The organism is Okeania sp. SIO2B3 (assembly GCF_010672525.1).
GTDB lineage: Bacteria > Cyanobacteriota > Cyanobacteriia > Cyanobacteriales > Microcoleaceae > Okeania.
Window position 1 is genome coordinate 1 of sequence record NZ_JAAHGH010000047.1, and the last position, 50,238, is coordinate 50,238.

Genomic DNA, 50,238 nt, shown 5'->3' on the forward strand with positions numbered 1-50,238 from the left:
ATACGTTAGATTCTATTCCTGTCCAAGCTGTTTCAGATAAATGCCCAAACTTGTCTATATAATCATCTCCTTTGGCATCATTTAGAGGAGATAAGTTTACTACTCTTTCAAACTGCTCTAACAATTTTATTGTTTTATTAGGAATGTCTAATGCTTTGTCATAGTAATGAGCAGCCAGAGGTAATAGCACAATACTAGGGTATTCTTGACAGTAGTAATTAAGCATTTCTGCCCAATTCTTAAATAAGAAATCTATGTTTTCTGAAGATAAGCTTTTCCAGAAATCCTCACTATAAAACTTCCTACTTCCTATTTTTAAATGATCAGGAATTAATCTTTTGTCAACAACTATATCTTGCAGTTTTTTAATCGAAGACACCTACAGTAATAGTGTTAGACACTTCTCTTATCCACGGGTCACCTGATTTTATGACCATTTCTGGATAACCAGACCTTGGCTGATAATACTCTTCCTCCAACCAATAAAGATTATAACTGACTGTTGCGGATTCCTTGTCCCTTTCAATACTTGTTATTTGACCTGAGTAAGAAGCATACTCTTCTCTTCTCGACCCAAAATATAACCCTTTAAGCCCGCATCCTCCATTTGTTTGGTTTACTTCCATAGTTAACAACCAATATCCTTCATCCCATAGTTCGCCTGGCAAACTAGCTGCTACAGAACCTTTCTTCTCAGATGGTTTTTCACCTTTGGGCGGTAATTTCTTCTGCTCTTTCTTTTGCTCTTTCTCTTCTTCGCAGTCAGGAATTTTTCTGACTTCTGTATGAGTAACTTGTCCGGCTATCTTGTAAGTCAATACCACACTACACCCATCGCGCGCACCTTCAATTTCATACAAATCAAAAGCATAGCTATAGCGCTGTGCGCAGACAACAGGCAACAGGCAACAGCTCATCTGGGGGAATAAATTGCTGATAATATAAGGCTTTTAGCTATTGGACACCTCCTGCAATTTGTAAATATGCCAGCGCACATTGCTATAACTTTGGAATTATTAAGCTCTCCTAAGTCTAATTCTACTGCTGCAATTCCAATTCCCAGAGAAATTTTTATGCCATCAGCACCGAAGACAACAGAGGCTCCAATTCCCGCCTTTTCCCATCCAAGGGTAACTTCGCCACCTTGAGTGTCAATCTCAAAATTTTTAGACAATCCTTTCCCTTGCTACTTTTTCCCTTTTTTGCCTGCTCCACCTTTACCCATGATTATTATCAAGTCTAATAAAATTCTTGAAATGTGACGCGACCAAGACTAGCGTCTCTAATGCAATATAATCTTTGGGGTAAGTCGTCCATTTGCAGGTATGGTGGCAATAATAAATAGTATCTGAGCCATCCTTTGCTTTCCTATGGTCTATCCAGCCACTAGCAGGAATTGTGTTTTTTGCACCTCTAGGTCTACCAGGCTTTTTCTTTAGTTTGGTCACGGGAGGAAATATTGGTTTTTCTTGTGCGTTGAAGGAGTTAGGAGCTAAGTATGATGAGTTGCTGGCTAAATATTCTAGTGATGGAAATTTGGGGAAGGTTCAGGCCATTACTAAATACTTTGATCAGCAAATTGAAGCGATCGCGAAAATTGAAAACTCAATGGCTGAAGCTCCTAACAGTCCGGCACTTTTACAAATTAAGGCTGTTAAGTTAGCCACAGTTCAAAGCAAAGATGCTCTGATTTTAGCTGCTCAGTCTGGAGTTAATGTAGACTTACCAAGTACTGGAACATCTCAAAAAGCTCAAGGATTCAAAACTTTAATTGCCTTTAAAGTTATTTCTTTAGCTCTTAGAAGATTATGGCCAATGCTTAAAAAGGCCAATTGTAGTTAAAAGGCGATCGCTACAATTGTCCCGGAAGGTTTAGGAGATAAGTATAATTTTGTCTCCTTTTCCTCCCAGAGTGAAGCTAAGAAAATTGTGGAATCTTTACAGTGGTTAAATTGACGAAAAAACAGGTTTTGATGAATCAATTCCAGAAAAGAAGGAACAGGGATAAATAATTGACAATTTATAGATAATAATTGCTTTTATTTTTGATTTTTGGAGATATCTGATAGTAGCGATCGCCTGTTTATAAATACCTTGAAATTCTCGTACATTAACTCTATTTAGCAGGAAAGTTTCTATAGAGATTTATTCTCAAATTAACAATCAATATCATGTGTCTTTGAATACCTACAAATAATACCATTTATCAAAAGCTTTTCTACATTTTGTTGAGCAGGGAACCCACCCCTAACCCCTCCCAGGAGGGGAAGTAGGAGAGTGGGAGAGTGGGGGAGAAGCAAACATAATAATAATTAACATTAATTTAGCTTAAATTAGCAAAAAAGTGATTTTGCTTGTACTGATTAATTGACAACTGAAGTCTTCCCAAAGTATAGCAAGACTTTTGGGAATTGGTATAAAATTTATGAGGGAGTAGGGAGTAGGGGAAAATTTGAAAGATTCTCAAGAGAATCGAGAAGAGCATTTTTATTATGCCTAATTAATTAGACTTGATATGATAATTAAAAATCACCTATCCTTAAAAGAAGAGAATTTATTAAAAGATTTTTTTTCTCTTTGACGCGTAGAAGCTTTAAACCTTTATTATTCAATTAAATTGTGATGCAGTTATTTCTTAGGAGTCAGGAATACCGAGTCAAAATTAATAGTTTTGATACCATTTATTAGGTCAGAATTTATATTTTTCGTCTAAGGGATATCTCCTATCAAGTCTTTTGACTGCCCTTATTAAATGAAAGCTTATTTAAACAATACTCAGAATGGGAGAAACTATATTCTTTTTTTCCCACTCCCTACTTTCAAAAAGATGTAGCAAGAATAAATGAGATTTGGTATTACTCAAAAATCAGTAACCTCTTTGAATCAAAAATTTTCCACCTTTTCACCTACTGAATATTCTCAAAACTTCAAACTAATCTAACTTTGGAAAAATTTTTCTTGTTTCTCCTTGAAACGAGATGCTTTAAACCTTAATTATTCGGTAAATTACCTGGTTTCATCGGAGCTAAATAGGGTTTGCTGAAAAAGTCTTATGGCCCACATTCCGCACTTCAAAATGTAGTACAAAAATACCGTAAGAAAGCGATATAGCTGCCGCTAGGCTCCGCCAACGCAATTAATTAAGTATTAATACTGAAAGTCAAGAAAAATTGGCGCGATTCGGATACATTAGAAAAAACAGTTGGCAAATAGCCAATAAAAATCCCTCGAAGCCAAAATTTTATGTAAAATTTGACTCTTGGAAGAAAAGACCTATCTATTAAAAATTTTCCAGTGCGAGAAAAACTAAATTTGCCCTTAAATAAGGAGATAATAATCCTGACAAGATTGGGGAAAAAACTTAAGTAAATGTAATCGTTCATTAGTTAAATTAGATATTTGTTTAACCTCCTGAAGATAGAAGACGTGAACCGATTGAAAACACTGAAATATCCATCGTAAAGTTGGTCTATCTGTGATACCATTTAAAATCATTGCTTTTACTACTTTACCTGCACTGACTTTCTCCGTCTTTTTCTCTTCTATTAATTCATTAATTTTATCAACTATTCCTATTTCATCAATTATTCCAGCCACTAGCCCCAAGTGGTCGGGCATTTTTGATTTCCACGCTCCATTTTTCTTGTTTTTACCTTTTCCAACTTTCGGAGTAATTTTTACATAAAAACTCTCATACATTGTTCTTGATGTACCTCAGTATTTTTACTAAAAATCTTTTTCAATTTTCTGATGATACCAGTATTAATACTTAATTAATTGCGTTGGCGGGGCCTAGCGGCAGCTACATCGCTTTCTTACGGTATTTTTGTACTACATTTTGAAGTGCGGAATGTGGGTTATGGGTGAGGGTAGGAGACAGGAGACAGGAGACAGGATAAATGGGTACTTAGGGGAGGTAGGAGTTAAGTTTTGTAAGAATGATTTTCCTGCCCAACTATGCGCCTAAAATATTAACTTTTTGAGGGTTTTATACATGATACCAGGGACTTTTTTAGACTCCAAAAAGGCACTTACCTTTATCTGTAAATACTTTTAGATTTATTCAGCAAACCCTAAATAAACTCTTCCTTGAAACTCACCCAAATCATTTTGCAACAGTACCTTATCCCAATTTTTTAAACTCAAATTTACTGAATATTCTCAAAACTTCAACCTAATCTAACTTTTTTAAACAGACCAAAGCATTATAATCAGGCACACCTTCAACAGAACGTTTACCTTTATCTAATAACACATTCCCTTCCGGCCAATGTACTTGTAAATTACCTGGTTTCATCGGAGCTAAATAAACTCTTCCTTGAAAATCACCCAAATCATTTTTCAACAGTACTTTATCCCCATCTTTTAAACTCAAATTTTCTGCATCAATAGGATTAATTAAAACTGCTTCTCGCATAGCTCCAGTAATAGCATCCTTCTTTGACTGCACCATACTATTAAATTGTTTGCCTCTACGAGTCGCCACTAAAAAATATCCCTCTTTTAACTCTTCTTGAGATGAAGAAAGTATTGAAAAATTAGCCTTACTATCCGGTGTAGGAAAATTCCAACCAAAACATAAATGAGAACCACCATATTGAAAATTATCCCCTGGTTCCTTTAAATGCTGAATTCCCGAATATTGCGGAATTACTAAAGCAATTTCCTGACGAATTTCTGAAGTATTTTTAAACTCTAATTTATTTGCTAAATCAGGACGTACTAACTTTGCCAAATCCATAAAAACTTTCCATTCCGGGCGAGCTTCTCCAATTCTCGGTCCTGGAATTTCCGGACTAAAAATCACCCTTCTTTCTGTAGTTGTTTCTGTTACTCCTCCCGGAATTTCATAACGAGTTGTCGCAGGTAACAATATTACCGTTTCTCCCGGTTCAAGCAACATTTGATTAGAACAAACAATATCCTGATGTATTCGCAAAGGTAATCTTTTTATAGCAGCTTCTACATAATCTGGATCTGGCAAAACTTCTAAAAAATTTCCCCCTACAGAAAACAAAACATCTAACTTTCCTTCCGCAGCATTATCGATCATTTCCGAAGCAATTAAACCAGGAGAATTAGGCACAGAAAAACCCCAAAAATTACTCATAACTTCTGCATTTTCTTGGTTAATCTTTCTCCCTCCAGGAAACACCGTAGAATAGCATCCCATTTCTGCTCCACCTTGCACCCCAGAATGTCCCCGAATTGGCATTAAACCACAGCCTTCTCTACCTACAAAACCTTTAGTTAAAGCTAAATTAATAATAGCTCTGACATTATCTTCCCCACACTCATGTTGAGTAATACCCATACTCCAAACAAATACTGCTTTTTCTGCTTCTTTTACCATTTTGGCAAAGGCATACATTTCGTCGCGGGTGCTTCCAGAAAAGCGTTCTAACTCTTCCCAAGATTGAGTATCCAATGAAGCTTTTAATTCTTCAAATTGATTCGTATAATTATCGATAAAAAATTCATCTATCCAATCATTAGCAATGAGATGTTTAATAGTGCCATTCAGGAAAGCCAAATCGCCATTAACATTAACTAAAAAGAAATCTTCGGCAAACTTAGTACCAAATAAAGCACTTTCAGGAATAGACGGTACCCAATAACGTTCCATTCCTGGTTCCCGGTAAGTGTTAATAACTACAATTTTTGTACCTGCTTTTTTCGCCCAGTGTAAATATTTAACAGTAACAGGTTGATTATTTGCTACGTTAGAACCAATAAATACTAATAAATCTGTACCTATCCAGTCTTTGTAAGAACAAGTAGTAGCAGCAGCACCAATAGTAGTTTTGAGCGCCCCGGTACTAGGAGAATGACAAATGCGGGCCGCATTATCAATGTTATTAGTGCCCATGGCCCGTGCAGCTTTTTGGGCCACATAATAAGTTTCATTCACAGTGCCGCGACTGGTAAGGTAGAAACCCAGACGGTCTGGATGAGTATTTTTGAGGCGATCGCTAATTACTTGTAAAGCTTCATCCCAACTAATTCGCCGAAACCCTTTGTCCCCTTTGTCACGACGCATGGGGTAAGGTAGTCGTCCCATTTCTCGTAATTCTGCACTACTTTTATTTTGTAGTTGAGAAACATCTGCTAGTATTTCTGGGTTAAAAGCGGCCATGGTATTAAGGCGCAATAGTCGGAGGCGGACATTACATAAGTGAAAGCCATCGAGAGTCCAATCTTTCATCCCAGTAGTACCGAGGGAGCACCCATCGCAGACTCCTTTATTGAGAATTTCCCAAGCGTAGGGGAGTTGGTCGAGATTTTCAATTGTTGCGCGTATTAATTCCCAGTAGTTATTGGGGTATTGTTCGCCAATACCGAAGGGTTTCCAACTTGCCCAAATTTCCGGGTTCCAGATTTTATTTGGCTTAGGTAACATAATTTATTTAGCTCATATAACAATTTTTATTGCACAATAATTATCGGGTAAATTTTTAGGGGTAAATACAGAAAGCAAAAACTTATCTAAAAGTTCATCAAACTTACTCATAATTATAGCTATCAAACTAAAATGAGTAATTTTGCTCAGTTGTCTATTCATTGAGTCGTTATCAGCTACAATTAGGATATGAAGCTAGTTGAACGTCATGTTATTACCAAATCACATTATTTGTGGTCAGAAATAGACCACAAGGCTTTTTTGTCAAAAAATCTGTTCAATTTAGCCAATTACCATTATCGCCAATATTTCTTTGAAAACAAAAAGAAACTAAGCTTTAATCAACTTTATCACCAGGTATCTAAAAGTGACGATTATCAAGCTTTACCTACCAAAGTAAGTAAGCAAATAATCAGAAGATTAGATTCAGCTTGGAGTAGTTATTTTGCAGCTTTAAGAGAGTGGCAAAAACAGTCAAATAAATTTTTAGGGAAACCAAAAATCCCCAAATATAAACATAAAATAAAAGGCCGAAATATTCTGCCCTATCCTCATGAATCAATATACAAAAAAACCTTAAAAAAAGGAATTTGTCATCTGTCAATGAGTGAAATAAAAATCCAAACTTCACAGACAGAAATAATAGAAACCAGAATTATCCCCAAAAGTAGCTGTTACATAATAGAAATAGTCTATGAAAAATCGGAGTCAACAACAGAAAATCAACAAATAGCAGGAGTAGATTTAGGAGTAAATAACTTAATAGCTGTAACTACAAATCAAACAGGAACTACACCTCTCTTGATTAAAGGCAGACCATTAAAAGCAATTAACACCTTTTATAATAAACAACGCTCTTATTTACAATCTCAATTAAATAGCCACAATCAAACTAACTCTCATCGGTTAAAAAAATTAACTCACAAACGAAATTGTCGAGTAGAAAACTATCTCCATACAGCAAGTAAAAGGGTAATAGATTGGTGTATCAAGCATGAAATAGGAACCTTAATTATTGGACATAATCAGACTTGGAAACAAGAGATAAAATTAGGGAAAAAGAACAATCAACAATTTGTGAATATCCCTCACTATAGGTTAATAGAGATGTTAACGTATAAAGCCCAACTAAGAGGAATAAAAGTAATAGTTACAGAAGAATCTTATACATCTCAATCAAGCTGTTTAGATGGAGATGATTTACCTAAATATGGAGAACAAAAACCGACATTTAGCGGAAAAAGAGTAACAAGAGGACTGTATAAAACCAGGGAAAATAAATTATTAAATGCAGATGTAAATGGGTCATTTAATATAATTAAAAAAGTAATTCCTGATGTCTTGGACCAAGGAATAAAGGGTTTGCCGTTTAACCCTGTAGTGCTTGACCCACTACGAATGACTATACTTTCAGACCTTTGAGTAAGTTTGAGTAAGTTTAGTTGAGCGGTTATGTTATTTTTGAAGAGAAATTAATATCACCTTAATATTGTTATCAATAGACATTTTCAGAAAACAGGGAACAGGGAATTAACAAAATCAGAAGTCAGATAGGGGAGCTGTCGGTAGGGCGACGTACAGAAGTTATTTTTTTCAATAATTTATAATTAAGAATTTATAATTACCTCTTATTATAAATAAGAGGATTGGATCAAAAGATTTTTTTTCTTTATTTCTCCATGAATGGAGAGGCTTTATACCTGAATTTTTCTGTAACGGGGATTTTAGCAACTCTCCAAAAATATTTCGCCTTAAAAGGCGGGGTTTTATAGCATTTATCAAAAGCTTTTCTACATTTTGTTGAGCAGGGGAGTAGGGGAGAAGTAAAAAGTAAGAATAATTAACATTAACTAGACTATTTTTAGCAAAAAGGTGATTATAACTGTTTTGATTAATTAATAACTGAAGCCTTACCTAAGTATAACGTTACTTTTAGGGATTGGTATTAGGCCAAATTATTTTAATAAAAACACGACCAAAAAATAGGAAAAATGTTTGATTTTTATAATTTATGGAATTGATGATTTTTTATTATAGGAATAAATCACAAATTTAATATGTAACTACCTATATATGAATTTGCTATAATGGCAGGGAAAGGGATATAGGATATTTTTTTATTCCCTATTATCTATTAAACATTTAGTTTGACAACTGATAACTGAAACGACCTTTTAATATTCTCCTAACCAACTATTTCTTTGCTATATTTGACTTGATTAATATCACATAAATGATAACAGCCATAAGATGGAAATTATTAAAGCTTTGCAAACGACTGTATCAAGTGCTTTATATGCGTGTGATTATCATTCTTGTCACTTTAATCTGTTTGGGTTTTAGTATAGCTTTAGTAGGAACCTACTACCTATCGATTAATTTAGTAGATTCTCAAGCAATGCACTATGCAAAAGTAGCTGTCAAAACCTTGAATGAAGCTAGAGTACTGTACAGCAAGAATGTTGTTGATCGGGTAAAGTCAATGGATGGTATCCTGGCCATACCTGAATATCATACTGTAAAAGGAGGTATTCCTAATCCTGCTACCTATACTATCGAACTTGGGGAGCGGCTCAGTGATGAATCAGAAGGTCTGTTGTTTAGACTTTATAGCGAATATCCATTTCCTAATCGACAATTAACAGGAGGACCTCAAGATAAGTTTGAACGGGATGCACTAATTTACCTGAAAAAGCATCCAAAAGCTTCGTTTTATCGAAAACAGCAATTTGGCGATCGCCTCTCGTTTCGCTACACAGAAGCTGTCCTCATGGAGCCAAGTTGTGTAGCTTGTCATAATACACTGCGAAGTAGTCCTAGAAAAAACTGGAAAGTTGGACAAGTGCGTGGTATCGTAGAAATTACTCAGCCTATTGATAATGTTATCCTGATAGCTGAAGATGGATTAAAGGTAATTTATACTGTCTTGATGACTATTATTAGTCTAGCAATTTCAGGTTTAATTTTAGTTATTGGACGCTTTCGTAAAATTAATCAAGAGCTAGAACAGAAAGTTTTGGAAAGAACAGCAGTTCTCAATCATTTAGCTGCCATTGATGGGTTGACCCAACTGATAAATAGGCGTCAGTTTAATATACTTCTTCAGCAAGAGTGGCGACGAATGCAACAACAACAACGACCCTTATCGTTGATTCTTTGTGATGTTGATTATTTCAAGAAATACAATGATACCTACGGTCATGTAGCAGGAGATAATTGTCTTTGTGCTGTTGCCCAAGTTTTGGATAGTAGTGTTAAGCGTTGTGGAGAATTTGCTGCGAGGTATGGTGGGGAAGAGTTTGTAATTGTTTTACCAGGAGTAAATAGTTTTGAAGCAAGTAGAGTCGCAACTATAATTATGGATGGTATTCATTCTCTGAAGATACCTCACAAAACCTCTTTGAATAACTCCTATGTCACCCTCAGTATGGGAATTGCAAGTACTATTCCTAAGGAGCAAAGTTATCCTGAACAATTGATTAAGTGTGCAGATAGAGGATTATACCAAGCTAAAGAAGAAGGAAGAGATCGGTTTATTATTTGGAATGAGAAGCAAGAATAGTTTTGCTTAAATTCAAATATAAATCAATACAGTTCAGTTAAGGGTTTTTTTGGCAGTTCTGTAATCTGAAAAGCTACTCTAATGGTTCCATATCTTATATCAAATCTGGTTAAACAGTTATAGATTGGTTAAGTAAGGAGGAGTCAACCCACCCCTAACTCCTAACCCCTCCTAGGAGGGGAAGTCAGGAATCATATCATGTCCGTTGGGGCGCGTTTGTGTAAACCCAAGGGTGAATATCTGGAAATTTACAGCAGTTTTCTAGTTGATGAGGTACAAAGTTTTATTGCTCTAGGCAACAGGCAACAGGCAACAGGCAACAGGGAATATAGGAATAAATAGTCTTATAGCTGTACCTCACGCTTCCTCAAAAGTGCTGTAAGTTTTTTTCTTGCTCTTAAGCATTCCTACTTATTCCCTCTTCCTTCTTCCTTACCTTAGCTATACAATACCTATGCTACCGGACATGATATCAGGAGTCAGGAGTCAGTAGGAAGAAAGGATGAGAGTTGGAATTATCTGGAGATAAGTAGGCATTTTATGTCTGCATTGCATGGAAGTAGAAAGTGCGATAACTGTAATTATTAGCAACGGGAATGAGTGTGGAACAAGTAGCACAAATTCTTACTTTAACTGTTGAGGAAGTGAGGAAAATTTCTGATAGTTAGATAATAATATCATCAGGACTTACGCATCCAAATTTGTATCATAAACCGGTTTTTGTAGTGCGGGCAAGATGCCCGCAATTAGTGTACTGGACAAAAGTGGAATCTGCTGTTATCTGTAAGAGTTCCACAGGATATTGATGAGTATATGCGATCGCTCCCTAATAGAAGTCAGTGCTTAGAGGAAGCTATAACAGAAAAGGCGAGAAAAGAAATGCACCAATATATTCATTAATGGATAATGGATAATTACCTCTGGTTAAAACCGTTACGGAATTGAATATCAGGAAATATTATTTCTTCTCTTGGTAGGGTGGGATGGCGAGACCTCGCCATCCCACCCTACGAGAAGCTGCCAAGATAGAACTCCGTTCCGCTGTCGCGTTTCGCGTCAGCGTTGCGAAGCAAACGACCGCTTTTTTCCCCTTGAAAGGGGAAGCGAATAAAGCTGAATTATTTAATTAATAATTAGGGTTTGCGCTTCACTAGTGTTTTAGTAGGGGTAGGAGACAGCTATACTGGAGACAACCCACCCGCGGGGCGCGACCGTGGAGGGGAAGACAGGAGGAACGGGGAATGAGCGAGGAAGTAGGAGTAATATCATGTCCGTTGGTATATTCCCGTGTAAAAGTTGGGGAAATATCTACCGCCATATAAGTAAAATTTTTCCTTTTCTTAAAGCTTCTTCCTTCTCTATACAAGACCGATGCTACCGGACATGATATAACAATTGTCAATTTGGGATTTTTCTGCCCAACTATGCGCCTAAAATACGCTCCTAGCATGAGCGTTTTAGACGTGATAAGGCACTTTTTCAAGACTCCAAAAAGGCTAAACTCTTTAATATGTCAATACTTTGATATTTAATCAGCAAGCCCTAATTATTAATTATTCGGTAAGGAATAGTTTAACTATGTAATAATTAATAGCGGGAAAAACATTTATCCAGATAATATTTTTCCTTATTTCTAAATTATTCCCGCAAAACATAACCCACTCCTCGCACAGTTTGAATTAACCTTTTTTCTTCATTAGATTCTAACTTCAAACGTAAGTAACGAATATAAACTTCAATAATATTTGAATCGCCCATAAAATCATAACCCCAAACAGTTTCTAAAATTCTATCTCTTGTCAAAACTTGTCGAGGATGAGCCATTAAATATTCCAATAAATCAAATTCTTTTGCTGTTAATTCAATTGCTCTATTATCCCGATAAACTTCCCTGGTACTTCTATTTAAACTCAGGTCTTCAAACATTAATAAATCGGGATTAGGTTCTTGAGTACGTCTGAGATGTGCCCTAACTCTAGCTAATAATTCTTCCACACTAAAAGGCTTTAATACATAATCATCCGCCCCTGCATCTAAACCAGCTACGCGATCGCTCACATCATCCTTAGCTGTTAATAGAATAATTGGTACTTTATCGCCAGTAGTTCGCAAACGACGACATAATTCTAACCCCGATAGACCAGGTAACATCCAGTCAAGAATTATCAAATCTGGCTTAATTTCTCGTGCCATTGTTATGCCGGCGAACCCATCATTAGCCACCGTTACTTGATAACCTTCATATTTAAGTTCTAGCTCGATAAATTGAGCTAGTTTTGCCTCATCTTCAACTACCAAAATGTGAGATGACATTTGTTTTTTAATCTAAACACTTCTATTTATTCTACTATAGGAAATACCTTCACTCGTTCAACATAATTTTCTGGAGTTATAGAAGATTCCAAAGAAGGATTTGACGGATAAACTTTACTCAACTTCCTGTACCGGAATTGGAAACTTTTCTCCTTTCAAATAGGCATCAAAATTTTGCTTAAAATAAATCCAAGAAGTCACATCATCCTTATCCAAAAGAGATTTAGCTGCATTTTTAAACAACGGAACGCGAGTATTCATTTCATCTTGAATTAACTGGGGTAATTCTGCAACACCAGCCACCTTCCCACCCCAAGCACTATAAATTAGATTACCAGAGCGATCGCCCATTTTCATCCACGGCACCCAAGGACCTATTCTATCCCATGCCAACATTACCTTAGATACGGAAGTTGTGTCAGGATTTTGTAAATCTGCCGTGGGTACTGTCAACTTAAACAATTCACTAGCTTGATAAAGAGGTTGAGGACTATATTCAGCAAACTTTGGATCATCGGCGAGGGGATTAGGATAACTAGAAAATAGGTCAAACTTATAAGTAGTCAACTCCTCATCAACTAATGCAGGCATTGGTCTTTTGAACAACCCCTGTACTGGATTATTGGCCACATGAACTACAGGCAAAACTTCATCCGTCCAGGGATTTTTCCAAATATCCAACTTTTCCCCTGTTTCGGGGTCAAGATAAAAGGTTAGTTCCCTGGAAGTAAAATCCCAACCTCCCTCCGACCTCGGAATACATCTGGCCACACTCATCCCTACTATTTGGAACAAATGCTGTTTTGGTTCCCCAGGAATAAAGGCATAAACCGAACCCTGCCAAGTCAGAAAAGATTGTTGAGCGTCGGTACTAGCACGCACTTTAACCCAGTCTTTTGCTTCAAGTAGTTTTTTGGTAAGATTGACCATTCGTTTGCTGATATAATTTTTTGTCTATAATAATATAGCAATTAGCAGTCAGTTATCAGTTATCAGCTTGATTTTTGTGTTTTTTCGTCTAACTTTTTAGACATACTTTATATGTGAAAGAGAAAATTATAATTCAGAGCTAATTTTAATTACTAAATAGTCAATCAGCAATTATGTAGGCATTCAGCTTTTTCTGCGGAATGCTACGCAGACAGTTTTTGAACCTAATAACTTACTAAAGTTAGCTAATAACCTTTTTATTTATAAGTTTTAATTCTTTTTGGAGACTAATTCCTCCTTCGGTTTAATAGTAAGTTCATAACTCATAGCTGATAGCTGATAGCTGATAGCTAAATGCTTACGTAATTATCAATTACTACAAAAATAACTTATAGAAAGCTGGAGTTAATAATGGGTGAATATTTTAATGATTATGAATTTGATAACTTAAATTTTTATAGAGATAATCATGGTAAACAACTTTACTATAATTGGGGTGGAGAAGTTTGGTGGATAGAATCACCTGGAAAACCTCAAGAAAAGTTGTTTTCTATTATTGGGATGAATGCAACAAAAGTATTTCTTAAACCACATCCAGAATATGGGGAAGCCGGACATAGAATTAATCGAGAAATATGTTTATTTTGCGACCCATCTACTCAAGAAGTATTGCACTATTGGCGACCTAGAGAAGGAGTCAAAGAAGTTCCTGTCGTACATATTGCTAACCGGATGGTACAGGGTTTTGTCTCACCCAAAAAAATTGTAATTCCTGAGAATTCTGGATATGTGAAAAAAGTTATAGAAATTCCTTTAGAATATCCTCATCCTTTGGCAAAAGAAAGTAAATATCGAGATTATTGCCCTGGAGAAAAATTTAAAGGAGTAGAATATTTTACCTCTAGTGTGGCTCGACCAGGGGTAACAGAAATACCTCCTTCTGAGTGGGCAAGAGATTGCCCGTGGATGCCTTGGATGAAATTGGGTTATGGTCATCCAGCTCGATTAAGATTTGAAACTACTATTTCTCAGGTAGAATCTTTTGAAGAACTTCATCCTAATTTAGTCAAGTTGGTGAGAGAAACATTGCCAATTTATGAGTTTGCTCCTGATGAAAGTGATGAACCAAATGTGACAAGTATTTTGTATTTTAAGAAGTATTTTGATGCTTATTTAAGAGGGGAAAAATTTCCAATTCCAGAAACTACTTAAATTATACCAATTCCCATGCATTATTGCTATACTTGGGCAATACTTCAGTTGTCAACTGATAGGTACAAGCAAAATCACTTTGCATGCTAATTTCAGCCTGCGTTAATGTTAATTATTCTGATGTTTGCTTCCCCTCCACGGTCGGGGGAGGGGCGAGGGGTGGGTCTACTCCCCCACTCCCCTATTTCCTCTCCCAGGAGGGGAAGTCAGGAGTCATATCATGTCCGGTTGAATAATTAGACTTTGGTGGAAGGAAAGCAGAAGGCAGCGGGAGCTGGAGGCAGAAGGTTTTCTCAAGAGTGTCACCTAAATTTTATACACGCTCCGATGCTACCGGACATGATATTACCTCGCAAAAATGTACTTTTCACCTTTCCAGTTAACTCCATTCCTTCAAACCGAGTAGACTGACTTCCAGGCATTTTTACGACTATAAAATGTTGGCGTTGCTGAATTGAAGTATGAATGCGCGATTGTTTGGTTCTCGCCTTCGCCCCCGCGCATCCCCCATTCAACAAAAAGCGAAGCAACATCTGGCTTCCCATCGTTCAAAAGCGAAGCAACATCTGGCTTCCCATCGTTCAAAAGCGAAGCATCTTCTGGCTTCCCCCTTTCTAAGGGGGACGGGAGGGGGATAAAAAAGGGGGACTTTTAGAGTTTTATTCCCCCCGCGCATTGGGGGGCTAGGGGGGCTTGCATCATACCCAGAATCAGCAACGCCAAAATGTTTATAGCGGTTTTCAAATTGATGAACCACATCGCCATAACTAAAACCCTGTAGGGACGTTGCATAAGGGCGTCCCTACTGTGGTCTACTGAAATGAAAACCGCTGTAAGTACCACTAAGCACGAAAATCATAGCTAAATTCACCAAAGCCCAATTTCTATGTATTTAGTTTTGACCAGAAATTTGGTTGGAATTGCTTATCCAAAGGTGTTTTTGCAATGTGATTAGTGTAGTTGTGCATGACCTTAATAGCAATGCCTAGAATTACTTCTAATACCTGCTGTTTAGTATATCCAGCTCTCATAAATGCCTCAATTTCACTATCTTCAACCCAGCCACGAGCTTGTACCATTTGTTGAGTAAAACGACGTAATGCTTGTAATTTTGTATCTGGCATTGGCGTTCCATTCCTGAGAGCTTCAAGGTTTTCTTTAGACATTCCTATCATTTTAGCTAATCCAGAATGGGCTGCCATACAGTAATCACAGCCATTCTCATAGTTTGCTGTTAAATAAATCACCTGCTGCTCAACCGCCGTAAAACTTGTCGTCTCAAATAAATCCCATAACGTCACTGAGGCTTTTAATAAAGCTGGAGCTTCGGCCAAAACTCCTTCTAAATTAGGGATAAAACTAAAAGTTTGTTGAGCATGAACTAATGCTTGTTTAGAGTCTTCTGATGCTGTTTTTAGGGTATGAATAGTAAATTCCATTGGTTAAATATCTAATTCAATAGTTAGGTAGACAATTCTGTCTACCTATTTTTTTGATAGTATATATCTATGAAGACAAGTTTGTCTACTTTTATTTAAAATGAAATCCTCTAATCATCCTCGCCAGCAAATTTTAGAAACTGCGTCCCAACTTTTTTATCAAAAGGGCATTCAAAATGTGGGCATTAATGAGATTATTGCCACTAGCGGTGTGGCCAAAAGAACTCTTTATCGGCATTTCACATCGAAAGACGAACTAATAGAAGCAGTAATGAAACACAGGGCAACAGAATGGTTAAACTGGTTTGAAATGGCAGTACGCGATCGCGGTAATACTGCGAAGGAGAGATTACTCGCAACTTTTGATGTCTTACGAGAGTGGTATGCTAGTCCAAATTTTCGTGGTTGTCCTTTTATCAATGCTGTACTAGAAATAGCTGATGCTTCTCATCCGGCCCATGATGTTTCGGTAGGAGTCAGAGAGTCTATTCGGATGCAAGTTAAGCACTTAGCTGAAGAAGTTGGAGTAACAGATGCAGAATCATTTTCCCAACAATATTTACTTCTGATTGGAGGGGCAAGCTTGATGGCTACTATTGAAGGGTTTTCTGGAGGTGCTCATTATGCTCAACAGGTATTATCTACTTTAATTGATAGCTCTATAGAAAAGTCAAAAATCTAGGTATAATCTCATATCCGGTAGCATCGGTATTTTCATTAATGGATAATTGATAATTAGGGTTTGCGCTTCACTAGTCTTTTAGTAGGGGTAGGAGACAGGAGACAACCCACCCCTCGCCCCTCCCAGGAGGGGAAAGACAGGAGACAGGAGGAACGGGGAATGAGCTAGGAGGTAGGAGCTAAGTTTTGTAAGAATGATTTTTATGCCATAATCGTCCCAAAGTACTAGCTTTATGCAGCTCAAAAAGCTGAAAAGCTGGCACTTTTTTAGACCAAAAAATGCTAAAACCTTTATCTGTAAAGACTTTTATCTTTAATCAGCAAGCTCTAATTACCTCTCCCTTTTAGGGAGAAGATTGAAAAATCAGGAAAAAATTTATTTTCTTCCCCTTGAAAGGGGAGGCTTTTAACCCGAATTGTTTAGTTATTTAATTATTTAATTATTAATTATTTGCTAAATGTAGTTGTTAATATTAGTAATCAATAATGGAGGCCTTACATTTGTGAAATATAAAGAAAAGCTAAATAATAGTTAATCTAATAAAGTTTGTTATAGTCTGTCAATGGAAAAAACGTTCACACACAAAGTGACTTACGGAGTAATAAAAATGAAAAAAGCATTAGGCAAAGTCATCCTTGCATTTCTTGTCTGTTTACTATCTTTTGCAGTAGTTTCGCCCAGCCCTGCAATGGCAGATGAATATTATTGTATGTTAGAACTAGAGCCAGATTGTCTAAGACAACTGCCGCTCTCTGGAGACTTGTTATATGTAGATATACCTCCATCTGGGGTTGACTTAATAGATGTAAATTTCAGCAATTTCTCAAATAATGAAGCTGTAATAAACAGTGATATTGACGACCCAATAAAATTACCCCCATTTGGTGAAGAAGACAAAACTTATGAAGTCGTACCAGCAAGCTCAGTTACATTCTCAAATGAGAGTCCTGTTCGAGATACAATAGTACAAATCAGAGTAGTTGGGTATTAGTGATTAATTAAGATAATTTTTTGTAGGGGTGGGCTAATGTAGTGATTGATATTAGCAGTTGATAGACTTGATGTTTGCCCACCCTATCCATCACGAAACAATTGTAATCATAGAGGAAGAAACTCCTCTGGATATTTGGAAAAAACCTTCACACAAAAATTGACTTACGGAGTAATAAAAATGAAGAAAGCATTAGGCAAAGTCATCGTTGCATTTTTTGTCTGTTTACTATCTTTTGCAGTAGTTTCTGTTCTACTAAACTTACCCAAACTTACCCATACATGGTGGCATGAGCTTTGGAGCTAGCTTCCTGTTTTGCTAACGCAAAGCTGCGCTAACGCAGAAGACCACTGACCGCAGTCTGTAACTTATCTTCTCCACAGGCTTAAATTCGCTTGGAACTCAAGCTACTGATACACATAGTTTTTCAGGTTGACCGCAGCATTAAAATCTCTGTCAGTTTCAAAACCGCATTCACTACACTCATAAGTTCTCAAGTGTAACGGCATTTTCTGTTGATGACCACAGTTTGAACATATTTGAGAACTTGGATAAAATCTATCTGCTATGACTAATTCACTGCTGTACCATTCACATTTGTATGTAAGCTGACGTTTGAATTCATAAAAGCCACAATCAGCAATAGCACTTGCTAGTTTGTGATTCTTGAGCATTCCACTTACATTCAAATCCTCAATTACTATGGTGCTGTGGTTTTTAGCTAACCATGTTGTGAGTTTATGTAGTGCATCTGCTCTGATATCGGCTACTTTTTTATGGACTTTTGCTAGTTTTTTTACTGCTTTAATTCTGTTTTTGGAACCAATAACTTTTTTACTGACTGCACGTTGATGACGAATTAATCGTTTTTTGGCTTGCCTATAGGCTTTGACATTAGCAAATTTGCTGCCATCAGAACAGGTTGCTAAAGTATTTATGCCTATATCTACACCAATAGTTCCTCCAACTTTTTCTGTTGAATCTGGTTCAAAATTGTACTTAAAACTGATGTACCAACTATCTGCTTTTTTTGTTAGCGAAGCTCCTCTGAAAGAGGCTATGGTGACGTTTTTTACTCTGTATGAAGGTAAAATTTCGTATGTTTTTACTATTCCGATTCTGGGTAATTGTATGTAGTTTCCTTGGAAAATCTTAATACTTCCTTCTAAGTAAAAGCTGTCTTTTCTGCCTTTTTTCTTGAATTTAGGAAATCCACGTCCAGGAATAGTTAAAAAGTTTTTAAATGCCCTTTCTAAATCTCTTAATGCTTGTTGTGGGGCACATTTAGATACATCATAGTACCAAGGATTAACTGATTTAACTTCAGCGACTAAACGCTTATGCAAGGTAATTGCACTTGGGCGTTTTTTAGTTTCTTCGTACTCTTTTATGCAAGTTGCTAACCCCCAGTTATAAGCATGACGTGCAACTCCTGCGTGTTTGGCAAGTATGGTTTTTTGGTAATTATTAACTTTTAATTTGGTCTTAATTGATTGCATTTGAACACGCACACCATGAAAAAAAGTCTTTGACAATATTAGTATATAAATTAATCTATGATAGCAAATCATCAGGATATTTTCAAGATTTATTAATATTTGTCTAATGCGTGTCCAATTATTTGAATTCAGTAGTTAGCCCCCCACACTCCCCACACTCCCCCCACTCCCTCACTCCTCTACTCTACCAAGGACTACCCACCATCGTAAACCCTGCCCAATGATAAGGATGAGATAATTTTCGATTCCTCATTTCCCCAAGTACCGATGGTAACTCTACTGACCCACGCTCTCCAAGTCTCCTAATCTGATTTTCTTTAATCACCACATCCCCACGCAACATTGCTAACTGCGCCTGTCTTACAGCTTCGGCCTTAATCTTAGTCTGATTCAAATGACTATAAAACTCAGTCATTAATGCCAAGGTAGCTCGATCGTTGACATACCAAATACTAGCTAAAGCTGACTTTACTCCTGCTGCTATTGCTAATCCCGCAAATCCTAATTCGGCATCTTTGTCCCCAAAGGCGGTGCGACAAGCTGATAATACTAACAATTCGACAGAAGACTCATTCCAACCCAACTCCCTAATTTGGTCTAATTTTATTTGTTCTTCACCCCACAACTGAATGTAAGAATTACTAATTTTTCCCGGTCTAAAATCAGCATGAGTAGCTAAATGAATAATAGGATAAGGATAATTTTCTCTTTGAGCAATTAAATTATTCAGAGTAAAATCTTCATTGAGAAACATACTACCCTGCCATAGTTCTTGGGAAACAATTTCTAGTTCGATAGGTACTCCTGGCAAGGAATTGTGAGCAATAAACTCACTTGCTCCCATTGCTAACACCTGAGTGTCTTGGAGCGGTCGGTAGTTGGTATCCATTAAACTGACACTGGGAATTAAACTCAGGCTATATTTTTCGATCAGGAATTGTTCGCCATCATGTAATGCTGCTACGGCTAAAGTTCGTAAACCTTCATCCATACTGAATAGTAAGGTATCAATATTGGCTGCTTCTAGTTCCGATGCTATGGGTGCAATGAGCCAATTGTATAATTTTTGTGCTGGTGATAGATAACTATCATTATCTTGGTTGGCCGGCGTTGTAACTTTTATTCGTAATTCTAGGGCAACTTTCATGATTTGTTCGCGGTTGACTTCGGCAATGGTTTTGATGATTGGTTGACCTTCTTTGGTATATAAGATTATTTGTAATTGTTCTGGATAGACATTAATATAAACAATGGCAGATTCTTTTCCGGTTTGATTTGCCATGTCGCTTAAGATTTCTCGGACGCTTTGTGTAGAAATTAATTTTTCCTCAAGATTTGCTCCCAGGAAATCTGAATATTCCTGGAGACTGTTTCGTTCTAACATTGTTACTACTTGGTCTGAAGCTGTGGCTGTTATTAGAGATTTGGTATTAACAGGATTAATTGTTTTTAAGATTTGTTGGGTGTCAGTTGTATGGTTGATAGATGCTTCAGTTTGTTCTTGAGCAGTGCCAGCATTGGTTGTTTGGTTATAGTTAGTGGGAGCGGTTAGGGTGAAAAAATCGCTATTGTTTGATATTTGCTGTAATATTGACTGGGACTGATTATTATCAATCTGGATGTCGGTGGTTTCAGTTGCGGTGGTTACTGGAATCTCTGTTGAATCATTGAGATTTTCTACTGGGATAATCTGGTTATCATTGAGATTTTCTGGTATAATAGTGTCGCCACTATCAATATTAGTAATTGTTTCTATTGCCTCTGGGGCGATCGCTATTTGTTCTCCGGTATTGGTATTGTCTGGGGTATTATCAATAGTTGGATTCCCACCTACGGAAACAGTTGTTTGCTCTTCTATAGGAATATTGCCACCTGTTTGAATATTGATATTAGTGTCTCCTTGATTGACCTGTACAGTTTGAGTCTCGGCGCTAATATTACTACCTGGTTGAATATTGATATTAGCATCTCCTTGATTGACCTGTACAGTTTGAGTCTCGGCGCTAATATTACCACCTGGTTGAACATTGATATTAGCATCACCTTGATTTGCCTGTGTAGTTTGGTTCTCGACGCTGATCTCCCCACCTGCCTGAATATCGATATTAGCATCTCCTTGATTAGCGATCGCCTCTTGATTACCTACAGAAACATCTCCTCCAGCATCAATCTCAATATTAGCATCTCCATCTCCAGAGATTACAGTTTGGTCTTCGCTGCTGATATCTCCTGTTGCATCTAGATCGATACCACCTGCTTCTCCCTCTGAAGCAATAGATTCTAAGTCCAAAGTAGTAATGGAGCCATCAGTTGCTTCTAGTTGAATAATACCTGAACTGACCGTACCCAAAGAACTTAAGTTTCCTGTAGTTATTTGACTGCCATTAATAATAACTTCACCACTGGGGCCGTCCGGTGCTTGAGTCGTCACATTCCCTGTATTCACTGTTGCTATCTGACTTTGAATTCTCAAATCACCACTTTCAGTCGCACCAAAGGATAAGACATTTTCCAGATTCACACTTTCTGGGGCATCAATCTCAATACTTCCTCCTCTGCCTTCCTCTGAGAAAGAAGTAATGTCTCCCGTTGCACTAATCTCCCCTATTTCACTCTCCAATGTAATGTCACCTCCCTGTTGTATCCCTTCCGAACGAATGCCGTTAATACTGATATTACCTCGAGATGTGAGAGTGACATCCCCACCAATACCATCTGTAGAAAAAGTGTTTAATTCTCCTTGAACATCCATGCTGTTTTCGCTGCGAGTGTCAATAGTAATATCACCCCCACGCTCCCTTCCCTGGGATAGAATATTTTCTAGATTAACTGAACCTTCAGCTTGAATATTCACATTCCCGGCTGTACCTTGTTCTGAAAATGTTTCTATTGCTTGGGTCGAATTGACTTCGCCGTTTTCACTAATAATTTCAACATTTCCCCCTGTGGTTGCTTTGGTTTCGTTGAGGGCGCTAGCTTCTAGTTTGCCTACGGTAATATTTTCTCTGGCATTTAGTGTAATATTTCCAGTACCGTCGGGGGAACGAGAATTTATTACTCCAGCAGTGGTGTCTATTGTGCCGTTGTTGCTAGTAATACTGATATTTCCTGCTACTCCTTGGGTGGCTTCTCCTTGAGGTTTTGGTATGAGGATAAAATTATTCAATACCGATCTTTCTTCCCTGACAAAACCTGATGCTAGGTCTATTTGACCTACTTCTATTGCGTCATCCGCAACAATATTTATTGTACCTGTATCGCCTTCATCTGCACCGGAATATATTCTTGCTTTTGAGGTATTAATATTGCTACCTGCTTCGAGAATAATATCTCCTCCTTTGCCTGGGTTTTCAGTATCGGATGTAGTTGCGGGTTCGGAGGCAGAGATCACATTACTATTTTCGGTGATATTGATGTCACCTCCTGCTTTTAAGAGAATTTGACCGCCGTCTGCATCGGCAAAGGAGTAAATGTCACTGGTAGTGATGTTTCCTGTGGATGCTTCTAGAGTAACGTTGCCTCCAGTTCCCTCCCCAGAATAGTTTGCCAAAAATCCATTGCTGGTGTCTATGTTTCCTGTTTCTGTGATGATAATAATTTGACCGCCTTGTTGTTCTCCGTGGGAACTGATGGTATTAGTAGTCACATCTGTTTTTGCACTCAGAGTTACATCTCCAGCGTTACCATTTTCTGAAAATGATTGGATGGGTTGAGTAGCATTGATTTCCCCCTGTTCACTGGTAATGGTAATGTCACCTCCGTCAGCAGCTTCTTTTGATTCTGAGGCAGAAGATTGGATAATACCTGTGGTGATATTTTCTTGACCAATGATTTCTATTGCGCCTGCGTTTCCTGCATCGGTACTTTTAGCTGAGATGGTACTATTTTCGGCTGAGAGTTCCCCTGTGTTAATAGTAATTTTTCCTCCGTCTCCAGCTCCTGTGGTCTCCGTAATAATTTGACCTTCGAGTTGAAAGCTTTGACTGGGGTTGATGTTGATGCTGCCTCCGTCTCCACGATCGGAAGTAGCTGCGGATATAGTAGTGTTTTCCGCTATGGTGAGGTTTTCTGTTTCGATATTTATGATGCCTGCGTTTCCCCTGTCTTCTGTTTCAACTGTTATTCTGCCTTCCCCTGAAATATTTATGTTTTCTGGAGCGAATATATTGATATTGCCTCCATCTCCACTGGAAGTAGTGCGGGCTGAGATGAAACCGTTTTCAGTGAAAGTAATATTGAGGTCAGGGTCAAAGCGAGCGGAACGATTTTCTCTACTCCCCTGCTCCCCTCTCCTATAGGGTTTAAGGGTAAGAGTACCTGCGGGGGTTTCTCCTGCTGTTTCGGCAAATATTCCGAGTTGGCCTGAGATTAGTAAGTCTGTAGCATTAATGGTAATGTTGCCTCCCGCTTCGGTATTAGTTGCTCCTTCTTTTGCTGTGGCACTAATTTGAGCATCTTCTCCTATGGTTAGTTTTCTGGTGTTGATTTCTATATCTCCAGCTTTTCCTTGATTATTGGTTTCTGTCGTTAAACTTGTTCCTGTTTCCAGGATGAATTCTTCGGTGTCGATCTCGATCGCTCCAGCATTTCCTTTGTCTGTGGTAGAAGCTGATATGGCTACTCCATCTGAGAGAGTGAGGTTTTGGGTTTCAATATTGATGGTGCCTGCGTTTCCTTTGTCTGAAGTTTCTACAGCGATGAATCCTTTTCCAGAAATATCTATGCTTTCTGGAGCATTGAGATTAATGTTGCCTCCATTTCCTGTGGAGGAGGTAGAGGCAGAAATGAAACCGTCGTTGCTGAAATTGATATTGAGGTTTGGGTTGTCTTCGTAGGGGCTGAGGGTAAGAGTGCCAGCATTTGCTGATGCTTCAGTTTCGGCGAATATTCCAAGTTTTCCTGTAATATTGAGTTCGTTGGTGTTGATGGTGATATTGCCTCCGTCTCCGGTGCTGGTTGCGCCTAATACTGCTGTGGCACTGATTTGGGCATCTTGCCCGATATCTACAGTGTTAGCTTTGATAGTGATATCTCCTGGTGCCCCTGCTGCATAAGTTTCGGTGATTAAGCTAGTGCCTTGCTCTAGGTTGAGCTTGTTTGCTTGGATGTCGATACTGCCTGCGTTGCCTGTACCTTCTGTACTTGCTCGGAGTTGGCTGTTGTTGGTTAGTTTGATGTTTCGGGGAGTTACAAGGGTGATGTTGCCAGCGTGTCCTTCGGCGTTGGTGATACTGAAGAACTCAGTGTTGTCGAGTATGATGTTTTTTTGGCTATCAATGTAGACATCTCCGGCGGGTTGGTCTCCTTTGGTGTCACTTTCGATGGTGACGTTGTTGAGGTTGAGGTTGTCTCCACTAAAGATGTTGACATTTCCTGATTGGCCTTGAGTGCCTACATCTATTTGTATTGCTTCACTCCAAGAATCTAATTGTATAGATACCTGCTTACTGGTGATGATGGATAAGTCATTGAGTAGAAGGTCTGCTTTTGATTTACTTTCTATTGTTACCTGCCCAGATTTTTCGTGGGAAGATAGTGTTAGTATTTCTGCATTGCTGAGGTTGTTGGTGGTAATGTTAACGTCTCCACCATTTCCAGAGTCGTTTTTTCCGACTGAGAATGTGTTTATTTGCAGTTGTTCTGTATCTCCGTATTCTGGACGATTATATTTTATTGTATCTGCATTCAAATAAATAGATCCTCCATGCCCTGAGTTACCCTCCATACTTGAATTGGAAAAGGAATTGAGCGATTCTGTGTGAATATTACCTCCAGCAGTCACAGTAATATTTCCTCCATCTCCCGATCCTTCAGTCCCGCCACTAGAAAATGAATTAACATCTCTTGTTATGATATTACCTCCAGCAGTCAGAGTAACATCTCCCCCATTCCCTAAGTTGCTTAGAGAAAAAGTATTTATCTGCCCTGTTGTGATATCACCGTCTGCATTGAGAGTAATATCTCCCCCATCACCTGAGTTCTGGCCTATGGCAATAGAAGAGTAATCACCATTTTCCAGATTTTCTATTATAGTGATATTTCCCTGGGCAGCGATCGTGATATTACCCCCTTCCCCTTCGCTGTCGTGAGAATAGGAGGAATCTATATCTCCTGCTGTGATATTACCTCCAGCATTCATGCTAATGTGACCGCCTGAACCTGTATTTTGACCAAAATTGGAATTTTCTATTTCTATAGTAATATCACCCCCAGCACTTAGGGTAATATCTCCACCATCTCCAGAAGAAGAATAGGAATTAATCTCTTTTGTTATGATATTTTCCTCAGTAGTGATTGTGACATCACCAGCATTACCACGAGCATAGGAGGAATCAAGCTCTCCTGTTGTGATCTTACCCTTAGCTGTAATTATAATATTACCCCCATCCCCATCAAAGGATGAAGTATCCAAATTACCCAAAACAATACCAGCACCTGCAATTGTCAAATTCCGCCCATTGGTCTTAATTGTATCCACACCAAATGTATTGGGGTCGCTGCCAACATCCGCTTCATTATCCAACATGGTAATAGCACCAATTCCATCCTCATCCACATCTACATGAAATTCTATCTCTCCTTCCCCAGGCAGAAATTCCAACGCATCATCTGCTATATCTTCAACTGTAATATCATTTGTCGCCTCTAACTTAACATCGGCATCCCCAGAAGTTTCATCAAATTCATCATTGATCGTAATATTAGTTCCCGACAAAGAAACACTTTCCCCACTAGCTTTAATGCCACTACCCGTAGCAACAATATCTCCCGTAGCTTCAATATTAATTGCACCACCTGTCCCGCTATCAACTTCTGTATTTTCTCTAGATTCCACCTCAGAATTATTCTCTATAGTAGAAATGCTTTCTGTTAAAGTCACATTTTCTGCACTCTGAATTTCTATATCTCCACCAGCAGTAACAATACCATTGACATCCTCACTCACATCACCAATATTCACATCTCCCAACACATCAAAAAACGCTCCACCACTACCAGAAACCGCTTCTAAATTTTCTACATTTAATTGCAAAGGTACACCCACAAAACCTATTCCTCCACTGCCATTTGTTTCAAATAAAACACTATCTGCATTAATAATTGAACTATCAGAAACTCTGGCAATATTTCCACCATTTGCATTAACTAAAACTTGTCCTGTTGTGGTTAAATTTGCCAGATTTATATCCCCTACTTCTCCTAAATTTCCTAACTCTATTCTGATGTTTCCACTTCCGGCATTTAATGTTGTTCCATCTAGTTGATTTATTGATGCTCCTCCGGCACTCCGGTTATCAATATTCATCTCATCATTATTACCAAGTAGCTCAATATTGCCATTGCCAATTGATGTGTCAATATCGGCATTTATATTAATACTTCTACCTGCTTTTAATTCTACAGATTCTGTAGTTTCTATCTTTTCATTAATTGTTATATCGTTGTCAGCAAATAAAATTATATCTCCTGATAATTCCTCAATATTTTCTGCGGAAATTGTCACATCAGAATTTTCATCTTGAGCAAAGGGGTCTATTGGTGTTTCTGTTTCTATTGTTTCTGAATTGTCAGCAATTTCTGTCTCTGAATTTTCTGTTACCTCTGAATTATCGACATTTTCTTCTGTATTTTCTGTAGATGGCAATTCCGAATTATTATCTACTATTTCTGTTTCTGAACTTTCAGTATTTTCTGTAGTGGGAGAATCTGTACTTTCTGTAGATGGCACTTCCGAATTATTATCTACTATTTCTGTTTCTGAACTTTCAGTATTTTCTGTGGCGGGAGAATCTGTACTTTCTGTAGATGGCACTTCCGAATTATCATCTACTGTTTCTGTTTCTGAACTTTCAGAATTTTCAGAATTTTCAGAATTTTCAGGCTCTCCCACTGTGATATTTTCTGGGTCTAATAATATTGTTCCTGGAGTGCCAAATGCAGCACTAACATTGACATTCCCATCAAATATTAATTGTTGTTTTCCAGATACTTCAACAAACCCTCCATCACCAGAAAATTCTCCTCCTCTAGCACTAATATTTCCGGCAAAATTAGTTATGCCATCTGACCAAATTATTACTTGACCACCGTCACCATTTGTGGTAGCATCAGCGGAAATAAATGAGTTATTGTTAACAAATGTTTGCTGAGAATTGGGTACTATTCCACTACCTTGAAAGTCGCCTCCAATTAATACTCTTCCTCCTCCATTTAAACCATCAGCATTGATATTGGCATCGATAATTGCTACGCGATCGCCTAACACATTAAATTGTCCACCGATATTATATCCCCCCTGACCCCCCTTTGAAAGGGGGGGAGTTGTTGATACATCTATATCTCCAGAAGCGATCGCATCTCCTGTAATACCAGAAATTATTGTATTTGAATCTATCAACACCACATCACCATTTCCATTCACAGTCATAGATGTGGCCTGAGTTATTTCTCCACCTGTTAACAGTTCGGGCAAAGATAAGGGGGTTATACCAGACATATCTTCCCCATTCGCTGTTGTTGAACCCACTTCCAAACTTAATAAATGTCCTGGTTGGGATATTCTCAGGGTACTACCTCCTTCTACTGCTGCGATCGTAACGTTACCACCTGCTGTGGAGAGTTGCCCCGTGTTGATAACCGTGCCACCCAACAAAGTGAGATTTTCCCCTGAGTTTAAACTGAGGTTTCCTTCGTTAACTATAGCGCCTGGGTTTGATATATTAAATCTATAGCCACTGGGGTTTCCTACTAGGTTGGCATAATCATTCGTTCCCATAGCTTGAAACCAGAAATTATTACTGTTAAAACCTATACCTGTGGCAGTGGTAACGCTGAATGAGGCAGGGACATTAAGGCTAGCGTTGGGGCCAAACATTATGCCTACGGGGTTCATCAGGAAGAGGTTAGAGTTACCACCGATGACTTGGATGAGACCGTTAATTATAGAAGGGTCTCCACCCGTAATTCTACCCAGAATGTTGCGAGTATCTGGAGTGGTTAAGAAATTGGCTGTTTGACCGGAGTGAAGATTGAATTGGTCAAAACTGTGGAAGAGGTTAGTCCCATTATGAGTGCCACCTTGAATATTAAATTGATTGCCGTTTTGATTGACGGTTGTACCTGTGCCATCGTTTGAGGGGGTTATGGGTTGAGATTTGGCGGGAGTTGTAGCCAATATCCCTAAAATTACAGTCAGAGCTGTTATACTGTAAGACTCTAATTTATTAGCTTTCATAAAAAACTTCTGCAGTTATAATATTTATATTTAAGTAAACAGAGAAATTAGGCAACGACAATCTTTTTAGTCATCAATATTACCTTATTTTTCTTCTAGAGATTGTAGCAACTATCCTCCTGTTCATACCACTAAACCGATCGTAAGGAAGGCAGAAGGCAGAAGGCAGAAGGCAGAAGGCAGAAGCTTTGTACTCTACCTTTGTGAAAACCGCTATAAACCTGCAAAAGAAAAGATACAGAGGATGATTCCACCTTGGTGAGGTACACCCGTCGCGGGCAAGATGCCCGCACTGGAAAAATTTAATTGTTAATATCTGTACTTCATTATGTGAGAAATCTGCTATATCTTTATAACTCTATAATTACTTCAATATTCAATCTCCCCCACTCCCCCACTCCCCCACTCCCTTACTCCCCTACTCCCTATTTTGAGATAAAACTAGAGCTTTTCATTCTCTTAAGTATCAGAGTTGTCAACCCAGGTCCCACTAAGATAATAGTTAACATTCGAGTCAGTTGAATTGCCAACACTAAACCAGCATCACCACCCAACTCATTAACAGTTGCGATCATGGCTTCTAACCCCCCTGGGGTGAAGCTTAAAAGAGAAGTAATTAAGTCCACCTCTGTCAAATTATAAAACGCGTAACCTACTCCAAAGAAACCGATAATTAACCCTATTATCAGTCCGATATCAATTAAAATAGCTTTCCACAATTTACGAGCATTTTCCCAGTCCAACTGAACGCCTATAGAAATTCCTACTAGCAGGAGGCCGACTGCAAATAACCATTGAGGAACTTGTAATTGATATGGCGCTACCCAGAAAGTAGTTAACCCAACTATAAAACTACCTAAAAAAGCAGAGGAAGGCAAACGTAATAATTTTCCGCCCCAAATTCCTAAACCACAACATCCTGCTACTACTAATAAATTCACAAACATGGGTATGCTTGCTTTACCTGATGCTAATAAAGTTGTAGTTTGAGTCTGTTCAATAGCTGGAAACATCAAGATGGTGGCAGTTGGTACAATGAATACCACTAAGAACAATCGCAAATATTGGAGGAGAGCAACAGCAATAAGGTCTGCACCTAGTTCTTCACTCATAGCAACAATAGCAGAAGCAGTACCAGGAATAGATGCCAGAAAACCTGTAGAGCGACTAACTCCACTCCACAGCGACAACAAGTAGCCTTTCAACATAGTCAAGGCAGCAGTGATGAAAATACATCCCACTACAGGAATAGCGTAAGTGCTAATTAAACGAATTGTTTCTGGTGAAAAGCGAAATGCTGTAGCAATACCAATTATTGCTTTGCCCATCATCATTGTTACTCTTGGTAACGGTTGGGGAGTACCTTGAGCGATCGCATAGATAATTCCGGCAATCATTGGCCCAAGTAACCAACCGACAGGAAAGTTTAGCCAGTCGAATATAAAACCTACTAAAATAGCTAAGGTTATGGGGACAATGGTACTTTTGATAGTTGATAATTTGGAGATAATCTTTTGGTTGTTTAACACGCTTAACAATATATAAAATTTGGCAGATAACTTATATCTATTCTGGCAGCTTTAGAATTGTCAATATACTGGGGTAAGTTTTCAACATATTCAGGTATCACCATACACTTTTGACAATATTCCTGTGCCAACAGATTAATATTAGTTATTGTAGTTGAACATTTATATTAGACATCTCCACCAAAAGAGGGAATAGGGAATAGGGAATAGGGAACAGGAAGAAATAATTGATAATTTATGTACGATAATTGATTTTCTTTTTTATTTTTGGAGATGTCTATTAGACATAGGCGTTAAAAAGATATAGACTTTTTGTAAAAGTAGGGAATAGGGAACAGGGAAGATTTTTTGAGGAAAAAAACACGGAAAATGATTGTTTTAGTTATTACACTCTAGTTTATAGCAAATAAAGGGCAAGTTTATTTTCACGCCTATGTCTATTTACTGGAGAACATCACCATAATTATGACTTTAACTTGCTCCCGAACAACCCATAAACGAAATAAAACGAAATAATCTGTAGGGACGTTGCATGCAACGTCCCTACCTGTTCCCTATTAACTGTTCCCTATTAACTGTTCCCTATTAACTGTTCCCTATTAACTGTTCCCTATTACCTGTTCCCTATTACCTGTTCCCTATTAACTGTTCCCTATTACCGAAAAATTGTGGGTATGTGCCTCCCCTTTTAAGGGGATAATAAAGAAAAATTTTCATCTCTTTGTCAATCCTCTTCTTTTCAAGGAGAGGTAATTATTCATTATTCATTATTCATTATTCATTGTTGAACTATTCCCTATTCCCTAATTTAACCATGCTTAAAATTACTCCCAAAAATCTGTTACATCCCGACTATCCTTTCACTCCTAAAAATTTCCCGTTTTTTTATGGTTGGATAATTTTAATTGTTTGCACTATTGGGGTAATAATGAGCATCCCCGGTCAAACTATTGGGATGAGTGCTTTCACTGACTATTTACTAGCTGCTACTGGTCTGTCAAGGTTACAATTGAGTAATGCTTATTTTTTTGGTACTTTGACCAGTGGTTTACTATTGCCTTATGGCGGAATATTGCTAGACCGTTTTGGGGCGCGAGTAACTGTTGTTTGTGCATCAGTAGGTTTGGCTTTAACTTTGTGTTATCTCAGTTTTAGCGATCGCCTAGCCATCCTCATCAGTAACGCATTTCCTAAAATTCCCTATTCAACTATAGCGCTATTAATACTGATATTAGGTTTTGTCTGCTTGCGTTTTTCCGGTCAAGGTATGTTAACCATGATCAGTCGTACAACTCTCGGTAAATGGTTTAACCGTCGTCGGGGTTTTGTTTCTGGTCTTAATGGTGTATTCATGGCTTTGGGGTTTTCTATTGCGCCCTTAATTTTCAGTTCATTGATTAATATTTTAGGTTGGCGAAATGCTTGGCTAACTATGGCAGCAGTTGTTGGTATTGGTATGGGGTTAATAGGGTGGTTATTTTATCGCGATCTTCCTGAAGAATGTGGTTTATTAATGGATGGAGAATTACAAACATCTACGGTTGAAGTAGAAAACTCATCTGAAAACAACTTGCAAGATTTTACCCGCGCTGAAGCTATAGCCACAATTATGTTTTGGGTGGTGACATTAGTATTATCTTCACAAGCTTTGATAGTTACAGGTATCACTTTTCATATCGTTGATATTGGTGCCGAATTTGGATTATCCCAAGTACAGACAGTGAGTATATTTTTACCCCAGGCGGTTGTATCTACAATTGTTGGTTATTTGATGGGGGTGGCTGCAGACCGAGTTAATATCAAATATTTATTCATGGTGATGATGGTTAGTCAGGCAATAGGTGTTGCTTCTATTGCTAATCTTGGCGTGCCGTTATTTCGGGTATTAACTATTGTCGGATTTGGTATTAGTTCGGGATGTTTTGGTACTTTATCCGCAGTGGCTTTACCGCGTTTTTTTGGTAGAGCTTATTTGGGTGCTATTTCTGGTTTTCAGATGATGATTTTGGTGATAGCTAGTGCAATAGGACCTTCTTTTTTAGCTATTTTTAAGGATAAATTGGGTTCTTATCAACCTGGTCTTTACGGTTGTTTGATATTGGTAATTTTGATTTTAATTCTCACCTTTTTTGCCCGTCACCCTCGCAAACTTGATAGATGAATTATATCAGGTCCGGATGATTAGTATCAGGACTTACGCAAATTCACCTTGAAAACGCCATATGTAGGGGCGAATGGCATTCGCCCTCACTTGATTTCGTGTTCGTGCATAAGTCCTGAGTATAATGAAAATGTCCTCCTCTAAATATTATGGATGTTTATGGCTTTCATCTTGACAGTCGTATTATTAAAGCACTACAATAATATTAAAAATTTTGGCTAACTAGGCTGACTTATTGGAAATATTTCCGGAAACTAAATCAAAACGGTTGTCACAAAGAGCAGAAAAAGTAATAGGGGAAATTATGAGTGAATCAAGAATCATACAAATATCTGGCTGTGATAACCAAAACCGTACTGGAGATGTAATTTTTGTTCATGGGTTGGATGGAGACCCTCGTAAAACTTGGCATCCTCAAGAAAAAAGTGATGATAACAATTTTTGGCCTGCTTGGTTGGGAGAAGATTTACCAGATATGGGCATTTGGTCTCTAGAATACAACCTAAAATCTTTTGAGTGGAAGGGTACTACAATGCCTTTAGCCGATCGCGCCACTAATATTCTGGCAACTCTTGACTCCTACAAAATTGGCGATCGCCCCTGATTTTTTATTACCCACAGCATGGGAGGACTTTTAGTAAAACAGATGCTGCGCCATGCAATAGATTTTGGGATTCCAGAATGGAAGGCAATTTTAGACCAAACTAAAGGTATTGTTTTCTTTTCTACACCCCATTCTGGATCTAATATAGCCAATTTGGTTAAGTATATGGGTTGGGTTCTCCGAACTACGGTTAGTATTGATGAATTGGAAGCTCACCATCCACGGTTGCGAGAGCTAACAAATGTTCATAGGAATCAAAAAAAGCTAGGTAAAATTCCTATACAAGTGTATTGCGAAAAGCAAAAAACTTATTGGGGCAATGTTGGTGTTTTAGTGGTAGATGAAACTAGCTATGAACTTAAAGGTTGCCAAAAATCTAATGTCAGTCCAAACAGTCAAACAATTAGCTGTACTCTACTAATCACTAGCAAACAAGAAAATGTTGAGTTCTACTTGTATTCAAATGATTCTAGCGCTAGAAGAAGCAGGATATTTGAGGCAGGTAAAGAATATATAGCAACACGGGTTGAATTAGGAACATATAGTGGAACGCGCCGTGCTAAAAACAATTTGATCACAGACGTACCAATAGAAGCTACTATTACTTTTGATAATGTGCCACTTGAAGTTAATAAGATAGAAGTTTTTCAAATTAGTTCATGGTTGGGAAGTTCTTACTACAAAAACGATATCAAGGTTGAGTTTCGTGATATTTCTTTGTCAGAAAAGTAATAACTAACACTAACAACCATTGCAAGTAGTTAAGTTAACCACTATTCTGAAGCAAATGAGGTATTTCAGCAAGATTAGTTGCATCTACAGGACTTATGCACGGACACTAAATCAAGAGGGCGAATGCCATTCGCCCCTACAGGTTTTTGGTTATGACGATGTGGTTCATCAATTTGAAAAGCGCTGTAAATATATTAACTGATTTTTATGAAGCGAATGCCACTCGCCCCTACAGGTTTTTGGTTATGACGTGAGGTCATCAATATGAAAAGCGCTGTAAATATATTAACTGATTTTTATGAAGCACGGCAGTGGGAGCATCTTGCTCCCGTGCTAGATATTCCTTTTTCCTGTAAACTATTACGCAAGCAGGACTACCATATAATCATAACTGACGCAAATTTACCTTGAAAATGCCATATGTAGGGGCGAATGGCATTCGCCCTCATTCGCCCTCAGAAGAAGAATTAATACTCTTACCACCAAATCATCAACCATTACATATTTCACAATAAAGCCAAACGCTGATTAGAAGAATAACCAGAAAAAATTCGTGCTATTTGCGATCGCTCAATCTCAAGATGCTGCTCTAAAACACTAGAAATCACATCGCGGAAGTCCGTTGTCACCGCTAGATCGCGTTTCTGAAACAATTCTGATTCATCCAAACCAGGCCATTGTCCGTAAACCTGACCACCACGCACGCCACCACCTAAGACCCACATTACATTACCATGACCGTGATCGGTGCCACCATTACCATTCTCATTAACTGTGCGACCAAATTCTGACATTACTAAAATCACAGTATCTGAATAAAGCGGACCCAACTCCTGAACTAAAGTAACCAAACCTTCCCCTAGAGGTTTTAGTCTTCTCGCTAAAGCACCTTGACTGCTTCCTTGGTTAACATGAGTATCCCAATGACCGAGAGCGAGAAACCCTAATTGTGTTTTAGAATCACCAACCATAATTTGAGCTAAATTTTTGGCATCACCAGCAAAACCCTGGGGGGGTGGCGCTCCTGCTGAAGCCGCTTCCATTTCTTCCTGTAAGTCAGCTAGTAGTAAATCTCTTGCTTGGCGACCTTCTTGGTAAACTCTACTAAGTTCGTCATTGCTACTATAAAGGCGATCGAATGCTTCATAAATTTTAGGGCGGTCTATGGGTAAACTACGGGTTGATTTTCTCCCGGTGGGAAGACTAGCAACTGGCATTGCACCCATGAGAATGCGAGGTGGTATATCTCCTAAGTTTACTGCTTGAGTAGGTTTATCTTTTGGCAGATTTGCTAACAAACGATTCATCCATCCATCGGGTATTTTTTTATTACCTGGAATACCTGTTTCCATATAATATTGAGCATCAAAATGGGAGCGAGTGTCGTTGTTTGAACCGCAGGCGTGAACAAATGCTAAACTGCGATTTTGCCAGAGGGGTATGATACTTGCTAGAGCAGGATGTAAGCCAAATTGGCCGTCTAAGTCGATCGCTCCTTCTGGTTCTCCTGGAGCAGGAATTGCTATTTTTGGTCGTGCATTATAATAAGTGTATTCCTGATGGGGAATAACTACATTTAATCCATCGACTCCTCCTCGGAGAAAAATAACTATTAATCGTTTACGGTTATTGGTTTGAGCTAATCCTTTTGCTACCCAACCATGACTACCAACAGAGATTATTCCTGAAGCTGATAGTAAGCTGGCAAATTGTAAAAAATTACGTCTTTTCATATTATATTAAATCCGGTTAAACAGTTATAGAATGGTTAAGTTTTTAGGAGTCAACCCACCCCTCGCCCCTCCCCCTCCCAGGAGGGGGAGGGGAGGAGCGAGTCAGGAGTAGAAAGAATCACTTTGATGAGCGTAGTTATGGCGATTGGAAAATTTTTTTATGTCCAATAAAACTGATTTGATATTACCTCTAATATTAAATCCAGTTGAATACTTATTAGAGTTGTTGGGAGTAGGGGTGGGTCCTCACCCTGCGATACTTCTAAAACTTATGGGAAGGGATAGATTTGCTACTCCCTACTTTTAGAAGAGATGTCTAATATCATGTCTGGATAAGAGCGCGATAGAACTCCGTGACCTTTACGCGACCAAAAAACTTTCTCCTTTTCCTCCTCTTCTTTCTTCCCTCCTGACTCCTAAGTCCCCCTCCTGGGAGGGGTTAGGGGTGGGTTGACTCCTGACTCCTCCATCTTTATTTGTACATCATTTCTGGACTACCTAACATTAAAGCTGCTTGTACATCGTTTGGGCTATTTTTGATTATTGCTTGAGTTTGAGCAGAAAAATTATTTCCTAAAGTTGCAGAAAGTTGCTGACGGTTTATCGGTTTGGGTTTTCCTTGGTTTAACTGACCACGGGAGATATTTGTGGCAAAGCTAATTCTACGCATCATTGCATCAGAGTTTAACCATGCTTCTTTAGTATTTTTATAACCATCAGGAGTGCCACAAGCATAAATGTGCATTCCTAATTGGTATAACATTCCAGCAATTTGGTTCCATCTAAATTTATTAGTTCCTGTTGCTCTAACTGCAGAAATAATATATTGGTACGGAGTTTTAAATTTGCGGTCGTAGTAGTTTTCATTCCAGAATTCACTACTGTTGAACAAGGTTTCTAAAACAGAACGAATATTACCATTAGTTTCTTGAAATGTTTGAGCTAGTTGATTAACTAAAGCTCCTGGAGGCCGATCTGCCACAAAATATTGAGCTAATTTATAGCTAATAAAACGAGCAGTAGATGGATGCTTTGCCAGAATATCTAAGGCTTTTTCTCCTTCTTCTATCCCACCTCCTTGGATCGGTATTCCTAGAAATATTTTGTCACTATTATCGTGGCGGTCTGGATAAAACTTAAATCCGCTACCATCTCCTGTTCGACGTATAATTCCCCACCCAGTAAAAATTTTTGCTAAAGTTACTATGTCTTGTTGTTTATAACCTCCATCTACTCCGAGAGTGTGAAGTTCCATAAGTTCGCGGGCATAATTTTCATTTAAACCTTTAAATGTGTTATTAGCACCTTTACTTCCAGGTGCAGTATTTAGCCAATTATCTAAATAGAATAACATGGCTGGATGATGAGCTGTTGCTCCTAATAAAGTCCGAAAGTTACCAAGTGCATAAGGTCTAATTGCATCTCTTTCATAAGTACCTATCCAGACGCGAATTGGTCTTCCTCTACTTACAGAAACACTGAAGTGATTGAACCAAAAATTAATCATTACTTCTTGGAGTTGTCTATTACTCAATATTGCTCTGAGGAAGTTTGCTTTTCTGGCTTCGTTCAGAATGATTCTCATTCGATTAATTCTTGCTTCTTTTTGTTTTTGAGTTAGTTTTTTTTGTTTTCTGGGAGGTAGGGGGCCATACTTGTTATAGAGTTGAACTGGGTTTAAGTCTAAGGTTGTTAATGTTGACAGTTGATTAGTTAATTGTTGAGGTTCTCTAATGGTTTCTGGTTGAAGTTGAGACTGAATATAACTGTTAATTCCCATTGATTTAACTCGTTCTATCTCTCCGGGTCTAGGACCAAAACTTAGACGATTCAAAAGATGGATAGTTTGGGTGTTAATAGATTGACTATCAGCGTAGCTAGGACTTGGTAATCCTAACCAGATAATTAAGCTTAATAGCAGAGATATAATCCAGTACCTAGAGGTTTTTTTCATTAATTATTCCTCCTGTAAATACTCTCATATTTTGATTAGTGGGATTGAATTTATAGCAGGAAACAGAGAACAGTAGGAAAAATATTTCCCTATCTAAAGATTATTATCAGTCTATGTCCGTGCCCTATCTTTCTATTGCTATATATATTTGTATGGGAGTCTTATTCTGAAAGTTGTTACTTTTATTAAACATTATTTGTAAGCATTCAGCCGTCAGCCATCAGCTATCAGCTATTGATTTTAATTTAGGATAGAAGCTTGATTAATTGTCTTACTATAAAAGTTGTCTCCCTTGCCCTTAAAGTCAGTCTTTAATTTAAACACTGTCCTTAAGAAGAGAGTCTTGTTGCTGTTAACGCAGTTCCTCTGCAGGAGGCTAGCTGACAGCTAATAGCTGTTTGTGTTTGCGTAGCATCCCGTAGGGAAGCATTCCGCAGGAAATGCTTACCATTATTTACCGAATAATTAATAATTAAATAATTAAATAATTAAATAATTAAATAATTAAACAATTCGGGTTTATTAGCCTCCCATTTCAAGGGGAAAAAAGCGGTCGAGAGATGGCGAGGTTTCCTCGCCATATCCAATCGACCAAGAGAATAAATTTTTTCCTGATTTGTCTTACCTCTCCCTTTTAAGGAGAGGTAATTATCAATTAATGAAAGCAGCATCTTTCAACAATCATAACTGATTTTTTTTGATTTGACCACTACAAAATTTATCTGTAAAAATCAGGAATTATCTTATCTTCTCTAATTACCGAAAAAAATTGTGGTTTAAAGCCTCCCCTTTTAAGGGGATAATAAAGAAAAATTTTCATCTGTTTGTCAATCCTCTTCTTTCAAGGAGAGGTAATTATTCATTATTCATTATTCATTATTCATTGTTGAACTATGCTTAATTTTGACTGAAGTTAAGGAAGTTTCCAAATATTAATCTTCCGGTCCCAACCACCACTAATTATTGTTTGACCATCAGGACTAATTGCTACTGTACTAATATAACTGGTGTGTCCGTTTAAACTACCTTTTAAGTTACCTGTACTCAGCTCCCAAAACTTAATAGTTTTATCCCAACTGCTACTAATTAAAGTTTTACCATTAGGAGTAATAACAATTGACCATACTCCATCTATATGTTCTTTTAAACTATGAATTAATTCATCTGTCTGCAAGTTCCAAATGTTAATCGTGCCATCACTACTACTACTAGCTAATATCTGACTATCAGGACTGAAAACTACAGACAAAATTGATAGAGAATTAGTATTTATATTACGAATTAGTTGACCTGTTTGTAGGTTCCATAATTTAATCATATTATCTTTACTACCACTAGCTAGAAATTGACCGTCAGGACTAATGGCGATCGCATTAACAATCTCAGAATGTCCTTCTAAGGTGCGGATCGACTCTCCACTACTTAAATTCCAAATTTTAATAGTTCGATCCCAACTCCCGCTTACCAACATTTCACCGTCAGGAGCGATCGCTACTGCATCTACCACATCGTTATGCCCAGTGAGGGTCTGCACCAGAGTAATATCAGTGACATTTTTATTTTTGGGTAGTTTCCAGATTTTGATAGTTTTGTCATCACTACCACTGATAACTAACTCTTCATTGGGAGTTACTGCCACTGAATTTATTGATTCTTTGTGAGCTTTCCAAGTGGCTATGATTTCGCCATTTTTAATATCCCTGACTGAAATCATCCCGTTACTACTACCACTGATGATATGGGAATTTAAAGCAACTACAGAATTCACTATTCCACCTACTTCATTGGAAATTGCCTTTGCCAGAGTAAAATTTACGGCAGTTTCTGTGCCATTTTCTTTTGTAGATATTTTTGTAGAAACAGGGTTTGTTGCTTCTGTTGGAGTGGTTGTAATTTTAGCAGTCTGGGGTTGTTGAGAAATGGTTGGCAACGAAACCTGTTGTCGCCACCTCCAAAAAGTATTAATCTCTATTCCTCCAGAAACGATCGCGTCAGAGTCTTCTTGCAATTTGACAATACCGTTAATAGCGACTAGACGACCTTCTGTATCTAGCACTGGTCCGCCACTCATCCCTGCTCTGACTAAGTTATCATAAAGTAAACTATAACCACCGATAGGTTGCTGACGCCCTTTGACTACCCCTGGTGTACTCAGAAAAATTCGTTGTTGGAGGTTACTGCCTGAACGTGGCCATCCCCCCACAAAAACTGCTTTTCCTTGAACTAACTGAGTTGGGTCTCCTGTTTCGGCAACAGGGTAATTTTGAGAACTGGTAAATGGCACAACCGCTAAATCTACATTTGGTACTTGTTTAATGAGAGTATAGTAAACTGGATGCATTTCTCCATCGGGTGTGCGTACTTGATAATCTCCTACTTTATTGACAACGTGCCAGTTGGTAAGTATATAATAGACATCTCCTTGTTTTTCGACAATTACACCTGAACCACCTCTGTTTGGTCCATCAATTCTAACTGTAATTTCTCCTGCTATTTTGTTGATTTCTGATTCTGTTAAGCTCAGAGCAACTTCTGATGTTATTAGTGGTATTAAGGTAGTGATACTAATGATTAAGTTTCTGATATTAATAGTCTTGAGAGATAAAATACTAATAATGATTATGGTAATGATTCTCTGAAAATTCATTTTTTTATTTGTCAGTAATAGTCTTTTTTATTCAGATGTTTAATCAAAGATTTTACTTAGCTTCTCAACCGAAACAGGTATTTTTCGCCTAGTATAAATACTATTACAGACATTATATCATGTATCTGTGTTTAACCTTCTATAATTTATTTTTACTTCAAGTATTGATTCTTTGTTTAAAGATAAAATATAGCTGCTAAAGTTAATTACGAATAGTTCAAGAGCAACTTTTGTGTGGCATGAATTCGATTCAGTGGTATGATACTTCTCAAACTAAACTATGGCAAAAATTCTATAACTTAAACAGTAGTATGAGAAAAGTTCATTTTGTTAGGCTCAAGCAACAAAGTTGCTAAACTCTCGGACTAATAACAGTCGTTAAATACTTTTGAAGCCTTTACTATTTGCCCAAAAAATGCTATGACTTGTATTGATAATACAAAACTATATATACCTCTATTCCCAAGAGTACTGCTATTGATTTAATGATGTTTCTAAAACTTAATGTTGTAGCCTATATAAAACATAGATTATAATAAATTAAACTGATTCTGTTGAAGTGACTTTGATATGGTGGAGCGAAAAAAGATCGAGTATCAAAAAATACTAAAATCTAGCAAAGAACTAAATTTGCTAATTGTAGAAGATGTGATGGAAGATTTAGCGCTCATAGTACGCACCTTAAAGTCTCATGGTGTAGAATTTACCTATAATGTTGCAGACAGCAAACTAAAATACCAAAAATTGCTTCAAGATAATGTATATGATGCGATATTGTCAGATTATTATTTAGCAGATTTTGATATTTTCGAGATGCTAAAATTACTGCAAAAATCAGGACAAGAAGTCCCTGTGATTTTAATCACAGATGATTTACAAGAAGAGAAAGCTTTTGAATGTTTAAAAGCAGGAGTTGATAATTATATTTTCAAAGATAGATTATTGAGTTTATCAATTATTTTAGAGCGAGCGATCGCTGAATTTAGGTTAAAAAAAGAACAGCAACGTGCCATTCTCAAGTTACAACAACAAGCTCAACAAGAAGCAATTATTAATCGCATTGTTCAAGGAATGCGTAATACTTTATTACTGGATGAAGTCCTGCAAAATACTGTCGAGCAGTTACATGAGGTTTTGCAAGTTAGTCATTGTATAATTGTCAGGCTGGACTATCAGAAAAACATTAATCTTTGTCACTTAAATAATATGACGGTTGAATGCGATCGTCAAGTTAGTTTTTGTTACGATGTTCATCAATATTATTCAGAATTACTCGCTACAGGAGAACAAGTAAAAATCAGCAAATTCGATACAACCATAGACTCAGAAGTTAAAAATATTATTGACGAGTGTCAAGTGATTTCAGTCTTAATTACACCCCTGTTGTATCAGGATACTTACCTTGGTGGAATTCTTCTAGACCAGTGCGATCGAGAAAGAAAATGGACTGAAGATGAACTATCTCTATTGACATCAATTGCTGACCATTGTGCCATTGCCATTCATCAAGCTGAACTATATCAACAAGCACAAATAGAAATCGCTGAACGCAAGCGAGTAGAAGAGCATCTACGCAAAAGTCAGGAACGTTATGCTCTTGCCATTGAAGCAGGTCATGTGGGAATTTGGGAATGGGACTTACAAACAAATGCAATTTACCTCGATCCTATATTGAAAGGAATGCTTGGTTATCAAGATTGGGAAATTAGAAACATGATGGATGATTGGCATCAATTGGTGCACCCAGAAGATCGAGAACAGGCAATGGCAGCAAAAAATGCTCACTTAGCAGGACTGACACCAAAATACGAAATCGAACATAGGATGCAACATAAAGATGGCAGTTACCGATGGTTTTTTTGTTGCGGAGTTGCTATTCAAAATGAAAAAGGAATAACGAACAGAATGATGGGAACAAATACAGACATTACACAATATAAGCACGCAGAAGAAACTGTTATTGCTAGTCAACAGCAGCTTGTAGCTATGATGATGCTTATCCATAATATTACAGAGTGCAAACAAGCACAACAAGCCTTACGAAATCATGAAGTGAAGTTTCGTGCCCTAATTGAAAATGCTAACGATTTAATTTTGATTATTGATGTTGACGGAATCTCTCGTTATATTAGTCCATCACTAATAAGAGTTTTGGGATATATACCAGAAAAAACTGTTGGTCAGGGTATTTTCGATCTAATTCATATGGATGATTTATCCCTCATCACCCACACTTTTCACAAAGCAACTGAAAATCCTGGTATTAGTCAACCACCTATTGAGTATAGAGTTAAGCATAGTAATGGTTCTTGGTGCTTTTTTGAAGGTGTTGTCACTAACCTTTTACACGACCCAGCGGTAGCAGGTATTATTATTAATAGTCATGATATTACTCAACGCAAGCTAATTGAAGAACAATTAAAACATGATGCACTACATGATCCACTGACTCATCTTCCTAATCGTACTCTGTTTATGGATCGTTTGGAGCAAACAATTAAATATGCGGAACGTCGCCAAAATTTTTCCTTTGCCGTCCTATTTGTAGACCTTGACCGATTTAAAGTTGTTAATGATAGTCTTGGTCATAGCATGGGAAATCAACTGATTATTGCGGTCGCAAAACAACTCAAAGCATTGGTTTCTCCTGGAGATACAGTTGCTCGTCTTGGTGCAGATGAGTTTGTAATTTTACTAGAATATATTTCAGGAATTAGTGATGCTACCTGTATTGCTAATCGCATTCACGAACAACTAACTTCGCCAATTATTTTAGAAGGAAATGAAGTATTTATTACTGCTAGTATTGGTATTGCTCTCAACTCCACGACTATAGGGTCAGCAGAAAATTTTTTACGAGATGCAGAAATAGCTATGCAATCTGCCAAAGATATAGGTAGAGGATGTTATCAAATTTTTTGTACCTCTATGCACACTCAACTTCTGAAACGTTTAAAGTTGGAGAGCAATTTACAAAGCGCTCTACAAGCTATTAAAAATCAACCTACCGCTCAATCTCAATTTGTGCTTAACTATCAGCCAATTGTTTCCCTCGCTACAAACAATATTATTGGTTTTGAGGCCCTAGTGCGTTGGCAACATCCAGAATTAGGTATAATTTCTCCTGTTGAATTTATTCCTGTGGCAGAGGAAACAGGGTTAATTATACCTCTTGGTTTGTGGGTATTGAGAGAAGCTTGTCGGCAGTTACGTCAATGGCAAAATGAATTTTCCAATAGTTATCCTTTAAAAATGAGTGTTAATTTGTCTGTGAAACAATTTGCTCAAGCAGATTTAATCGAACAAATTGACCAAATTCTCTTAGAAACTCAGCTTGATGGTAGTAATTTAAAACTGGAAATTACTGAAAGTGCTTTAATAGAAAATTATGAGTTTGTTACAGAAAAAATGTCTCAGTTAAGAGCGCGGAATATTGAGTTATGTATTGATGATTTTGGTACGGGATATTCTTCTTTAAATTATTTACACCGTTTCCCGATGAATACTTTGAAAATCGATCGTTCTTTTGTGAATAGAATAGGCGTTGCTAATCTGGTAAGTGAGGGTTCAATTGACCCCACAGAAATTATCCGTTCAATTATTACTTTATCTCATAATTTAGGTATAAATGTTGTAGCTGAGGGAGTAGAAACTGTAGAGCAAGTTCTTCAACTACAAGCGTTAAAGTGTGAATATGCTCAGGGTTATTTATTTTCTAAACCCCTAGATATGACAAAAGCAACAAGTTTAATTTCTACAATCAACTCTTCGGAAAAATAGTTAAAAGGGAATAAGTAAGAAAGAAGATGGAAGAGAGAATAAGAAAAAAAGCATAGGTAGTCCTGCATGGTAATGGTACTGTTTTTCCTCCTGACTCCTATACGGGCGATTTCCGTTGCGGAATGCTCCTAATTACGCGAATCGCCCCTACGACTCCTGACTCCTACCTTCAAAAGATTTTATATCGATGCTACCGGATTTGATATAACTTGTCTATCTCTATCTACAGTCAACTCTGATTAAAATATTATTCTATGCAACTTCTTATGAATTTGTTATGAGCTAAGTTTTTTGATAATAAGCTTTAAGTAGTTATGACATAGTATGATAATGTTTGGATAATTATTTAATTGGTGACAATAATCTTATGAGCAATATTTATGTGTTCCACGAAGGCAGAGGAGACAATGGGTGGCTTTGGTCTAATGCCTTTGATGGCTCTGAATGGGTTGGCGATCAAAAAGTACCCAATACAGGTATTACTGCGGGTCCATCAGCAGTAGTATACAATGATCAAATCTATGTGTTCCACCAGGGCATGGAAGATAGTGGCTGGCTTTGGTACAATGTTTTTGATGGCTCTGAATGGGCAGGCGATCAAAAAGTACCCGACACAGGTATCAGCGAGGGTCCATCCGCAGTAGTATACAATGACCAAATCTATGTGTTTCACCAAGGTAGGGGAGATAGTGGCTGGCTTTGGTATAATGTTTTTGATGGCTCTGAATGGGCTGGTGATACCGAGGTTAAGAGAACAGGAATGACTGCCGATCCATCAGCAGTGGTATACAATGACCAAATCTATGTGTTTCACCAAGGCCGGGGAGATAGTGGCTGGCTTTGGTATAATGTTTTTGATGGCTCTGAATGGGCTGGTGATACCGAGGTTAAGAGAACAGGAATGACTGCGGGTCCATCCGCAGTAGTATACAATGACCAAATCTATGTGTTTCACCAAGGTAGGGGAGATAGTGGCTGGCTTTGGTATAATGTTTTTGATGGCTCTGAATGGGCTGGTGATACAGAGGTCAAGAGAACAGGAATGACTTCGAGTCCATCAGCAGTAGTATACAATGACCAAATCTATGTGTTTCACCAAGGCCGGGGAGATAGTGGCTGGCTTTGGTATAATGTTTTTGATGGCTCTGAATGGGCTGGTGATACAGAGGTGCGGGGAACAGGTCTTACTGACGATCCAGATGCGGTTGTCATGTAAGTAAATATTTTCTAGTCTATTACTTGCTTCTGACAAATTATATTAGACATCTAGGCGTTGGTAAAGCGCGTGTATGATATTAATCTTAATTACTTAGGAGTCAGGAGTCAGTCCTCAGGAGTCAACCCACCCCTCGCCCCTCCCAGGAGGGGAAGAAAGAAGAAGAAAGAGGAATAGAAGGAGAAAGTTTTTTGCTCGGGTAAAGGTCACGGAGTTCTATAGTGCTCTTCTGCGGACATGATGTCATACCTCAAATTACCAATGCCGATATCTCCAGAAAATAGATATTCCTATTTGAGCAACCCTTTTAGAAAGGTTATATACAGTCCATTGAATAGCGCTTTCCAACAAACTCTGCTATTTATCCAGAGCAAATTTTCCTATTTTCCCTGCTCCTGATCGACGTTTATAGATTCTTTTTCGGAGATGTTTATTTTACTCATTCACTGCCGATGGTTGATCGTCAATAGGAATTCTAGGAAAGCTGGGTAAATCTATTGCTGCTAGTGACAGGTGCTGTTTTTGTGGTACTTCTGATACCACATCTTCTTCAATAACTTCAGGTTCAAATACAAGTGGTTCCCAAGTTGGTAGATGCAGTTTACTCACTGCTGGGGTTGTCTGTTCTCGATCTTGCTGCACATCCTCTGATACTTCAAAAAAGTCTTCTGCATCTATTTCTTTTTCTGGATCTTCTTTATACTCACTAACATTCCACTTTCCTGTAGCTATATTCCATGATATACGTTCACTTTTAACTGTTGCTATTGATTCATATTCAGAAGTATCACCTTCTAGATATTCTTTTACTATTATGTTATTTTCTTCTAATTTTTCTACTTCCTGAGATTGATTTTGATATTCATCTAAATAGTTTTCCTCCATAACTACATATTCTTCTGACTCTATCTCTTCTAACGCCATTGTTGATGATGTTTCATCTATCAATTCATAACTTGGTTCTTCATCTATTCTACTAAATGAGGGTAAACTAGGATTTAATTGACTTGCACTGACCTCTTGAGGTAACTCATTTTGAGGAGTATTTTGGTCTGATAATTCTACTTGTTCAGGTTCTGCTGAAGCTTGTGGTAGATCTATTTTCTTGCCAAGGTTAATTTTGGCAATGTTTTTTTCTTTCTTGCTAAAAATAGCTTCTTTTTGTTGCTGATTTTTTGGCTGTGGAGACCAAGGTTTAACTGGTTCTGAGTTTAGTAAGGGGAGCTTTGTGGTGTTAAGGTTGACAAAAGGATTTTCTTGTTTTTGAGGTTCAGATACAGAGCTACCCTCAGATACTATTACTGGAGATGCTTCCGTTTTAGATATTTCTGTTGGTCGATCTACTGTATCCATTTTTCCTGGCATTTCTAAGCATCTTTCTAATGCTGCTTTAAACTGTAGAGTTTGCTGCTGCTGACGGTATAGTCTTGCCCGCAATTCTTTGCAACTATTTTCTAATTCTTGGAGATGATAAACTTGTTGGCTATAAGATTGTTTTGTTAAGGCACATTCCCGTTCCATTTGTGCCTGTTGTTGCTGACTCACATCCCATTTATCTGTTAGAGACTCTACTAAAACTTCCTGACGTTGAATAATTTGATTGCATAGTTCTAATTTGTAGAATAGGCGAGTTACCTGTTGTTGAGTTGCTGCTAATTCTTTAGTCCTTTCCTCTAGCAACTTTTCTTGATTTTCTAGATTTTCTTGACATTCTTCTAAGGTTATTTCTAGGTCTGTAACTCGATTTACCAGTTCTCGGTTACAATCATGTAGAGCTTCCATGATGTTTGTAGATTCTAGCTCTTCGATAGAATATTCTGTTGGGCCTACTTGAATTTCTGAAATTTCCTGGGACTTTATTGGAAGTTGATTTTGATTGGTTGGTACTAAATTTTTGGCTTCTGCTGAAGCTGTTTCTGCTACTGGAATTGAATCGACACTAATTAAATCAGGAAAATTAACTGTTTCCCACTCGTCATCCTCATCCTCTGGGACAGATGTGTGTATTTCTGGTTCGATAGCTGGTTTGATTTGGTCTACATTATCATTATTATGGCCCAGTTTTTGATTACTTACTGGATTATTTGTTTCTGGTAAGTCTTGGTTTCCAGGAAGTTCCGCTTCTGGCATTGCTTTCACCTAGGATTTAGAGATTGCCTTATGATTATTATATTTTATTATATTAATGTTATAATTTCTCACCGTCAACCATTTTATTATGTTTATATATATTAATAATGCGGCGAGTAATACAGTTAGGAAAAAAATATATTTTACGAACTATCCATAACAAAATTCATTGAATATTTTAGAGAATGTTTGCAAAATAAATATTAAATCGCGTAGTGGCCTGAAACGCCGAAGATGTAGCAATAGTAGGGTCAGGTTCCACGTTTAATTAATCTTGCTCAACATTAAATTTAGATCAACCCTCACCACCTCCTACCCTTATGACCTAATGCACTATTTTAGCTGTGTTAGTCTACTAGATTTCTTGATCTCCCCATCACCCCATCTCCCCATCTCCCCATCACCCCATCTCCCCATCTCCCCATCACCCCATCTCCTCATCCTTCTTCAAGGCCATATATTTTATTGATCGCTAATTGTGAAATATAATGGAAATCTAGAGAAATAATTAATAATTGATTTAGCCTAATTTCTAGAGGACTTTTTCGATGGCTTTGAATTTTAGATTTGCTGTTGCTAGTGATTTACATATTGCAGTTCCTAATACTATTGCTGAACAAGCACATCGTTTTCATTTGGTAGAAGTGAGTATCCCTGCTTTTGAAGTAGTATTAGAAAATTTAAGTAAGCTAGATATTGATTTTTTACTATTACCTGGAGATTTAACTCAAGATGGTGAGCTTGAAAATCATACCTGGTTAAGTAAAAAATTAGCTACACTTCCTTATCCAGTTTATGTCGTACCCGGTAATCACGATGTACCGACAAAATTCACCAATGATTATTCTATTGGTTTGGCAGATTTTCCTAGTTATTATCACCATTGTGGATTTGATTATCAGGAACGATTATATTACACTAAACAAATTTTGCCTGGAGTGCGAATAATTGGGCTTAATTCTAATCAGTTTGATAGTTCGGGTAAACAAGAATATACGGGTGGTTTAGAAGCAGAACAATTAGATTGGTTGAAACAGGTTTTAACTACTACGAAAGAGGAATTAGTGATGGTGATGATACATCATAATGTGATTGAACATTTACCAGATCAATCTAATAATTCCCTTGGTCGTCGTTATATTTTAGAAAATAGGTTGGCATTGTTAGATATTCTTCAATCTGCTGGAGTTAAGCTGATATTTACTGGTCATCTTCATGTTCAGGATATTGCTGAATATCAAGGAATTTATGAAATTACCACTGGTTCTTTAGTTACTTATCCTCATCCTTATCGAATCATTGATTTTACTACCGACTCTAGTGGTCAGCAGTCTTTAAAAATTGAATCTCATCGAGTTAATTCTTTGCCTAACTTCCCCAATCTTAGCGATATTTCTAGGAACTGGCTTGGCGATCGCTCCTTTCGTTTTATGTTTAAACTTTTGACTAATCCTCCTGTAAGTTTATCACCAGAAAAAGCAGAAAAACTTGCTCCTAGTCTGCGTTATTTTTGGGCAGATATTGCAGGTGGTGATGCTGTGTTTAACTTCCCTGAATTTCCGCCTCACGCTAGACAATATTTTGAAAGTTTTAGTGCCGCTAATAGTATTGATAATAACGCTACCTTACTGTTGCAATAATCCACTCTCCTTAAAAAAATCATAATTTTATCTTTTCTAGAAAAGAGGAAATAGGGAATAGGGAAGAAAATTTATGAAAAAAGACACAAAAAATTATCCATAAGTGTAATTTCTACTCCTATTTTTAAGGGAATAGGGAATAGGAAAGAAAATTTATGAAAAAAGACACAAAAAATCGTCCATAAGTGTAATTTCCACTCCTATTTTTATTAGAATTTATATCATGTCCACACTTTATCGTTTGTGTAAATCCCAGAGTGAATATCTACCGGAAATTTAGTTTTTTTTCTTGTTTTAATAATCTTCCTCCTCTTCCCTCTTCCTTCTTCCCTCTTCCCTCTTCCTTCTTCTTCCTTCTTCCTTCTTCCTTCTTCCTTCTTCAAGAAGGTTGACGGCAAATACCAAATACAGAGGTATAACCATGTAAAAATGTACTACCACCCACCGGACCAATTTCACCATTACAGAAAAAGCCACTGATAGGGATATTCAAATAACTACTAAATAATCTAGAATCAAAATTAGGCTTACCATATAGTCCCTCTCCTCGTCCCAAACAAGAAAACATTAAAGCAGTAGCATTATTTGTAGATTTAGCCTCGAAAGAAACTTCCCTTTGATAGCGCTCTAGTAAAATTTCTAAATCTTCTGCTGAGGTATTAGCATCTCGTAAATGAAATTGAATTCGTTGGCCCACCCTTACCTTATCGCCAATGGCGATCGCTCCTGCTTTAGGATCAACTCCAATTAAATTACGGATCAGAAAATCTCCCTGTTTTAAGTTTTGCTGAAATTCGTCTCTTACTATACCGACAAAGAGAGAATTTTCTGCTAGTTTCCTGTCTTGTTCGTTGAGATTTTGTACTAAGCCTTGTAATGCTTCTAGTGGAGATTGTTTAATACCACCCACTATTTGGTCAGAACTAACGACTTCTTCAAGTTCTAAAACTATATTACGTTCTCCTTCTGTAACACGATATGGTTTACCAATAGGCCGACAACCTTGTGCTACTATTGTTTCTAAAATAATATTGCCAGATAGAGAGACTCCTACAGCTCCTTCTTCACAAAGGCGGTCTTGACAAAAAAGTCCTGCATTGTTGCCTGTCGGGCCACTACTAGCTAATCCTCCTACTTTAGCTGAATTAGGATAAGCATAATCTAGACCTTGAAGCAAGTCATTGATTTTGGCAGAAAATGGGTCAGCGAGTATGATAAATTGAGGATTGTCTGCGGTAGGTACTCCGATTAGATTACACCAGTCATCGGGAGAACTGTCTAAGTCTGGTAGTTGTTCTCCACTGATGTGAAAAGCTGTTACTGTGACTTCTGGCAAATGTGCCAAACTGAGGCTAATGGCTGGTTGATGTTCTAGTTCTTGTGGTTTTCCATCATCATTCATACCAACTATACCACCACCTCCACAACCGACGAGTACTGTTTCTGGTAAATATTCTTTTAGTAGAGGCATGAGTCGTGAATATTCACTGGTAAAAGCTGAGGAGATAAATATCAGTCCTAAATCTGCTGTAGTTCCTAATGATTCTAAACTTTTTTCTACTACTTCTTTAACTGCTGCTTCTAATGAGGGACGGGTTGATAGAGAGTTTGACCACTGCATCTATATGGAGGCTCCTTGTGAATATATTTCCAATGTTAATATTTCACCTTCTTGAAAACTAGACACGCGCTAGACATTTGCCATCGGTGACTGCAAATAATTTCATTACTCACCCGTTTCAATGTGTACTTGCTGTGAAAGTTGATGTTCCGCCCACAAACTATGGGGAGCGGATACCCTCAAGGGCTTTCCGACCTTGAAAAAGTTGAGTCCTGCGGATACGATGTA

The 50,238-nt window shown here is 37.7% G+C and carries 29 protein-coding genes; 13 read left to right on the forward strand and 16 right to left on the reverse strand.

The annotated features are described in order from the left end of the window. From F6K15_RS23805 to F6K15_RS23815, 3 genes are all read right to left on the reverse strand, one after another. The coding region (locus F6K15_RS23805; RefSeq protein ID WP_293065207.1) for a hypothetical protein at window positions 1-379 on the reverse strand (379 nt) is incomplete at its 3' end. Then, the gene (locus F6K15_RS23810; RefSeq protein ID WP_293065209.1) at window positions 366-902 is read right to left on the reverse strand and encodes a hypothetical protein; all 537 of its coding nucleotides are present in this window, start codon (window positions 900-902) and stop codon (window positions 366-368) included. The genes F6K15_RS23805 and F6K15_RS23810, both read right to left, overlap by 14 nt. 11 nt (window positions 903-913) lie before the next feature. Further along, a complete protein-coding gene (locus F6K15_RS23815) occupies window positions 914-1,174 on the reverse strand; it encodes a hypothetical protein (protein WP_293065212.1) in 261 nt (86 codons plus the stop codon). 224 nt (window positions 1,175-1,398) lie between these two features. Between F6K15_RS23815 and F6K15_RS23820 the strand changes: the two genes are divergently transcribed. After that, a complete protein-coding gene (locus F6K15_RS23820) occupies window positions 1,399-1,842 on the forward strand; it encodes a hypothetical protein (RefSeq protein ID WP_293065215.1) in 444 nt (147 codons plus the stop codon). A 1,476-nt stretch (window positions 1,843-3,318) separates the two neighbouring features. Here the strand turns inward: F6K15_RS23820 and F6K15_RS23825 are convergent. Together F6K15_RS23825 and F6K15_RS23830 are read right to left on the reverse strand one after the other, a co-directional pair. After that, the gene (locus tag F6K15_RS23825) at window positions 3,319-3,618 is read right to left on the reverse strand and encodes a DUF4277 domain-containing protein (protein WP_293065282.1); all 300 of its coding nucleotides are present in this window, start codon (window positions 3,616-3,618) and stop codon (window positions 3,319-3,321) included. 556 nt (window positions 3,619-4,174) lie between these two features. Further along, window positions 4,175-6,400, reverse strand: a complete 2,226-nt coding sequence (locus F6K15_RS23830; RefSeq protein ID WP_293065218.1) for an FdhF/YdeP family oxidoreductase — start codon at window positions 6,398-6,400, stop codon at window positions 4,175-4,177. A gap of 189 nt (window positions 6,401-6,589) precedes the next feature. Here F6K15_RS23830 and F6K15_RS23835 point away from each other — a divergent pair, with 189 nt between their 5' ends. Together F6K15_RS23835 and F6K15_RS23840 are read left to right on the forward strand one after the other, a co-directional pair. Then, a complete protein-coding gene (locus F6K15_RS23835) occupies window positions 6,590-7,822 on the forward strand; it encodes a transposase (RefSeq protein ID WP_293065221.1) in 1,233 nt (410 codons plus the stop codon). 811 nt (window positions 7,823-8,633) lie between these two features. Beyond that, a complete protein-coding gene (locus F6K15_RS23840; RefSeq protein WP_293065224.1) occupies window positions 8,634-9,962 on the forward strand; it encodes a diguanylate cyclase domain-containing protein in 1,329 nt (442 codons plus the stop codon). A gap of 1,638 nt (window positions 9,963-11,600) precedes the next feature. On the opposite strand, the gene F6K15_RS23845 is transcribed toward F6K15_RS23840, so the two are convergent. Both F6K15_RS23845 and F6K15_RS23850 read right to left on the reverse strand, forming a co-directional pair. Further along, window positions 11,601-12,275, reverse strand: a complete 675-nt coding sequence (locus tag F6K15_RS23845) for a response regulator transcription factor (RefSeq protein ID WP_293065227.1) — start codon at window positions 12,273-12,275, stop codon at window positions 11,601-11,603. Window positions 12,276-12,389: 114 nt separating this feature from the next. Further along, complete coding sequence (locus tag F6K15_RS23850) at window positions 12,390-13,205, reverse strand: DUF1838 domain-containing protein (protein WP_293065230.1); 816 nt, start codon at window positions 13,203-13,205, stop codon at window positions 12,390-12,392. A 411-nt stretch (window positions 13,206-13,616) separates the two neighbouring features. On the opposite strand from F6K15_RS23850, the gene F6K15_RS23855 reads away from it, so the two are divergent. After that, window positions 13,617-14,417 (forward strand): DUF1838 family protein, encoded by an 801-nt coding sequence (locus tag F6K15_RS23855; RefSeq protein WP_293065233.1) that lies wholly within the window; start codon window positions 13,617-13,619, stop codon window positions 14,415-14,417. Window positions 14,418-15,301: 884 nt separating this feature from the next. Here F6K15_RS23855 and F6K15_RS23860 read toward each other — a convergent pair. Beyond that, window positions 15,302-15,856 carry a carboxymuconolactone decarboxylase family protein gene (locus F6K15_RS23860; protein ID WP_293065236.1) on the reverse strand — a complete coding sequence of 185 codons (555 nt, stop codon included), beginning with the start codon at window positions 15,854-15,856 and terminating at the stop codon, window positions 15,302-15,304. A 100-nt stretch (window positions 15,857-15,956) separates the two neighbouring features. On the opposite strand from F6K15_RS23860, the gene F6K15_RS23865 reads away from it, so the two are divergent. The 3 genes from F6K15_RS23865 (at window position 15,957) to F6K15_RS23875 (ending at window position 17,835) form a co-directional block, all read left to right on the forward strand. Next, window positions 15,957-16,538 carry a TetR/AcrR family transcriptional regulator gene (locus F6K15_RS23865; protein WP_293065239.1) on the forward strand — a complete coding sequence of 194 codons (582 nt, stop codon included), beginning with the start codon at window positions 15,957-15,959 and terminating at the stop codon, window positions 16,536-16,538. A 607-nt stretch (window positions 16,539-17,145) separates the two neighbouring features. After that, window positions 17,146-17,529: a hypothetical protein gene (locus F6K15_RS23870; protein WP_293065242.1), complete on the forward strand. Its 384-nt coding sequence runs from the start codon at window positions 17,146-17,148 to the stop codon at window positions 17,527-17,529. A 180-nt stretch (window positions 17,530-17,709) separates the two neighbouring features. Beyond that, on the forward strand, window positions 17,710-17,835 hold the full coding sequence (locus F6K15_RS23875) for a hypothetical protein (RefSeq protein WP_293065245.1): 126 nt from the start codon (window positions 17,710-17,712) through the stop codon (window positions 17,833-17,835). Window positions 17,836-17,936: 101 nt separating this feature from the next. On the opposite strand, the gene F6K15_RS23880 is transcribed toward F6K15_RS23875, so the two are convergent. The 3 genes from F6K15_RS23880 to F6K15_RS23890 all read right to left on the reverse strand — a co-directional run bounded on the left by F6K15_RS23880 (window position 17,937) and on the right by F6K15_RS23890 (window position 29,792). Next, on the reverse strand, window positions 17,937-19,064 hold the full coding sequence (locus tag F6K15_RS23880) for an RNA-guided endonuclease TnpB family protein (protein WP_293065247.1): 1,128 nt from the start codon (window positions 19,062-19,064) through the stop codon (window positions 17,937-17,939). Window positions 19,065-19,212: 148 nt separating this feature from the next. Continuing rightward, window positions 19,213-28,263: a CHAT domain-containing protein gene (locus tag F6K15_RS23885; RefSeq protein ID WP_293065250.1), complete on the reverse strand. Its 9,051-nt coding sequence runs from the start codon at window positions 28,261-28,263 to the stop codon at window positions 19,213-19,215. 425 nt (window positions 28,264-28,688) lie between these two features. Then, window positions 28,689-29,792: an AbrB family transcriptional regulator gene (locus tag F6K15_RS23890; protein ID WP_293065253.1), complete on the reverse strand. Its 1,104-nt coding sequence runs from the start codon at window positions 29,790-29,792 to the stop codon at window positions 28,689-28,691. An 814-nt stretch (window positions 29,793-30,606) separates the two neighbouring features. On the opposite strand from F6K15_RS23890, the gene F6K15_RS23895 reads away from it, so the two are divergent. The 3 genes from F6K15_RS23895 (at window position 30,607) to F6K15_RS23905 (ending at window position 33,289) form a co-directional block, all read left to right on the forward strand. Continuing rightward, window positions 30,607-31,953 (forward strand): nitrate/nitrite transporter, encoded by a 1,347-nt coding sequence (locus F6K15_RS23895; RefSeq protein WP_293065256.1) that lies wholly within the window; start codon window positions 30,607-30,609, stop codon window positions 31,951-31,953. A 235-nt stretch (window positions 31,954-32,188) separates the two neighbouring features. Then, window positions 32,189-32,557 (forward strand): alpha/beta hydrolase, encoded by a 369-nt coding sequence (locus F6K15_RS23900; RefSeq protein ID WP_293065259.1) that lies wholly within the window; start codon window positions 32,189-32,191, stop codon window positions 32,555-32,557. Between the two features lie 42 nt (window positions 32,558-32,599). Continuing rightward, the gene (locus F6K15_RS23905; RefSeq protein WP_293065261.1) at window positions 32,600-33,289 is read left to right on the forward strand and encodes a hypothetical protein; all 690 of its coding nucleotides are present in this window, start codon (window positions 32,600-32,602) and stop codon (window positions 33,287-33,289) included. Between the two features lie 506 nt (window positions 33,290-33,795). On the opposite strand, the gene F6K15_RS23910 is transcribed toward F6K15_RS23905, so the two are convergent. The 3 genes from F6K15_RS23910 to F6K15_RS23920 form a co-directional block, all read right to left on the reverse strand. Beyond that, window positions 33,796-35,022 (reverse strand): DUF1501 domain-containing protein, encoded by a 1,227-nt coding sequence (locus F6K15_RS23910; RefSeq protein WP_293065262.1) that lies wholly within the window; start codon window positions 35,020-35,022, stop codon window positions 33,796-33,798. A 472-nt stretch (window positions 35,023-35,494) separates the two neighbouring features. Continuing rightward, window positions 35,495-36,976: a DUF1800 domain-containing protein gene (locus F6K15_RS23915; protein WP_293065264.1), complete on the reverse strand. Its 1,482-nt coding sequence runs from the start codon at window positions 36,974-36,976 to the stop codon at window positions 35,495-35,497. A gap of 913 nt (window positions 36,977-37,889) precedes the next feature. Further along, complete coding sequence (locus F6K15_RS23920) at window positions 37,890-39,623, reverse strand: trypsin-like peptidase domain-containing protein (protein ID WP_293065266.1); 1,734 nt, start codon at window positions 39,621-39,623, stop codon at window positions 37,890-37,892. Window positions 39,624-40,253: 630 nt separating this feature from the next. On the opposite strand from F6K15_RS23920, the gene F6K15_RS23925 reads away from it, so the two are divergent. Both F6K15_RS23925 and F6K15_RS23930 read left to right on the forward strand, forming a co-directional pair. Then, window positions 40,254-43,403 (forward strand): EAL domain-containing protein, encoded by a 3,150-nt coding sequence (locus tag F6K15_RS23925; protein WP_293065269.1) that lies wholly within the window; start codon window positions 40,254-40,256, stop codon window positions 43,401-43,403. 367 nt (window positions 43,404-43,770) lie between these two features. After that, window positions 43,771-44,619, forward strand: coding sequence for a hypothetical protein (locus F6K15_RS23930; protein ID WP_293065272.1), 849 nt, complete (start codon window positions 43,771-43,773; stop codon window positions 44,617-44,619). A 435-nt stretch (window positions 44,620-45,054) separates the two neighbouring features. On the opposite strand, the gene F6K15_RS23935 is transcribed toward F6K15_RS23930, so the two are convergent. Next, window positions 45,055-46,749: a hypothetical protein gene (locus F6K15_RS23935; RefSeq protein ID WP_293065275.1), complete on the reverse strand. Its 1,695-nt coding sequence runs from the start codon at window positions 46,747-46,749 to the stop codon at window positions 45,055-45,057. A 548-nt stretch (window positions 46,750-47,297) separates the two neighbouring features. On the opposite strand from F6K15_RS23935, the gene F6K15_RS23940 reads away from it, so the two are divergent. After that, window positions 47,298-48,389, forward strand: coding sequence for a metallophosphoesterase (locus tag F6K15_RS23940; protein WP_293065277.1), 1,092 nt, complete (start codon window positions 47,298-47,300; stop codon window positions 48,387-48,389). A 379-nt stretch (window positions 48,390-48,768) separates the two neighbouring features. On the opposite strand, the gene F6K15_RS23945 is transcribed toward F6K15_RS23940, so the two are convergent. After that, window positions 48,769-50,010, reverse strand: coding sequence for an FIST N-terminal domain-containing protein (locus tag F6K15_RS23945; protein WP_293065280.1), 1,242 nt, complete (start codon window positions 50,008-50,010; stop codon window positions 48,769-48,771). Between the last annotated feature and the right edge of the window lie 228 nt (window positions 50,011-50,238).

What these genes read in the sequence shown, in the direction of transcription:
- F6K15_RS23920 (WP_293065266.1), bottom strand. Translation starts at nt 39,623, where the DNA reads ATGAATTTTCAGAGAATCATTACCATAATCATTATTAGTATTTTATCT.
- F6K15_RS23825 (WP_293065282.1), bottom strand. Translation starts at nt 3,618, where the DNA reads ATGCCCGACCACTTGGGGCTAGTGGCTGGAATAATTGATGAAATAGGA.
- F6K15_RS23845 (WP_293065227.1), bottom strand. Translation starts at nt 12,275, where the DNA reads ATGTCATCTCACATTTTGGTAGTTGAAGATGAGGCAAAACTAGCTCAA.
- F6K15_RS23870 (WP_293065242.1), top strand. Translation starts at nt 17,146, where the DNA reads ATGAAAAAAGCATTAGGCAAAGTCATCCTTGCATTTCTTGTCTGTTTA.
- F6K15_RS23850 (WP_293065230.1), bottom strand. Translation starts at nt 13,205, where the DNA reads ATGGTCAATCTTACCAAAAAACTACTTGAAGCAAAAGACTGGGTTAAA.
- F6K15_RS23915 (WP_293065264.1), bottom strand. Translation starts at nt 36,976, where the DNA reads ATGAAAAAAACCTCTAGGTACTGGATTATATCTCTGCTATTAAGCTTA.
- F6K15_RS23895 (WP_293065256.1), top strand. Translation starts at nt 30,607, where the DNA reads ATGCTTAAAATTACTCCCAAAAATCTGTTACATCCCGACTATCCTTTC.
- F6K15_RS23835 (WP_293065221.1), top strand. Translation starts at nt 6,590, where the DNA reads ATGAAGCTAGTTGAACGTCATGTTATTACCAAATCACATTATTTGTGG.
- F6K15_RS23940 (WP_293065277.1), top strand. Translation starts at nt 47,298, where the DNA reads ATGGCTTTGAATTTTAGATTTGCTGTTGCTAGTGATTTACATATTGCA.
- F6K15_RS23930 (WP_293065272.1), top strand. Translation starts at nt 43,771, where the DNA reads ATGAGCAATATTTATGTGTTCCACGAAGGCAGAGGAGACAATGGGTGG.
- F6K15_RS23945 (WP_293065280.1), bottom strand. Translation starts at nt 50,010, where the DNA reads ATGCAGTGGTCAAACTCTCTATCAACCCGTCCCTCATTAGAAGCAGCA.
- F6K15_RS23910 (WP_293065262.1), bottom strand. Translation starts at nt 35,022, where the DNA reads ATGAAAAGACGTAATTTTTTACAATTTGCCAGCTTACTATCAGCTTCA.
- F6K15_RS23935 (WP_293065275.1), bottom strand. Translation starts at nt 46,749, where the DNA reads ATGCCAGAAGCGGAACTTCCTGGAAACCAAGACTTACCAGAAACAAAT.
- F6K15_RS23830 (WP_293065218.1), bottom strand. Translation starts at nt 6,400, where the DNA reads ATGTTACCTAAGCCAAATAAAATCTGGAACCCGGAAATTTGGGCAAGT.
- F6K15_RS23905 (WP_293065261.1), top strand. Translation starts at nt 32,600, where the DNA reads ATGCTGCGCCATGCAATAGATTTTGGGATTCCAGAATGGAAGGCAATT.
- F6K15_RS23840 (WP_293065224.1), top strand. Translation starts at nt 8,634, where the DNA reads ATGATAACAGCCATAAGATGGAAATTATTAAAGCTTTGCAAACGACTG.
- F6K15_RS23855 (WP_293065233.1), top strand. Translation starts at nt 13,617, where the DNA reads ATGGGTGAATATTTTAATGATTATGAATTTGATAACTTAAATTTTTAT.
- F6K15_RS23875 (WP_293065245.1), top strand. Translation starts at nt 17,710, where the DNA reads ATGAAGAAAGCATTAGGCAAAGTCATCGTTGCATTTTTTGTCTGTTTA.
- F6K15_RS23860 (WP_293065236.1), bottom strand. Translation starts at nt 15,856, where the DNA reads ATGGAATTTACTATTCATACCCTAAAAACAGCATCAGAAGACTCTAAA.
- F6K15_RS23865 (WP_293065239.1), top strand. Translation starts at nt 15,957, where the DNA reads ATGAAATCCTCTAATCATCCTCGCCAGCAAATTTTAGAAACTGCGTCC.
- F6K15_RS23885 (WP_293065250.1), bottom strand. Translation starts at nt 28,263, where the DNA reads ATGAAAGCTAATAAATTAGAGTCTTACAGTATAACAGCTCTGACTGTA.